Genomic DNA, 56236 nt, shown 5'->3' with positions numbered 1-56236 from the left:
CAGGACGTCGCGCTCCCGGCCGGTGAGGCCGAGGGCGTCCGCCGGATCCGTGGGCTCGGGGGCGGCGGCCGGTTCGGCGGCGCGGCCGAGGGTGAGGCGGGCGCGCCGGCCGAGCGCGGCCACGGCGTCGGACAGCGGGCGCGCGCCGAGGTGGTCGGCGACGGTGCGGGCCAGGCGCAGCAGCTCCGTGGCCCGGGCGCGCTCGTCCTCGCCGCCGGTCGCCAGCAGGGCGGCGGCCAGCCGGTGCCGGACGCGGGCGAGTTCGTAGGGCCGCTCCAGGCATTCAAAGGCGGTGACGGTCTCCGACCAGAGCCGCGGGGTGTCGCGGCCCCGGGCGCGGTGGAGTTCGGCGCGGACCCACCGCTCGTGGGCGACCCAGACCGGGGCGCCCGTCGTCAGGTGCTTCGCGGCCCCGGCGAGGCGATCGAGGATGTCGGCGCGGCCCTCCTCGGCGGCCGGCAGGGCGCGCGCGTCGGCCTCCGCCGACGCGGCGGACAGCAGCAGTGGCCAGGCGTAGCGCTGGGTGCCGGGCGGGAAGCCCGCGTCCAGGACGCGGACGACTTCGGCGCGGGCGTCCGGGAGCCTGCCCTCGGCCGCGGCGATGCCGACGGTCAGGGCGGCCAGCGGCAGTTGGTACTGCGGCATGGGGTCGTGGGTGCCGTAGGCGGCGCGGGCCTCGGCCAGCAGCCGGGCGGCCTCGGCCCGCTCGCCACGGGCGAGGGCGACGGCAGCACGTTTGAGCGCGGCGCCACCGCGGGGTGCGGGGCTGCGGCCCGGCGCTCCGGCCCGGTCCGCCGCTTCGAGGGCCTCGTCCCAGCGGCCCAGGGAGATCAGCGACTCGCAGAGATTGCCCCAGACCCAGGCCTCGGACTCCAGCAGGCCCATCCGGCGGGTGAGGTCGACGCCCTCGCGCAGGATGCCGAGCGCGTCCCGCGAGCGACCCACGCTCTCCAGGGCCGAGGGCAGGTTGACGTGGCTGCGGGCGACCACGGTGGACCGGCCCTGGGCCACCACCAGGTCCCTGACCTGGAACATCTCGGCGAGACCCGCGTCGATCTGTCCCGCGTCCACCATCAGGCCGCCGAGGGTGAGCCGGGCGTTGAGCTCGATCTCGCCGGCGCCCACCATGCGGGCGTACTCGACGGCCCGTTCGGCCGCGGTCATCGCGTCGGGGCCGGGGCAGTGGAGCATCGACCAGTTGGCGGACATGGCCAGCACCTCGGCGTGCACCTGGGAGGGCGGCAGGCCCCGGACCAGCTCCTGGGCCTGGACCAGCAGGGAGCGCTGGGTCCAGAACCGGGCGGCGCGCTGCGGGTCCCGGCCGCCCGCGCCCGCGCCGGCGCCGGTGTCCTGTTCGTCCAGCAGGCGCAGCGCCCGCTTGGTGATCTTCATGGCGCGCTCGCGCTCGCCGCACAGCCGCCCGGCGACGGCGGCCTCGGCCATCAGGTCCAGGTAGCGCAGGGGTGTGCCGGCGGGGTCGCAGCCGCAGGGCGGGTAGACCTCGGTGTAGTCGACGGGACGCAGGGTGGCGCGTACGTCGTCGGGGACGGAGTCCCACAGCTCCATCGCGCGCTCCAGCAGGCGCAGTTGCTCGGAGTAGGCGTGCCGGCGGCGGGCCTCGACGGAGGCGTCCAGGACGGCGGGCAGCGCCTTGGCCGGGTCGTGGGCGTGGTACCAGTAGCTGGCCAGGCGCATCACGCGCTCGGCGGCGGGCACCAGCGTGGGATCGGCGGCCAGCGCCTGCGCGTAGTGCCGGTTGAGGCGGGAGCGCTCGCCGGGGAGCAGGTCGTCGCCGACGGCCTCGCGGACCAGGGAGTGGCGGAAGCGGTAGCCGTCGCCGTCGGGCGCGGGGAGCAGGATGTTGGCGTTCACCGCGGAGCGCAGCGCCTCGATGAGGTCGTCCTCGGCGAGCCGGGCGACGGCGGCGAGCAGCCGGTACTCCACGGTGGAGCCGCCCTCGGCGACGATCCGGGCGACCCGCTGGGCGCTCTCGGGCAGGGCCTCGACGCGGACCAGGAGCAGGTCCCGCAGGGAGTCGGTGAGGCCGGCGCAGCTGCCCTCGTGGGCGGCGACCGCGAGTTCCTCGACGAAGAAGGCGTTGCCGTCGGAGCGCTCGAAGATCTCGTCGACCTGGAGCGGGTCGGGCTCCTGGGCGAGGATCCCGGCGATCTGGCGGCCCACCTCGTCGCGGGTGAAGCGGCCCAGTTCGAGGCGGCGGACGGTGCGCAGCCGGTCGAGCTCGGCGAGCAGGGGGCGCAGCGGGTGGCGGCGGTGGATGTCGTCGGAGCGGTAGGTGGCGAGGACGACGAGGCGGCCGGTGCGCAGGGTGCGGAAGAGGTAGGCGATCAGGTGGCGGGTGGAGGCGTCGGCCCAGTGCAGGTCCTCCAGGACGAGGACGACGGTGTGCCGGGCGGCGACGCGCTCCAGCAGGCGGGCGGTGAGTTCGAAGAGCCGGGCCATGCTCTCCTCGTCGTGCCGGCCGCCGCCGGTGACCGGGGCGCCCTCGCCCAGTTCGGGCAGGAGCCGGGCCAGCTCCTCGTCCTGTCCGGCGGCCGCGGCGGCCAGCTCCTCGGGCAGCCGGCGGCGCAGGGCGCGCAGCGCGGTGGAGAAGGGCGCGAAGGGCAGCCCGTCGGCGCCGATCTCCACACAGCCGCCCAGCGCGACGACGGCGCCCTGCCGGTCCGCCGCGGCGGCGAACTCCTCGACGAGGCGGGTCTTGCCGACGCCCGCCTCGCCGCCGAGCAGCAGGGCCTGCGGCTCTCCCGCGGTGGCGGACGCGCGGGCGAGCGCGTCGTTCAACGTGTCCAGCTCGCCGGTGCGGCCGACGAACACGGGGCTGACGGACCTGGTCTCCACGGAGGCGAGCATCGCACGCGGGTACGACAGCGGGTCACCGGTTTTCGACAGGTGGACGGCGGCGGGAACGAGGGCGGGGAGGGAGGCCGTGCGGCCCCCCTCCCCGGCTCCCCCGTTCACGCGGCCCGGGCGAACCGGGGCCGGCGCTGTCGCGGCGTATGGCTCTCCGCCTCGACGGCGCCGTGCCGGGTCTCCCGGCGGGCGGCGCGCCGGGCCCGGATCACCTCGCGGGCCAGCCTGGCCTCGTCGGCGCGGCGGATCAGTTCGGCGGCGCGGTAGCGCTGGATCTCGTACTCGTACACGGTGTGCCCCTTCGGTCCCTCGTGGGAGCCGGTCTCGGTTCCCGGCTTCGGCTTCGCTCGCTCACTTGCTGCTCGCTTGCGATGCCTCAACCTTCGTCTCCCAGGGGGGTGGGCCACATCGGGTAAGTTCCGCATCTTCGGCGCCGCTCGGGGCCTTAGACGTGCGTGAGGGGTCTTAGACGTGCGTGAGGGGTCTTAGGGCGCGCGCCGTGGGCGGGCGAGTGTCCTAAGACCCCTCAGAAGTGCCTGGTCAGCCGGCCGCGGGCAGTCCCAGCAGGACGTCCGTGTACTTCAGGACGGCCAGAAGCAGCCCGATGACGCCGAGGGCGACGCCCGCCCAGGCGACCGACTTGATCCACGGGGCCTGGGGACGGCCGGGCGCGCCGAACGCGGGGCGGGCCAGCACGACGACGCCGACGATCAGCGCGACCAGGGCGAAGACGCCGCCCCACATCGCGGTGGCCTGCCAGGCGTTGCCGTAGCCCTTCTCGATCAGCGTGCCGACGTCCGACGACGAGGAGGTCTGCAGCTGGCCCATCAGCGACTCGCGCGCGGAGGCCACGGTGCCGACCCAGCTGCCGGTCAGGGAGACGATGCCGAGACCGGCGGAGACGACGGCTCCCGCGCCCTGGCCGACGCCCGTGGGGCCCGGCTCGGTCCCTTCGGTGCCGTCGACGTCGTCGCCTGTGTCCTCGCCTGTGTCCTCGGCCGTCGCCGCGTCGGTGCCCCGCGGCTCGTCGGTCTCGGCCGCCTTGGTGACGTCGGTGGCCCCGGCGGCCTCGGTCGCCTCGTCCGTCTTGTGCTCGTCGGTCTTCACGCCGGTTTCGTCCACTGTCTTCGTTCCCATGCCTCGCACCGTACGGACGCTGTCTGAGAGGTCCCTTAATGATCCTTGTGAGCCACTCGGGCGCGAGCACCGCCCGCACCTCCATGTCCTGGCGCGTGCCCCGGTGGGGGAAGCTCTCGCGCGGCACGCCCTCTCGCATCATGCCGAGTCGCCGCGCGGCGTCGACACCCGGGGTGTTCGCCGAGGAGGCGTACCACTCCACGCGGGGACGCGGTGCGGCTCCGTCACCCAGGGGTACCGCGCACCTCCCGCTGCCGTTCCTCCTGCGCGAGGACGTCCGCCACCTCGGCGTCCGTCACCGCGGCCGGCCTCTCGTGGGCGGCCCTGCACTCGGGCGGTTCGATGCTGATGCGCGGCAGGAGGGCGTCCAGGCGGCGCGGCAGCCACCAGTTGGCGCGGCCGAGCAGGTGCATCAGTGCGGGCACCAGCAGGGTGCGCAGCACGAAGGCGTCCAGGGCGACGGCGGCGGCGAGCGCGATGCCGAACATGGCGATCACCCGGTCGCCGCTGAGGACGAAGGCGAGGAAGACCGAGATCATGATGACGGCGGCGGAGTTGATCACCCGGCCGGTCTCGGCGAGCCCGACCCGGACGGCGCGGCGGTTGTCGCCGGTCTCCAGCCACTCCTCGTACATCCGGCTGACGAGGAAGACCTGGTAGTCCATGGAGAGCCCGAAGAGCACCGAGACCATGATCACGGGCAGGAAGGGTTCGATCGGCCCGGCGCTGCCGAGTCCGAGCAGTTCACTCCCCCAGCCCCACTGGAAGATCGCCACGACCACGCCGAAGGCGGCGGCCACGGCGGCCACGTTCATGGCGGCGGCCTTGAGGGGGATGCCGACGGACCGGAAGGCCAGCAGGAGCAGCAGGCAGCCGAGCCCGATGACGACGCCGACGAAGAGGGGCAGCTTGCCGACGATGACGTCGGCGAAGTCGTCGTAGCCGGCCGTCACGCCGCCCACGTGCACGTCGAGCGCGGTGCCGGCCTCGGCGCGCGGCAGCACCTCGGCACGCAGCCGCTCCACCAGGTCGCTGGTCTGCTGCGACTGCGGCGCCGACTCGGGTACGACGGTGAGGTACGCGGCGTCGCCGGCGGAGTCGTACGTCACCGGCGTCACCGAGGAGACGCCCTCGGTGGTGCGCAGGGTGGCGTCGAGGTTGTCCAGGGCGAGGCGGTCCTCGGCGCCGCGGACCTCGGTGACCAGGGTGAGCGGGCCGTTGACGCCGGGGCCGAAGCCGTCGGCGAGGAGGTCGTAGGCCTGGCGGGTGGTGGTGCCCCGGGGGTCGTTGCCCTGGTCGGAGGTGCCCAGGCGCAGGCCGAGGGTGGGCAGGGCGACGACGGTGATGACGACGAGGGCGAGCGCGCCCAGCAGTTTCGGGTGCCGCTCGACGAAGGCCGACCAGCGGGCGGCGAACCCGGTCGGCACCTCGGGCTCGGGACCGTGCTCGGCGAGCCGGCGCCGCTCGCGCCTGCTCAGGGCGCGCGGGCCGATGTACGACAGCAGGGCGGGCAGCAGCGTCACGGAGGCGGCGACGGTGAGGATCACGGTCACCGAGGCGGCGACGGCGACGCCGTTGAGGAAGCTCAGCCGCAGGATCAGCATGCCCAGCAGGGCGATGCAGACGGTTGCACCCGCGAAGACGACGGCGCGTCCGGTGGTCGCCACGGCGTCGGCGGCGGCCTCCGCGACCGGCAGTCCCCGTTTCAGTCCGCGCCGGTGTCTGGTGACGATGAACAGGGCGTAGTCGATGCCCACGCCGAGTCCGATGAGGGTGCCCAGCATGGGAGCGAAGTCGGCGACGGTCATGGCGTGGCCGAGCAGCGTGATGCCGGCGTAGGCGGTGCCGACGGAGACCAGCGCGGTGGCGATGGGCAGCAGCGCCGCGGCGACGGAGCCGAAGGCGAGGAACAGCACGACCGCGGCCACGGCCACGCCGACGGCCTCGGCGAGGTGGCTGCCGCCGGACTCGGTGAGCGCGATCGCGCCGCCGCCCAGTTCGATCTGGAGTCCGTCGGTCTCGGCCGCCTCGGCGGTGTCGACGACGGCCCGCGCCTGACCCGCGTCGATGTCCTGGGAGGGGGCCCCGAAGGTGACGGTGGCGTACGCGGTGTCGCCGTTCTCGCTGATCAGGGGCGAGTCGGGGTCGTGGTACGGGTTGGTGACCGCGGCCACCCCGGGCAGGTCGGCGACGCGGTCCAGGGTGCGGGTCATGGCCTGCTCGACGTCGGCGGCGCGGACGGTGCCGGACGTGGTGTGCCACACGATCGTGTCGCTGTCGCCGCTGAGGTCCGGAAAGCGGGACTCGAGCAGTCGGGAGGCGCGGTCGGAGCCGGTGCCGGGGATGCCGTAGTCGTTGGAGTACGCGGAGCCGGCGACCGTGGCGGCCGTGGCGACGCCGCCGAGGGCGAGCAGCCAGAGCAGGACGGTGACGAGACGACGTCGAACACACCAGCGTGCGAGGGCTGCCACGAACGTGCTCCCAGGGGTGTCTGATGATGGATCTTTGACCGGGAACACCCGGAAAGCCGCGAACACCGGGAACAGACGTCCGTGGTGTGAACCGCCCGCAAAGAACGCATGAGCAATGCGGAATCACTCTTGCAGGCAGAAGAGATCCTTTGCGGACTTAGTGGGCTTCTTCACAGCAAAGGCCCTGGGGGGACGCGCCGCGGTCGGCGCGTCCCCCCAGGGCTCGTGGTGCGGCGGGTGTCAGCCCTCGGTGACGCCCAGCTTCTCCAGGATCAGCTCCTTGACGCGGGCCGCGTCCGCCTGGCCCCGGGTCGCCTTCATGACCGCGCCGACCAGGGCGCCGGCCGCGGCCACCTTGCCGCCGCGGATCTTGTCCGCGACGCCAGGATTGCCGGCGATGGCCTCGTCGACGGCGGCGGTCAGCGCGCCCTCGTCGGAGACGACCTTCAGGCCGCGCTTGTCGACGACCTCGTCCGGCGTGCCCTCACCGGCGAGGACGCCGAGGATGACCTGGCGGGCCAGCTTGTCGTTCAGCTCGCCCTTGGTCACCAGCTCGGCGACGCGGGCGACCTGGACCGGGGTGATCGCCAGCTCGTCGAGCGCCTTGCCCGACTCGTTGGCGCTGCGGGCCAGCTCGCCCATCCACCACTTGCGGGCGGAGGCCGCGTCGGCACCGGCGTCGATCGTGGCGACGATCGGGTCCAGTGCACCGGCGTTGAGGATGGACTGCATGTCGTTGCCGGAGATGCCCCACTCCTCGCGAAGCCTGCTGCGGCGCACCAGCGGCAGCTCGGGCAGCGCGGAACGGATCTCCTCGACCCACTCACGGGACGGAGCCACGGGCACCAGGTCGGGCTCCGGGAAGTACCGGTAGTCCTCGGCCTCCTCCTTCACGCGGCCCGAGGTGGTGGACCCCGTGTCCTCGTGGAAGTGGCGGGTCTCCTGGATGATCGTGCCGCCGTCGTTCAGCACCGCGGCGTGCCGCTGGATCTCGAAGCGGGCGGCGCGCTCGACGGAGCGCAGCGAGTTGACGTTCTTGGTCTCGCTGCGGGTGCCGAACTTCTCCCGGCCGTGCGGGCGCAGCGACAGGTTGACGTCGCAGCGCATCTGGCCCATCTCCATGCGGGCCTCGGACACGCCGAGGGCACGGATGAGTTCGCGCAGCTCGCGGACGTAGGCGCGGGCGACCTCGGGGGCGCGCTCGCCCGCTCCCTCGATCGGCTTGGTGACGATCTCGATGAGCGGGATGCCGGCCCGGTTGTAGTCGAGCAGGGAGTGCGAGGCACCGTGGATCCGGCCCGTCGCGCCACCGACGTGCAGCGACTTGCCGGTGTCCTCCTCCATGTGGGCGCGCTCGATCTGGACGCGGAAGGTCTCCCCGTCCTCCAGCTGCACGTCGAGGTAGCCGTCGAAGGCGATGGGCTCGTCGTACTGGGAGGTCTGGAAGTTCTTCGGCATGTCCGGATAGAAGTAGTTCTTCCGGGCGAAGCGGCACCACTCGGCGATCTCGCAGTTCAGCGCGAGACCGATCTTGATCGCCGACTCGACGCCGGTCGCGTTGACGACCGGGAGCGCGCCGGGCATGCCGAGGCAGACGGGGCAGGTCTGGGTGTTGGGGTCGGCACCGAGCGCGGTCGAACAGCCGCAGAACATCTTGGTGTGGGTGCCGAGTTCGACATGGACCTCAAGGCCCATGACGGGGTCGTACGACGCGAGTGCGTCCTCGTACGACACCAGGTCGGTCGTGGTGGTCACGGTGAAACTTCCCTCTCAGCCCAGCAGGACGTCGTCGTCGCCGAGGCGCTTCAGCTCGCGGTAGAGGATGGCGAGGTTGGTGACGACGGCGGCGCCGGTGACGACGGCGTCGAGCAGCCGCAGGGTGTCACTCTCGCCACGCGCCTTCTTGATCTGCTTGTAGACACCCACGGCGCCGAACGCCGAGGTGGCCATCGAGACGTACAGACCGGACTTGGACTTCTTGAAGCCCTTGGCCTTGGACAGTGCGCTCACAGCGACGGTGCCTCCTCGATCAGCGGGTGGCCCCACTTTTCCACGAAGGCGGCCTCGACGGCGGCGCCGACCTTGTAGAGCCGGTCGTCCTTCATGGCGGGGGCGATGATCTGCAGACCCACCGGCAGGTTGTCCTCGGGAGCGAGGCCGCAAGGCAGCGACATGGCCGCGTTGCCCGCCAGGTTGGTGGGGATGGTGCACAGGTCGGCCAGGTACATCGCCATCGGGTCGTCGGCGCGCTCGCCGATCGCGAAGGCGGTGGTCGGGGTCGTCGGGGAGACGATCACGTCGACCTGCTCGAAGGCCCGCTCGAACTCCTGCTTGATGAGGGTGCGGACCTTCTGGGCGCTGCCGTAGTACGCGTCGTAGTACCCGCTCGACAGGGCGTACGTGCCGAGCATGATGCGGCGCTTGACCTCGGGGCCGAAGCCGGCCTCGCGGGTCAGGGAGGTGACCTCCTCGGCGGAGTGCGTGCCGTCGTCGCCGACGCGCGCGCCGTAGCGCAGGCCGTCGAAGCGGGCGAGGTTGGAGGAGCACTCGGAGGGGGCGATCAGGTAGTACGCGGAGAGCGCGAGGTCGAAGGACGGGCAGTCCAGCTCGACGATCTCGGCGCCCAGCGACTTCAGCAGCTCGACGGACTCGTCGAAGCGCTGGACGACACCGGCCTGGTAGCCCTCGCCGCGGAACTGCTTGACGACGCCGACGCGCATGCCGTCGACGCTGCCGTTGCGGGCGGCCTCGACGACCGCGGGGACCGGCGCGTCGATGGAGGTGGAGTCCATCGGGTCGTGCCCGGCGATCACCTCGTGCAGCAGGGCCGCGTCCAGGACCGTGCGGGCGCAGGGGCCGCCCTGGTCGAGGGAGGAGGAGAAGGCCACCATGCCGTAGCGGGAGACGCCGCCGTAGGTCGGCTTGACGCCGACCGTGCCGGTGACGGCCGCGGGCTGGCGGATGGAGCCGCCCGTGTCGGTGCCGATGGCGAGCGGGGCCTGGAAGGCGGCGAGGGCCGCGGAGGAGCCGCCGCCGGAGCCGCCGGGGATCTTGGTCAGGTCCCAGGGGTTGCCGGTCGGGCCGTAGGCGCTGTTCTCGGTGGAGGACCCCATGGCGAACTCGTCCATGTTGGTCTTGCCGAGGATGACGACGTCGGCGTCCTTGAGGCGCTTGGTGACCGTCGCGTCGTACGGCGGGATCCAGCCTTCGAGGATCTTCGAGCCGACGGTGGTGGGGATGCCCTCGGTGGTGAAGATGTCCTTCAGCGCGAGGGGGACGCCGGCCAGCGGGCCGAGCTTCTCGCCGCGCTCGCGCTTCTCGTCGACGGCGCGGGCCTGGGCCAGCGCGCCCTCGCGGTCCACGTGCAGAAAGGCGTGCACCTTCTCGTCGACGGCCTCGATGCGGGCCAGGTGGGCCTCGGTGACCTGGACGGCGGTCAGTTCGCCGGAGGCGATCTTCTCGCCGATCTCGGCCGCTGTGAGCTTGATGATGTCGCTCATGGCTTACTCCTCCCCCAGGATCTGCGGCACCTTGAAACGCTGCTGCTCCCGGGCCGGGGCGCCGGAGAGCGCCTGCTCGGGCGTGAGCGACGGACGGACCTCGTCCGGCCGCATGACGTTCGTCAGCGGGAGCGGGTGCGAGGTCGGCGGTACGTCTTGGTCGGCGACCTCGCTGACGCGGGCGACCGCGCCGATGATGTCGTCCAGCTGTCCCGCGAAGTGCTCGAGCTCTTCGGGCTTCAGCTCCAGACGCGCCAGCCGGGCGAGGTGGGCGACCTCCTCGCGCGTGATGCCAGGCATGCAGCGTTCCTCTGGGTGAGTGTGTGGTCGGGGCACCTCGGCCGGGGCGAGGTGCTCGTCCCGGACGATTCGGCCCAGTGGGTGTGGCCCAATCCTATGGGGCCGGGCGCCGTGGCCGTTAAACGGTTTCCCCCGGGGCGGCTCACCCGCGCCGCGCGTCCCAGGCGGTGCTGCGCAGGAAGTGGTTGTCGTAGAGCTCCTGGACCTCCAGCAGGCTCTCCCGGGTGACCTCGCCGAGGGCGAGGCGCTGGAGGTGGCGGAAGTACTCGAAGCGCTCCACGCCCGGCGTGAGCACGATGAGCAGGTCGGCGTCGGCCCCGGGCACCGCGGCGAAGGCGTGGGGCTTGCCGGGCGGGACGACGACCAGGTCGCCGGGGCCCGCGGTGAGCACCTCGTCGCCGGAGAGGACCTCGGCGGCGCCGTCGAGGAGGAAGAACATCTCGGCGGAGTTGTCGTGCCAGTGGGGCGCGGCGCCGTCGGCGCCGTCGGTGAGGGTGACGCGCTGGGTGGACAGGGCGCCGCCGGTGGAACTGCTGTCGGCCAGCAGGCGCACGGTGGTGGGCGCGCGGCCGACGACCTCGGCCTCGGCCTCGCGCACGACCACGGACTCGTCGAACTTCGGGACGAACAGCGACATTCTCGAAACCCCCTGAAGACGAATGGACGTACTCAGACCGCGAAGAGCAGTCCGGCGCTGATCAGGACAACGACCGCGGTGGCGAAGTGGATCCCGAAGGCCACCGCTTTCGTACCCCCGTGGCGCAGCACTATGAGCGTGTCGCCGAGCGGCACGAGGGCTGCGCAGAGCAGGAACCACGCCTCGGGGCGGGCGCCGGCGAAGGCCAGCAGGGCCAGTCCCACCACGCCGAACGTGCCGTCCCTGACGCCCTTGATCGTCAGATAGGCCCCGGCGTCGCCGCCGGGATCGGCCGGGACGCCGTAGCCGGTGGCGGCCGGACCGGGCTGGAACAGGAAGCGGTACCCCAGGAACAGGCAGAACAGGTTGAGCACGACGGCCAGGGTGTACGCGGCGACGGTCACGACCACTCCTTTCTTTCTCTAGCACCGCTAGGGACAAGAGTAACGCTAGCAGAGCACCGACAGGATGGCTAGCACTGCTAGACTCTCGCTATGTCGATTCAGAAGCGCCGGGAGCGCGAACGAGCGGACCGCGAACGGTTGATCGTGACGGCCGCGCGGGACCTGGCCGAGGCGGAGGGCTGGGACGCGGTCACCACCCGCCGGCTGGCCGCCGAGATCGAGTACAGCCAGCCGGTGCTGTACAGCCACTTCAAGGGCAAGGGCGCGATCATGGCGGCGGTCGCGGTGCGGGGCTGCGAGGAGCTGACGGCCGAGCTGCGGGCGTCGACCGCGGCGGCCGGGGGCGCGCGCGCGAGGCTGGCGGCGGTCGGCCGGGCGTACACGGACTTCGGACGGCGGCGGCCCGCGCTCTACGACGCGATGTTCACGCACCTGGTGGACCTGCCCTTCGCCACCCCCGAGGCCCCGGCCCCGCTCCAGGAGGCGTTCGGCGAGCTGCTGCGCGCCGTCGAGCCGGTCGCGCGGGAGGGCGAGGACCTGGCCCTGCTCACGGAGACCTTCTGGGCGGGTCTGCACGGCCTGGTGACGCTGATGCGCAGCGGCCGACTCCCCGAGGAGACCCACACCCGACGCCTCGCCCTGCTGATCGCCCGGTTCGCCCCGCAGGACGGAACACCCTGAACGGCACGGCACGCGCGGCCGGGAGCGGCGCAGCCCCCGGGTCCGCCGGGCGGGCGGTGGGGCACGCCGCCGCCGTCGTCGATGTCCGGTCGGGCGTCGCAGCCGGACGCGCCCAGGTCACTTCACTGGCCGCTCGCCGCCACAACGGACGGACGGTCGCGCGTCGCGGGCCGCTCAGGTCACTTCACTCGTCGCTCGCCGCCACAACGCGTCGCGGGCCGCTCAGGTCACTTCACTCGTCGCTCGCCGCCGCGGGCAGCGCGGCGGCGGTCCGGACCCAGCCGCAGGAGCCGCGGGCGAGCAGCCAGGCGGTGGTCTCCTCCGGGGGCATCGCGGCTGCGACCAACCAGCCCTGTACGGCGTCGCAGCCGAGGTCCCGCAGGCGCTCCCAGGTCTCGTCGTCCTCCACGCCCTCGGCGACGACGAGCAGGCCGAGGGAGTGGGCGAGGTCGACGGTGCAGCGCACGATCTCGGCGTCCTCGTTGTCGATGGCCAGCCGGGCCACGAACGAGCGGTCGATCTTCAGCTCGCTGACGGGGAGCCTGCGCAGGTGGACGAGGGAGGAGTAGCCGGTGCCGAAGTCGTCCAGGGACATCTTGACGCCGTGTCCGGTCAGCGCGTTGAGGGTGTCGGCCGCGCGCTGCGGGTCCTCCAGGAGGACGTGCTCGGTGATCTCGAGTTGGAGCGCTCCCGCGGGGACTCCGTGCCGGGCGAGCCGGGCGGCCACCGAGCCCGCGAATCCGGGGGTGTGGACGTCGCGCGGGGAGACGTTGACCGCGACCGGCACGAACAGCCCCTGGGCGCGCCACCGGGCGACCTGGCCGAGCGCCGTCTCCAGCACGTACTCGGTGAGGTGGGGCATCAGCCCGGAGGACTCGGCGATGGCTATGAACTCGTCCGGCGGCACCTTGCCCCGCTCGGGGTGCACCCAGCGCACCAGGGCCTCCAGGCCCGCCACCTGTCCGTCGAAGCGGACCTTGGGCTGGTAGTGCAGCTGGACCTCGTGGGCGTCCAGGGCCCGGCGCAGGTCGCCGAGGAGCCCGAGCCGGTCCGGGGTGTTGGAGTCCCGCTTGGACTCGTAGACCTCCACGCCGGTGCGGTCCCGCTTCGCCTGGTACATCGCCACGTCCGCGCGGCGCAGCAGTCCCTCGGCGTCCAGCGCGTGGTCGGGGAAGACGGCGACGCCGGCGCTGGCCTCCAGGACCAGGGTGAGCCCGTCCAGGTCCATCGGGGAGCTCAGCTCGGCCACCAGACCCCGGGCGATCCGGGTCGCCGACGTGGTGGAGTCGGCGACGGGCAGTAAGACGGCGAACTCGTCGCCGCCGAGCCGTGCGGCCTCCGCTCCGCGCGGCAGGGCCTGCCGCAGCCGGTCGGCGGTCTGGAGCAACAGCCGGTCACCGGCGAGGTGTCCGAGCGTGTCGTTGACCGACCGGAAACGATCGAGGTCGATCAGCATCAGGGCGGCGCGGGCGCCGATGCGCTCGGCGTCGTCCAGCGCGGCCCAGGTGCGCTCCAGGAGCCACTGCCGGTTGGGCAGGCCGGTGAGCGGGTCGCGCAGCTGCTCCTCGGCGCGGGCGCGGGCGATCCACAGCGTGGAGTCGAGGGCGATGAGCGGGATGGCGAACAGCGGCAGCAGCAGCGGCTTGGCGACGGCGACGACGCAGACCAGCGGGGCGATGCCGAGCAGGGCGACGGCGACCAGGCCGTGTCTGACCAGGGCGGTGCGGGCGACGGTGGGCAGACCGGGGCGCGGGGTCTGGAGGTACCAGAGCAGGGTGCGGGTCACGGCGAGGTAGGCGACGGCGACGAGCACCACCTTGGGTGCCGCGTACACCCCCCACGTCTCGGGGTCCCAGGGGTGCTCCACGGACGGCAGGGAGCCGCAGCCCCCGAGCACCAGGGCACCCGCGGCGATGCCGAGGATGTCCACCGCGCCGTGCAGGACGCCCTGCCGCCAGCGGCCCCGGCGGGCTATGCCGACCAGGACGACGACGGTGAGGCTGACCAGGCCGGCCGGAAGCCACCCGTACAGCAGCAGGACCGCGAGGGTGAGGGCGGCGCCCGAGCCGGTGCCGCCCCACCAGCGGGAGCGGCCGAGCATGACCAGGTGGCCGACGACGATGCCGGCCAGCACGGCCAGGGACCAGCCCACGGTGCCGGACGGGAAGAGGGCGTGTCCGTCGCTGAAGGCCCGGTAGAAACCGGCACCCAGGACGAACGCGGCGGTCGCGACGATCGCCGCGGGCAACGCGGGCCAGGACAGATGCCGTTCGCCGTCCGGGTCGGCCGGGCCGTGGCGGTGTCCGGAGAGGGGGACGGCGGCCGGCGGCACCCGGGCGCCCGTCACGGGATGCGGGACGCCACCATCGCGTTGCCCGAGCCACCGGCTCACGTGCCACGCGTCCGCCATGCGACGCAGGCTCAGCCGTGAGCCCGCGGCGGCGCTCTCGGTCGGTTCCATTCCCGTCCCTCTCACAGCCGGCGGTGCCCACGCCACGCGGCCCCCGCCTCGACCACCTTCAACGGCTCCGCGTGGGAGACCCCTCCCCTGTCGCTCGGGGCAGGGGGGTGCCCCGACCGCAGCTCGGCACGGCGGGCGCACCCCTCAACAGTAGGCCGCTGAAGGCTTCCAGGGGCACTGGTCGTCGACGGTTGCCCGAATGCCACCCGGCCACCCGTATGCATCTGATATGCGCCGATCGGGGGGCCTTCAACCGCTATTCCTCAGCCGAAAGCGCGACATCCGCCGCGGCTTCGGGCCCTTGTTCGAGCAGAACGGCGAAACCGTCCTCGTTCAGAACCGGTACTTTCAGTTGCATCGCCTTGTCGTACTTCGAACCGGGATTGTCACCGACCACGACGAACGACGTCTTCTTGGACACCGATCCGGTCACCTTGGCGCCGCGGCTCTGCAGGGCGTCCTTGGCGCCGTCCCGGGTGAAGTTCTCCAGGGTGCCGGTGACGACGACGTTGAGCCCTTCGAGCGGGCGCGGTCCCTCGTCCTCCCCCGTCGAGCGGTCCTCCAGGAGGACGCCGGCCGCCTTCCACTTGCGCACGATCTCGCGGTGCCAGTCCACGGCGAACCACTCCTTGACGGCGGTGGCGATGGTGCCGCCCACGCCGTCCGTGCTCGCCAACTCCTCCTCGGTGGCCTGCTCGATGCGGTCGATCGAGCGGAACTCCCGGGCGAGGGCCTGCGCGGCGACCGGTCCGACGTACCGGATGGAGAGGCCGTTGATGAAGCGGGCCAGCGGGCGGGTCTTGGCCTCCTCGATGTGCTGGAGCAGCGCGAGGGTGTTCTTCTTCGGCTCGCCCTCCTTGTTGGCGAAGACCGTGGCGATCTTCTCCTCGCCGGTCCTGGGGTCGCGCTTGGGCAGCCCGCTGTCGGGGTCGAGGACGTACGCCTTGATGGGCAGCAGCTTCTCGACGGTGAGGTCGAAGAGGTCGCCCTCGTCCACCAGCGGCGGCTCGGACGGCTCCAGCGGCCCGGTCAGCGCGGCCGCCACGACGCCCCCGAAGTGCTCGATGTCCAGGCACTCCCGGCCCGCGAGGTAGGCGACACGCTCGCGCAACTGGGCTGGGCAGGCACGAGCGTTGGGGCAGCGGAGGTCGATGTCGCCCTCCTTCATCGCCTTGAGCGGCGTCCCGCACTCGGGGCACTCGGACGGCATCACGAACTCCCGCTCGCTGCCGTCCCTGAGGTCGGCGACCGGCCCGAGGATCTCCGGGATCACGTCACCGGCCTTGCGCAGCACCACGGTGTCGCCGATGAGCACGCCCTTGGCCTTGACGACCTCCTGGTTGTGCAGCGTGGCGAACTCGACCTCGCTGCCGGCCACCGTCACCGGCTCCACCTGCGCGTACGGCGTGACGCGGCCGGTGCGGCCGACACCGACCTTGATGTCGACGAGCTTGGTGTTGACCTCCTCCGGCGCGTACTTGTAGGCGATGGCCCAGCGGGGCGCGCGGGCCGTGGAGCCGAGCCGGCCCTGGAGGCGGATCTCGTCGAGCTTGACGACGACGCCGTCGATCTCGTGCGCGACGGAGTGCCGGTTCTCGCCGTAGTGGGCGATGAAGTCGCGGACGCCGTCCAGGTCGTCGACCACCCGGTTGTGCGGGGAGGTGGGCAGGCCCCAGGTCTTCAGCAGGTCGTACGCCTGGGAGAGGCGGGTCATGCCCGAGTACCCCTCCAGGATGCCGATGCCGTGGACCACCATGTGCAGCGGGCGGGAGGCGGTGACGCGGGGGTCCTTCTGACGCAGCGAACCGGCCGCGGCGTTGCGCGCGTTGGCGAAGGGCTTGTCCCCCGCCTCGTTCAACCGGGTGTTGAGTTCCTGGAACTTCTCCATCGGGAAGTAGACCTCGCCCCGGATCTCCACCAGGTCGGGGACCTCGTCGCCCGCGAGGCGCTCGGGGATCTCGGCGATGGTGCGGACGTTGGGCGTGATGTCCTCGCCGGTGCGGCCGTCGCCGCGGGTGGCGGCGCGCACGAGGCGGCCGCGCTCGTAGGTGAGGTTGACGGCGAGTCCGTCGACCTTCAGCTCGCACAGGAAGTGGTACTCCTGCTCGCCCAGCTCCCGGGCGATGCGCTCGAACCAGGCGGCCAGCTCGTCGCCGTTGAAGGTGTTGTCCAGGGAGAGCATCCGCGTGGGGTGCTGCACGGCCGTGAACTCGGTCGCGTAGGCACCGGCGACCTTCTGGGTCGGGGACTCGGGGGTGCGCAGCTCGGGGTGCCGCTCCTCCAACTCCTCCAGGGTGCGCAGCAGCCGGTCGAACTCCGCGTCGCTGACGACGGGCGCGTCGTTCACGTAGTACCGGAAGCGGTGCTCCTCGATCTGCTCGGCGAGCTGCGCGTGCCGCTCCCGCGCCTCGGCGGGCACGCTCGTCGTCTCCGCCTGCTTGTCGCCCTGCTTGTCGCCGGCCACCGTATGTCCTCCCGTTACTCTGGGTTGTCCGCGAGAGATCTTGCCGCCCGGACGCAGTGGGCGAGCGCGCGCCGGGCGTAGTCCGGGGAGGCACCCGCGAGTCCGCACGCGGGAGTGACGGTGACCGCCTCCGCGAGCAGCTCCGGACGCAGCCCCAGCCTGCGCCACAGCGTTCTGACACCCATGACGCTACCGGCAGGGTCTGACAATGCGGCATCCGTGCCCGGTACGACACCGGTGAAGAGCCGGGTGCCGCCCTCGACGGCCTCGCCGATCGCGTCGTCGTCACGCTCGGTGAGGAGCGAGAAGTCGAAGGAGACACCCGCGACGCCCGCCCGCCGCAGCAGGGCGAACGGCACGTCGGGCGCGCAGGAGTGGACCACGACGGGGCCGCCGTCGTGCACCCCGGCGACCTCGCGCAGCGTCGCCTCGACGACCTGGCGGTCGACGGCGCGGTGGGTGCGGTAGCCGCTGGCGGTGCGGACCCGACCGCGCAGGACGGCGGTGAGGGACGGCTCGTCGAGCTGGAGGACGGGGCGGGAGCCGGGCACGCGGCGCCGGATCTCGGCGAGGTGCAGGCGCAGGCCCTCGGCGAGCGAGGCGGCGAGGTCGCGGCAGGCGCCGGGGTCGGAGAGGACCGCCTCGCCGCTCCGCAGTTCCAGGGCGGCGGCGAGGGTCCAGGGGCCGACCGCCTGGACCTTGAGCGGCCCCTCGTAGCCCTGGGTGAACTCCTCCAGGGCGTCCAGATCCTCCCCGAGCCAGGCCCGGGCCCGCTTGGTGTCCCGGCCCGGCCGGTCGCCGAGCCGCCAGCCGCTGGGCTCCACGCGCGCGTACAGCTCGACGAGCATCCCGGCGGTGCGGCCGATCATGTCGGCGCCGGGGCCGCGGGCGGGCAGTTCGGGGAGGAAGGGGAAGTCCTCGAAGCTGCCGGTGGCGGTTTTGGCGGCCTCGCGGGCGTCCTGGCCCGGGAGGCTGCCGATGCCGGTGGCGGGGGCGAAGATGTCGTTCACGGGGCAAGCGTACGCAGGGGCGCGGGGCTGGATTCCGCCCCCGCCGCCTCCGCCACGCCCGCCGCCCCCGACGAGCGGGCGCTCACCTTCCGGGGCGCACCGTCAGGTCGTTGACCTCCGCGTCCCTCGGGAGGTCGAGGGCCATCAGGATGGTCGTGGCGACCGACTCGGGATCGATCCACCGCGCGGGGTCGTACTCCTTGCCCTCCTGCTGGTGGACCTTGGCCTGCATGGGGCTGGTGGTGCGGCCGGGATAGACCGAGGTGACGCGGACGCCGTTGCCGTGCTCCTCCTGGCGCAGGGCGTCGGCGAGGGCCTTCAGGCCGTGCTTGGAGGCGCCGTAGGCGGCCCAGCCGGCGTGGGCGTTCAGCCCCGAGCCGGAGTTGACGAAGATCACCTGGCCCTGGGCGACGCGGAGCTGGGGCAGGAAGAGGCGGGTCAGCTCGGCCGGGGCGACCAGGTTGACGTTCAGCTGGTTGAGCCAGGTCTTGGGCGTGAGGTCGCCCACCGGGCCGAGGTCGACGACCCCGGCGATGTGCAGTAGCGAGTCCACCCGGTCGGGCAGCGTCTGGTGGGACAGGGCCCAGGAGAGCTTGCCCGGCTCGGAGAGGTCGCCGACCAGCGTCTTCGCGCCGGGGAGCGCGGCGGCCAGTTCCTTCGCCCGGCCCGCGTCGCGCACGTGCAGCACGATCTCGTCGCCGCGTGCGTGCAGGCGGCGGGCGACGGCCGCGCCGATGCCGGAGCCCGCTCCGGTGATCACATGTGTAGCCATGCCCGCCATGCTCGCACCACCGGTGCCCTAGGCGATGCCCTGGCTCTCCTCCAGGTAGGCGAGCGCGCCGACCGGCTCCTCGGCGAAGAACACCAGCTCGGTGAGGGGGCGGGGCAGGAAGCCCTCGTCCTCCATGCGGCGGAACTGCTCCTTGAGGCCGTCGTAGAAGCCCGCGGTGTTGAGCAGGACGACCGGCTTGTCGGTGTGCCCGTGCTTCTTCAGCTCCAGGATCTCGGTGGCCTCGTCGAGGGTGCCGGTGCCGCCCACCATGATGACCACGGCGTCGGCCTTCTCCAGCAGCAGCCGCTTGCGCTCGGCCAGGTCGGGGGCGATCACCATCTCGTCGGCGCCCTCGCGCGCCTTGGCCGCCAGGAAGTCCACCGAGACCCCGAGCAGCCGTCCGCCGGCCTCCTGCACCCCGTCGGCGACGACCTTCATCAGGCCGACGTCGGAGCCGCCCCAGACGAGGGTGTGCCCGCCCTTGCCGAGGAGTTCGGCGAACTCCCTGGCGGGGCCCGTGTAGCGCTCGTCGAGGTCGGCGGCGGAGAGGAAGACGCAGATGTTCATGGCTCAACGGTACGTTCCCGCGCGGGCGGGAAGAACTCGGCTTCCGGCCGTGCTCTCCTGGGAGGAGCGGGCCATCGAGCCAGGGCCACCCAGCCAAGGAGGACGACCGTGACCAAGGGACTCAAGGGACACGTCATCACCGTCGAGCCGAGCGAGCGGCACGTGCGCGTGGTGCACGGCGGGCAGGTGCTGGCGGAGAGCGACGGGGCGCTGGTACTGCACGAGACGGGCTGTCCGGACCGGTACTACATCCCGCCCCGGGACGTGCGCGTCGACCTGCTGACCCCGTCCGGCACGCACACCCACTGCCCCTTCAAGGGCGACGCGTCCTACTGGTCGCTGCCGGACGCGGCCGACCTGGTCTGGGCGTACCCGGACCCGAAGCCGGAGGTCGCGCAGATCAAGGACCACCTCTGTTTCTACGAAGTCGAGGTGTCCTGAGCGCTGAATCCCGTGCCGTAGGGCAGTCTGCACAGGCATGGAGAAGACGACTGTTTCGCGTGACGGCACCCGCATCGCCTACGAACGCTCCGGGCGGGGACCGGCGGTCGTCCTCGTCGGCGGCGCGATGTCGACGGGTGCCACGACGGCGCCCCTGGCCGCCGAACTGTCGGACCGCTTCGACGTCACCGTGTACGACCGCCGGGGGCGCGGCGAGAGCGGCGACACGGCGCCCTACGCGGTGGAACGCGAGATCGAGGACCTGGCGGCGCTGATCGAGGCGGCGGGCGGCGAGGCGTCGCTGTACGGCATGTCGTCGGGCGGCGCGCTGGTGCTCCGGGCGGCGGCGAGCGGCCTGCCGGTGCGCCGGGTCGCCGTGTACGAGGTGCCGTACGCCATGGACGACGCCGCCGCGCGGGCCGCGGCCGAGTACACCGAGCGGCTCACCGAGGCGCTGGGGCAGGGCCGTCGCGGGGACGCGGTGGAGCTGTTCCTGCGCCACACGGGGCTGGGCGAGGAGATGATCCGCGGTGCCCGGCAGGCGCCCATGTGGGCCGGGATGGAGTCGCTGGCACCGAGTCTGGCGTACGACGACGCCGTGCTGGGCGACAGCCGGGTGCCCCGCACCGAGATCGCCGCGATCACCGTGCCGCTGCTGGTCCTCGCGGGCGGCGCGAGCGACGCGTGGTGGCACGAGGCGGCCCGCGCGATCGCGGAGGCGGCCCCGGAGGGCACCTACGGCACCGTGGACCGGCAGACCCACAGGGTGGAGCCGGGCGTACTGGCGCCGGTGCTGGCGGAGTTCCTCGCCGGGTGAGGCGGGCGGAGGCCGGGTCGGTCGCCGACGCCGTCGCCGCGCCCGCCCCGGCGTCCGCTCAGGCCGCGCCGGCCGTCGCGCGCGTGGTGGACGCGATCGTCGCCGAGCCCACCACGCGCGTGCCGTCGTACAGCACGATCGCCTGGCCGGGGGCGACGCCGCGGACGGGCTCGGTGAAGGCCACCTCCAGGGTGCCGTCGACCAGTTCGGCCCGTACCTCGCTCTCGCCGCCGTGGGCGCGCAGCTGTGCCGTGTAGGTGCCGGGGCCGGTGGGGGCGGCGCCGCACCAGCGGGGCTTGATCGCGCGGAGGGCGTCGACGTCGAGGGCCTCGGCCGGGCCGACCGTCACGGTGTTGTCCACCGGGGAGATGTCCAGGACGTAGCGCGGCTTGCCGTCGGGGGCCGGGGTGCCGATCCTCAGGCCCTTGCGCTGGCCGATGGTGTAGCCGTACGCACCCTCGTGGGTGCCGAGCCGGTTGCCCGCCTCGTCGACGATGTCGCCCTCCGCCCTGCCCAGGCGGTTGGCGAGGAAGCCCTGGGTGTCGCCGTCGGCGATGAAGCAGATGTCGTGCGAGTCGGGCTTCTTGGCGACCGCGAGGCCCCTGCGCTCGGCCTCCGCGCGGATCTCGTCCTTGGTGGTGACGGTGTCGCCGAGCGGGAACATCGCGTGGGCGAGCTGCCGGTCGTCGAGCACCCCGAGGACGTAGCTCTGGTCCTTGGCCATGTCGGAGGCGCGGTGCAGCTCGCGGACGCCGTCCTCGCGCAGGATCACCTTCGCGTAGTGGCCGGTGCAGACGGCGTCGAAGCCGAGCGCGAGGGCCTTGTCGAGGAGGGCCGCGAACTTGATCTTCTCGTTGCAGCGCAGGCACGGGTTGGGGGTGCGGCCGGCCTCGTACTCGGCGACGAAGTCCTCGACCACGTCCTCCCGGAAGCGGTCGGCGAGGTCCCACACGTAGAACGGGATGCCGATGACGTCCGCGGCCCGGCGGGCGTCCCGGGAGTCCTCGATGGTGCAACAGCCCCGGGCGCCCGTGCGGAAGGACTGCGGGTTCGCGGAGAGCGCCAGGTGGACGCCGGTCACGTCGTGCCCCGCCTCGGCCGCGCGGGCGGCGGCGACGGCGGAGTCGACTCCGCCCGACATGGCGGCGAGGACGCGGAGGGGACGGGTGCGCTGCGGGGTCTCAGTCATAACCCCTCCAGGGTACGGGGAGGCGGGAACCGGAGCGCGCGAGTATGCGTTGAAGATCGTATGGGGGCGAAGCAGGGATCCGCGAGCGGGTCCACGAGCGGTGGGTCCGCGGACGGCGACCGGCACATCGGCCGCCGCGCGCTGATCGTCGGCGGTGCCGCGGCGGCCGTGGGCACCGGCGTGCTGGCCCGTGACGAGCTGTCCCGGCTGTGGTGGCGGATCCCGGGCGTCGAGCGGCCCCGCGAGGAGGGCGCGGTCGACTACGCGGGCGCGCGCTGGGTCGCGGCGTCGGAGGCGAACTGGCGGCGGGCGGACCGGCCGGACGACTTCGGCATCGACATGGTGATCGTCCATGTCACGCAGGGCAGCTTCGACAGCGCGGTGCGCGCCTTCCAGGACCCGGGGCACCAGGCGGCCGCGCACTACATCGTCGGGCAGGACGGTCGCGTCACCCAGATGATCCGCGAGCTGGACGTGGCGTACCACGCGGGCAACCGCGAGTACAACGAACGCAGTGTCGGTATCGAGCACGAGGGTTTCGTGGACCGCCCGCAGGACTTCACCGACGCGATGTACGCCGCCTCCGCGCGGCTGACGGCGGGGATCTGCGCGCGGTACGACATACCCGTGGACCGCAAGCACATCCTCGGCCACGTGGAGGTGCCGGGCACCGACCACACCGACCCGGGGCCGCACTGGGACTGGGACCGGTACCTGAAGCTGGTGCGCCGGGCGGCCACGAGCGGCCCGTCGAAGCCGCCGACCAAGGCCTGAGCCCCGGCGACAAACCTGACGACAGCCCGACGACCGCTCTTACGAGCGCTCTTACGACAGCCGTCGGTTACGACAGCCCCGCCGCCCTGGCGCGTTCCACCGCGGGCCCGATCGCCTTGGCGAGCGCCTCCACGTCGGCCCCGGTGGAGGTGTGGCCCAGGGAGAAGCGCAGGGTGCCGCGGGCCAGGTCGGGGTCGGTGCCGGCGGCCAGTAGGACGTGGCTGGGCTGGGCGACGCCGGCGGTGCAGGCCGAGCCGGTGGAGCACTCGATGCCCTGGGCGTCGAGCAGGAGGAGGAGCGAGTCGCCCTCGCAGCCCGGGAAGGTGAAGTGGGCGTTGGCCGGCAGGCGGCCCCCGGGCGACGGGTCGCCGCCGAGGATCGCGTCGGGGACGGCCGTACGGACGGCGTCGACCAGGTCGTCGCGCAGGGCGCCGATCTCGCGGGCGAACCACTCGCGCTGCTCGGCGGCGAGGCGGCCGGCGACCGCGAAGGAGGCGACGGCGGGCACGTCCAGGGTGCCGGAGCGCACGTGGCGTTCCTGTCCGCCGCCGTGCAGCACGGGGACCGGGGTGTACTCCCGGCCGAGCAGCAGCGCGCCGATGCCGTAGGGCCCGCCGATCTTGTGGCCGGAAACGGTCATGGCGGCGAGCCCGGAGGCGGCGAAGTCGACCGGGAGCTGACCGAAGGCCTGGACCGCGTCGGCGTGCAGCGGCACGTCGAACTCGGCGGCCACGTCGGCGAGTTCCCGCACCGGCATGACCGTGCCGATCTCGTTGTTGGCCCACATGACGGTGGCGAGGGCGACGTCGCCGGGGTCGCGGGCGATGGCCTCGCGCAGCGTCTCGGGGTGGACCCGGCCGTGGGTGTCGACCGGCAGGTACTCGACGGTGGCGCCCTCGTGCTCGCCGAGCCAGTGGACGGCGTCGAGGACCGCGTGGTGCTCGACGGGACTGGCGAGGACCCTGGTGCGGGCCGGGTCGGCGTCGCGGCGGGCCCAGTACAGACCCTTGACGGCGAGATTGTCGGCCTCGGTGCCGCCGGAGGTGAGGACCACCTCGCTGGGGCGGGCGCCCAGCGCCTCGGCGAGCATCTCGCGGGCCTCCTCGACGGTGCGCCGCGCCCGGCGGCCGGACGCGTGGAGGGAGGAGGCGTTGCCGGTGACGCCCAGGTGCGCGGTGAGTGCCTCGACTGCCTCGGGAAGCATCGGGGTCGTCGCGGCGTGGTCGAGGTAAGCCATGGTGCGGCCGATTCTACGGGGCGGTTCCGCCCCGTCTCGGACCAAGGCCGGACTCGTCCCGCGCCGGCCAGGACGCGACGGTGCGGTGGCTCACAGGCTCCACGACATCGTGTGGTCGGCGGACATGAACGTCACCAGGACCAGCAGGTCGGCGACGCCGAGGCCGAGGCCGAGGAGGGCCCGGCCGCGGCGGGCGGTGCCGCGCCACAGGGCGACGCCCGCCAGGGCGATGGCGATCGGGCCGAGGAAGACGTTGAGGACGAGCAGGCCGAGCAGACCGAGGACGAACGAGGCGACGGCCATGCCGTCGGTGTCCCGGAGGCCGGTGCGACGGGGGGCGCGGTCGGTGCCGGTGGAGCGGTCGGCCGGTGCGGTGAGCTGCATGGTGTTCTTCTCCCTGCCGTGCGTCGGTGGACCGTGCGCTGGTGGGCGCGGGTCAGTGGGCGGAGGTGCCGCGTCGGCGGCCGTGCCGCTCGCGGACCGCGAAGACGGCGAGCCAGACGGCGATGACCAGACCGGCCGCGGCGGAGAAGGTCAGCGGTGCGTGGGCGACGGCGCCCAGGACCACACCGAAGAGCAGAAGTGCGACGACGAGGAACAGCATGGAACGGATCCCCCAACCTTGCGTGGACGCTTCGGTGAACGATTGTGGTTACAGTTGTTCACTGACTTTTCAGTCTAGCGCGCCGCACGGCTTTTCAATTCCGGAGAACAGTTGTTAACTGCATGGCATGAGTCACACCTCCGGCGTCCGGCAGGCGCAGAAGCGGAAGACCCGGCAGGCGCTCCTCGACGCGGCGCTCGGCCTGCTGGAGGAGCAGAGCCTGAGCAGCCTGGGGCTGCGTGAGGTCACCCGCGCCGTGGGCGTCGCCCCGACCGCCTTCTACCGGCACTTCCACTCCACGGCGGATCTCGGCGTGGCGCTGGTCGAGGAGGCGCTGGGCAGCCTGCACCCGATGATCCGCACCACGCTCTCACCGGCCGAGGACGACGACGAGCGCATCGCCCGCGCCGTCGAGCTGATCGCCGGTCACGTAGCCGCGCACCCTGCCCACGTCCGCTTCATCGCGCGGGAACGGCACGGCGGGGTGCAGCCGGTGCGCCGGGCCATACGGGAGCAGTTGGCGCGGTTCGCCGAGGAGGTGCGGGCCGAGCTGGCCACGGACGCGTCGGCGGCGGGCTGGAGCGAGGCGGACCTGCGGATGCTCGCGGGGCTCTACGTCGACCAGATGCTGATCACGGCGTCCCTGTTCCTGGAGACGCTGGACGCCCCGGAAGAGGAGCGCCGCCGGGCCGTCGAGACGGCACGGCGGCAACTGCGGCTGATCAGCGTCGGCCGCAGGCACTGGCTGGACTGAGGAAGGCCCGCGTCAGCCGAGGCGGACCCGGGCCAGCTGGCGGGACTGGGCGACCAGGCGGTCGGCGCTGTCCCAGACCTCGGCGTCCTCCTCCAGGAAGCCGCCGGCCAGGTTGCGGGTGGTGATGGAGACCCGCAGCGGCCCCGGTGCCGGGCGGCACCGCACGTGCACGGTCAGCTCGACCGTCGGCACCCAGCCCTTGAGCCCCAGCTCGAAGGCGGTCGGGGGCAGCGCGTCCACCGCGAGGAGCAGGGAGAGCGGGTCGGCGTCGCGGCCGTCGGCGAGGCCGAACCAGGCCCGCATCTCGCCCCGGCCCGAGGGCTGCCCCAGCGCCCAGCCCAGGGTGGCGGGGTCGAGCTTGAGCATCAGCCGGTCGGCGATGGCCGAGCTGCCTTCGACCGGGGCGGGGCCGTCCTCCGGGCCGAAGCACTGGTCCATCGGCGGGATCGCGGGCGGCTCGGCCGAGGTGCGGACGTCGTCGGGGAGCGTGTCGAGGTCGCCGTAGGAGGCGAGGACCCGGATGCGCTCGACCTCGTTGCCCTCGTCGTCGTACTGGAGGAGGGATGCCTGGCCGGTGGAGAGGGTGCGTCCCGTGCGGACGGTCTCGGTGCGCACGACCGCCGGGCCCGGCCGGGATGCGGTGAGGTAGTGGGCCGAGACGGTGAACGGGTCGGGGTGCGGGAGCGCGTCGCCGAGGGCGCGGCCCAGGACGGCCAGCAGATAGCCGCCGTTGACGGCGTTGATGATCGTCCAGCCGGCCGACAGGTCGAGGTCGTAGACGCCGGGGGCGCGCGGGGTGACGGCGGTGTCGCGGTCGAACTCGCTGTCGCCGATGGTGGCCCGGGTGGCCGCTGCGGAGGCTGCTTCTGGCATGACTGCACGGTACAACAGAAAACTACTAAGCGGTAGCTTTTCCGGATGCCGCTTCGGCCTGGTCAGTCCCCCTCCACCACTGTCGACCGGCGGTTCCAGGCCCGCGGCGCCCGCCAGTGGAAGCGCAGCGCGAGCAGCCGCAGGACGAAGGCGGTGACGACCGCGAGTCCGCTGGTGAGCGGGGTGAGCGCCTCGTAGCGGATGCACAGCGCGACCATCGCGGAGCCGACGATCGCCGGGACGGCGTACAGGTCGCGGTCCCAGCGCAGCAGCGAGGGCACCTCGTTGGCGAGCACGTCGCGCAGCACGCCGCCGCCCACAGCCGTGGTCAGGCCCAGGCAGGCGGAGGCGGTCAGGCCGAGACCGTAGTCGTACGCCTTGGTGGTGCCGGCGACACAGAAGAGGCCGAGCCCGGCCGCGTCGAAGATGTTCACGCCGGTCTGGAGGCGCTCCACATGCGGGTGGAGGAAGAAGACCAGCGCCGTCGCCAGCAACGGCGTCAGGAAGTACCCGAGGTCGGTGAAGGCGGCGGGCGGCACCGCGCCGATCACCAGGTCCCGGAACAGCCCGCCGCCGAGCGCGGTGACCTCGGCGAGGACGGCGATGCCGAAGACGTCGAAGTTCTTGCGTACGGCCAGCAGCGCGCCGGAGATGGCGAAGACGAAGATGCCGACCAGGTCGAGCGTGTGCTGGACGGTGGGGCTGAAGAGTTGCTCGTACACCCTTCCATTCTTACCGAACAGTGAGCCCCTGCCTTACAAACGAAGGCAGGGGCTCACTGTTGGGCGAGGTGGGCGAGGTCACTTCTCCTTGGTGGGAGGTTCCTCGTCACGGCTCCCGGCGCCCTCGGACGCCTCGGCCTCGGTCTCCGACGACTCCGCCCCGGCCGCGTCGGTCTCGGTCGCCTCGGCCTCAGTCGCCTCGGTCTCCGACGCCTCGGTCTCCGTGCCCTCGGACGTCTCGAACGTCTCGGACGTCTCGGACGTCTCGACCTCCGCGGCCACCGCCGCCGAGGTCGCCGCCGACTCGGCCAGCGCCTGCTCCGACACCAGCTCCGCCGCCTCCTTGGCGGCGGTGAGCAGGACGACGTCCTGCGGGGCCTGGTCCTCGAAGTTCTCCGGGTGGTGGCAGGCCACCTGCTGGCCCGGCCGCAGCTCCTTGAGCGGCGGCTCGGTGGTGGTGCAGATCTGCGTCGCCTTCCAGCACCGGGTGTGGAAGCGGCAGCCGCTCGGCGGGGCGATCGGCGAGGGCACGTCGCCCTTGAGCAGGATGCGCTCGCTCTTGGCCGCCTTGCGGGCCGGGTCCGGGATCGGGACGGCCGACATCAGCGCCTTGGTGTACGGGTGCATCGGCGACTTGTAGAGCAGGTCGCGGTCGGCCAGCTCCATGATCTTGCCGAGGTACATCACCGCGATGCGGTCCGAGACGTGCCGGACCACGGACAGGTCGTGCGCGATGATCACGTACGTCAGGCCCAGCTCGGTCTGGAGGTCGTCGAGCAGGTTGACGACCTGCGCCTGGATCGACACGTCCAGCGCGGAGACCGGCTCGTCGGCCACGACCAGCTTCGGGTTGAGCGCGAGCGCGCGGGCGATGCCGATGCGCTGGCGCTGGCCGCCGGAGAACTCGTGCGGGTAGCGGTTGTAGTGCTCGGGGTTGAGACCGACCACCGACAGCAGCCGCTGCACCTCCTTCTTGACCCCGCCCTCGGGCTGGACGCCCTGGAGCTTGAAGGGGGCGCTGACGATCGTGCCGATGGTGTGGCGCGGGTTCAGCGAGGAGTACGGGTCCTGGAAGATCATCTGCACGTCGCGGCGCAGCGGACGCATGCCGCCGACCCCGAGGTGGGTGATGTCCTTGCCCTCGAACTCGACCTTGCCCGCGGTCGGTTCGAGCAGCCGGGTGATCAGCCGGCCCATCGTCGACTTGCCGCAGCCGGACTCGCCCACGACGCCCAGCGTCTCGCCGGCCTTGACCTCGAAGTCGATGCCGTCGACGGCGCGGACCGCGCCGACCTGGCGCTGCAGCAGGCCCTTCTTGATCGGGAAGTGCTTCTGCAGCCCGGTCACCTTCAGCAGGGTCTCGCCGGGGGCGGCGTCCTTGGTGAGGGTGGTACCGCTGGTCTGTGCGGGAATGGTCACCGCTTTGTCCTCTGCCTGGTCGCTCACAGCTTCGGCGCAATCTCTTCGGTCCAGATACGCTCCCGCTGCTCCTGCGACATGTGGCAGGCGGCCCAGTGCTTGCTGCCGACCTCGGTCAGGTCGGGGCGGACCGTGCGGGTGACGTCGTCCTTGGGCACGTCGGCGTACGGGCAGCGCGGGTTGAAGGCGCAGCCGGACGGGAGGTTGATGAGGGAGGGCGGCGAACCCTTGACCGGGATGAGGCGTTCCTGCTGCTCGCGGTCGAGCCGCGGCATCGAGCCGAGCAGGCCCCAGGTGTAGGGGTGGCGGGGCTCGTAGAACACCTTCTCCGCCGGACCGCGCTCGACGCACCGGCCGCCGTACATCACCAGGAGGTCGTCGGCCAGCTCGGCGACGACGCCCAGGTCGTGGGTGATGATGATGACCGCGGAGCCGAACTCCTTCTGCAGGTCCCGGATGAGGTCGAGGATCTGCGCCTGGACGGTGACGTCCAGGGCGGTGGTCGGCTCGTCCGCGATCAGCAGCTCGGGGTTGTTGACCAGCGACATCGCGATCATCGCGCGCTGGCGCATACCGCCGGAGAACTCGTGCGGGTAGTTGTCCACCCGCTTGTCGGGCTGCGGGATGCCGACGCGGTCGAGCATCTCCACCGCGCGGCGCTTGGCGGTCTTCTTGTCCACCGGGTGGTGGATGCGGTACGCCTCCACGATCTGCTGGCCGATCGTGTAGTACGGGTGCAGCGCGGACAGCGGGTCCTGGAAGATCATCGCCATCTCCCGGCCGCGCAGCTTGCGCACGTGGTCGGGGTCGGCGGACAGCAGCTCGGTGCCGTCCAGCCAGATCTCGCCGGAGATCTGCGCCTTGCGCTTGCCGTACTGGCCGGCGGTGTGCAGGCCCATGATGCCGAGCGAGGTCACCGACTTGCCGGAGCCGGACTCGCCCACGATGCCGAGGGTCTTGCCCTTCTCCAGCTGGAAGGAGAGCCCGTCGACGGACTTGACCAGGCCGTCGTCGGTCGGGAAGTGCACCTTGAGGTCGCGTACTTCCAGGAAGGCGGTCGGCGCGGACGAGGTGCCGGTGGGCTCGCCCACCGCTGCCCCGCTCTTGCTCAGTTCGGTCATGCGAGCCTCACTCGGGGGTCGATCACGGCGTACAGGACGTCCACCACGAGGTTGGCGATGAGCACCGCGAGAGAAGTGATCAGGGTGACGCCCAGGATGACGGGCAGGTCCTGGTTCTTGATCGCGTTGAGCACGGCCTGGCCGAGGCCGGGGAGGCTGAACGTGGTCTCCGTCAGGATCGCGCCGCCGATGAGGGCGCCGAGGTCCATGCCGAGCATGGTGAGGATGGGCGTCATCGTCGAGCGCATGGCGTGCTTGCGGATGACGACACCTTCCCTGAGTCCCTTGGCGCGGGCGGTGCGGATGTAGTCCTCGCCGAGGATCTCCATCATGGTCGCACGGGTGATCCGGGCGTACATCGCCGCGTACAGGAAGGCCAGGGTGATCCAGGGCAGGATCATGCCGCCGAGCCAGCCGGTGAAGCTGTCCGAGAGCGGCACGTACTGGGCGTCGAGCCAGCCCAGCCCGTAGGAGAAGGCCGCGAGGCTCAGCAGGCCGGTGAAGTAGATGGGCAGCGAGACACCGGCCAGGGCGACGATCATCGCGCCGCGGTCCCACAGGGTGCCCCGCTTGAGGGCGGAGAGCACACCGGCGGCCAGGCCGAAGATCAGCCACAGCACGGCGGCACCGAGCGCGAGACCCAGGGTCACCGGGAAGCGGTCGGTGAGCACCGGCCAGATGGCCTGCTCACTGCGGAAGGAGTAGCCGAAGCAGGGGGCGGCGCACTCGGTGACGTCGCCGCCGCCCGAGTAGGTGCGGCCCACGAAGATGCCGCGGAAGAACTCCCAGACCTGGGCGTATATCGGGTCGCCCAGACCCAGCTTCTCCCCCACGGCCTTGATCGAGGCGGGGTCGGCCTGCTTGCCCACGAAGCTCGCGGCGATGTCGACGCCTGCCCACTTGGGGATCAGGAAGAAGATGCTGAAGACCACCATGACGATGACCACGAGCATCACAGCGGCGGCGAACAACCGCCTCAAGAGGTAAGCGAGCACAGCTAACGGCCCGCTGCGGACCGCGGGCCACCGGAGGTTGTCCGATGGCCCGCGGTCACGCCGCGCCGGCCTTCACCTGCCTTTCGTGCCGTTCGGCGGGTGTACCGGTTACTTCGTGGACTTCAGACCGAGGTTGACGAAGTCGTACATGCCGCTGTAGCCGTCGCTCGTGTAGACGTTCGCGAGGCGGCTGGAGCGGAAGTTCAGGAACTTCTCGAAGACGAAGGGCAGGTAGTAGCCGCCCTCCGACACCTTGTGGTTGATCTCGGTCGCGATCTTGGCCTTGTCGGCGTCGTCGAGGGTCTTCGCGTACTCGTCGAAGAGGCCGTCGATCGACTTGTCCTTGATGAGCGCGTAGTTGTTGTTGCCGCTCTCCAGGATGAACCGGCTGTCCCACAGCGGCTGGCCGTAGCCCTGCACCGACGGGAAGTCGGGGCCCCAGCCCATGATGATGATGCCGTAGTTCTTCTTCTTCACGTTCGCGGGGCTGCCGATGATGCCGGCGGTCTGCGAGCCGTCGTACTGGTCGATGTCGACGGTGATGCCGACCTTCTTCAGCGACGCCTGGAGCGACTCGGCGGTGGCCACCTCGACCGGCTTGTTGTTGCGGACCGCGATGGTGGTCTTGAAGCCCTCGGGCTTGCCGCAGGCCTTCAGCTCTTCCTTGGCCTTGGCGACGTTGCCGGTCTTGTTCTCGCCGGCGATGCCGTACGGGTCGTACTTCTGGCCCTCGGCGCCCGGGACACCCGGGGGCAGCATGTTGGTGCCGATGTCGCCGCCGGCGACCGGGCCGCCGCGCGCGGTCTGCAGCGAGACGTGGTCGGCGCCGTAGATCACGGCCTTGCGGCAGTGCTCGTTGTCGAACGGCTTCACGCTCTGCGGGAAGACGGCGTAACGGACGTAGCCGGAGACCGGGTTGTCCAGGTTGCCCTTGTGCTCCTTGAGGGCGGTGGAGCGGCCCTGCGGGGAGAGGCTGGTCTGGGCGAGGTCCAGGTCGTAGTCGCCGGCGATCAGACGGGAGTCCAGGTCGTTGGCGTTGGAGAAGAACTTGATGGAGATCTTGTCCGGGTACGCCTTGCGGACCGGGTCGGAGTCCTGCTTCCACTCGGTGTTGCGGACCAGGACGAGGTCCTTGCCCGGGCTGTACGACTGGAACTTGTACGGGCCCGAGGAGAACGGGTGCAGACCGTACTTGGACTTGGTGTCCTTGTCCTGGCGGACCGGGGAGGCCGAGGTGAGCGCGAGCATCTCCTCGAAGTCCGAGTTGGCCTTCGGCAGCTTGAAGACGATGGTCTTGTCGTCCGGCGTCTCGATCGCCTTCAGACCCAGCTTGTCCGCGGACTTGTCCTTGTACGGACCCTGGTACGTGGCCTCGGGGTCGAGCACCTCCTTGAGGTACGTCGGACCGCCGGAGAGCACGTCCTGCGCCCACACGCGCTCGATGCCGTACTTGACGTCCTTGGAGGTGATCGGCTTGCCGTCCTCCCAGGTGATGCCGTCACGCAGGGTGTACGTGTAGGTCTTGCCGTCGTCCGAGACCTTGGCGGTGGCGGTGGCCAGGTCCGGCACCACACCGGCGCCGGCCTTGCCCGGCTCCGTGGCGTTGGTGACGAGCTGACGGGAGTAGTAGCGCGAGAAGTTCCACATGAAGCCGTAGTAGCCGCGGGTGGTGTCCCACGAGTCGGCGTCCTGCGCGCTGGCGAACTTCAGCTCGCCGCCCTTCTTGGCCTGGTCCGCCTGGGCGACCTTGTTGTTGGCGGCGTCGAAGCCGGCAGCGCCGTTCTTCGAGCCCCCGTTGCCGCCGTCGCTGTCGCCGCCGCACGCCGCCGTGGTCAGCAGCGCGGCCACCACCGCGGCAGCGGCCAGAACCTGCTTGCGCCGCCCTGAGGTGCGTTGGGTAGTCACGATCTCGGATCCTCCGGATTAGATGAGAGACCCCGTGCAGGTGCCACGGGTCGCTTTGCGGTACGGCAGTTCAGCGGGAGCCCTTCGGGTCCAGCGCGTCACGCACGCCGTCGCCGAAGAGGTTGAAGGCGAGCACGGTGATGAAGATCGCTACACCCGGGATCACCATGTACATGGGGTCCGAGTCGTAGTAGTCGATCGCGCTCGAGAGCATCTGCCCCCACGAGGCCGTGGGGGGCTTGACGCCCACACCCAGGAAGCTGAGTGCCGCCTCGGTGAGGATGTTGGTGGGGATCATCATCGTCGTGTAGACGATGATCGGCGCGACCAGGTTGGGCAGCAGTTCCTTGAAGAGGATGTAGAACCGCCCGGCACCCAGGGAGCGGGCGGCCTCGACGTACTCCCGTTCGCGCATCGACAGGGTCTGGCCGCGGACCACGCGGCCGATGTACGGCCAGCCGAAGAAGCCGATGACCAGGATCATCACGAACAGGCGGACACCGGTGCCGGTGAGGCCCAGCATGTTGTTCGGCATGACCGAGACCAGGGCGATGATGAACAGCAGCTGCGGGAAGGCGAGCAGACCGTCCATGACCCGGCTGATGAGGGAGTCGACCCAGCCGCCGAAGAAGCCGGCCAGGACACCGAGGACGGTGCCGATGACCACGGCGACGATCGCGGACAGGAAGCCGACGAGCAGCGAGATCCGGGCGCCGTAGAGGATGCGGGCGAAGATGTCGCGGCCGTTGACGGGCTCGACGCCGAGCCAGTGCTCGCCGCTGATGCCGCCCAGGGAACCGGTGGGGGTGCCGAACAGCGGGTCGATCAGGTCCTCGTGGTGCGCCTCGGGGTCCTGCCCGACGAGGTGGGCGATCACGGGGGCCAGCAGCGCGATCACGATGAGGAGGAGCACCACCGTGCCGCCCGCGAGGGCCAGCTTGTCCCGTTTCAGCCGCTCCCAGGCGATGCGCCCAAGGGAACGCCCCTGTACCGCCTTGGCCTCGGCGCCGGCAACCGCCGCTTCCTCGGCCGCACTCGGGGCCGCTTCCGCGGTCGGCTCGTGCAATGGTGCCGTCATCTGGCAGGGACCCCTCTCAACCGGCGGTAGCCGGCCCGCACTTGCCGCGGTAGCGGCGTGATCAGTCCGTCGTACACAGGAGCGAGCTTCCACCCCTTACTTGCGGGAGTCTTCAACGCTTTGGCGATCTGTAGCCAGAGCTGACGGGGAATGGATGCGCAACCGTGATGCTGTTTGAGGTGTTCCGTTATCCGGACAGTGGGTAACGGGGGCCGGACGCGGACCAGTTGGGACATCGGGGACATGCGGGGGCTTTACGTCCCCATCTACGCGCGAAGACCGCCTCTTCCGGCGGCGCCCGCGGGCTCCGCGGGTCCCGCGACCCTCAGTACCGGTTACCGGCCGGAGGGTATCCGTACCCACCCGCCGGCGCCTGGGCGGGGGCCGCCGCGTGCGCCTCGCGGTCGTAGAACGGACGCGCGTTGGCCCGCAGCCACAGGGCGACCGGATCATGGACGTCGCTCATCGCCACCGTCGACACCGGCAGTCCGTCCGGCACCGCGCCGACCGACTGCTGCATCATCGCGCGCACCGCGTCGACGGCCGGCGGGGAGGTGTCGTACACGTCCAGGCCGATGGCGAGGTACGGCGCGCCCAGCGCCGGCTGCACCCAGGCGCGGCGCAGCGCGCGGACGGCCGGGGTGCGGTGGGCGTTCTGCGCGAGCAGGGCGTAGAACTGCGGGATCTCGATGGCCGGTTCGGACAGCCGCAGGGGCCCGGCGGGCTGGCGGTCCAGGCCGGAGGCGAGGCGGCGCAGGTCGAGCCAGGGGATGCCGACGCCGCCGCCGGGGGCGTGCGGGTTGAGCCACAGGCCGTAGTGGTCCGGGTAGAGGGCGCGGGCGACCTCCAGGCCGTCGACCACTTCGTACGACCGGTTCCAGCCACTGGCGGAGAGCTCCTGGGCGGAGGTCACGCAGGGGGCGTAGCCGTAGCCGCCGACCTCCATGTTCCCGTACTGGGCGTCCGGGGAGCCGGCCTGGCCGTGCCACAGCAGCATCCAGATCTGGCCGGAGGTGGGGGCGGCGAGGGCGCGCAGCAGGGCCTCGTAGGCGTCGTAGCGCCCGGGCGTCACCTGGCGCAGCATGTGCTCGACCTGCCCGGTCGTGGTGCCGCTGGCGCTCACGCGTATCGCCCCTTCGAGAAGTTCCCCCGGATATGAAACCAGCTTAAGGCTCCGCCGGGTGCGGGGTGCCTGGGAGCTCGGGGTGTGCTGCCGTCCCGCGGGGGCGGATACGTCGTGGCTGGTCGCGCCCACGCGGCGAGCCGCACAGGTCACGGCCCCGCGCCCTGAAGGGGCGCTCTCCCCGCCGACGGTTACAAGTCGCCGTTGTAGAAGGGGCGGACGTTCTCCCGCATCCAGTCGCAGACCGGGTCCTGGGCGGCCTCCAGGAGGATCAGGTTGACCTGCCACTTCAGGGGGGACGTGGCGAGGGCGCGGCCGAGGGCGTCCAGGGGGAGGGCGCGGGCGTCGCCCTCCCAGTGGGTCAGTTCCACGCCGACGAACAGGACCGGGTCGGCGGTCTCGACGGCGGCGAGGCAGCGGCGCGCGCTGCGGACGACGCCGGTGCCGGCGAACTCGGCGGAGGCCGCGGCCAGGAAGTCCACCGGGTCGTCCTGCCAGTCCGGCTCGAAGAGGCGGACCCGGCCGCCGGACGCGGGCCCGTCCAGCGGGGTGCGCCCGGCCCGGCACAGCTCGGCCACCGCGGGCGGCGGCAGCGGGATGCCGACCACGCCCTCCGGGTTCACCGCGATGCCGATCTGCGGGGGCAGGCCGCGGGCGAACTCCGCGGCGGGGGCGATGGTGTACGCCATGTGCGCCCCGGCGACCTGGCGGAACTGCTCCTCGGAGCTGAACACCGGCACGTAGGCCTGTCCGTCGATCTCCAGCGAGGGCAGGTCGAGGGGGCCGCTGCGCGGGCCGCCGCCGTTGGGCAGCGGCACCCAGACGAAGCTGCGGCCGAGGACCTCCACGATCCGGCCGCCGGCCGACGGGATGCCGAGGGAGGCGGACAGCACCTCCTCCAGCTCGTTGCCTGGCCATCCGCCGTGCGGGTGGGGGTGCGCCTGTGCCGGGAAGTCCATCTGCCTACCTACCGCCTGCCTGGTACCGCCGTTCGTGGCTGAAAGGCTAACCCGTTCGGCCCCCTGGCCCTACCGTGCGTCACCCCGTGAAGGCGATCCGCCGCAGGGTGTCGGCCGCCGCCCGGTCGAGGACGACCGCCGAGGCGCAGCCGGCGGGCAGGGTGCCGTCGGTCACCGCGCGCAGCAGGCGGGAGTTGGCCGTGCGGTGCCGCAGGAACGCGTACCGCGAGACGCCCCGGCCGCGCTCGCGCTGGCCGGCCAGGGCCTCGTCGGGGGCGACGTCGAGGAGCAGCAGGTGCAGGGCGCCGTCCCGGCGGCGGGACTCGCGGGCCAGCCAGCCGCGCACCCAGGCCTGGGTGCCGCAGTCGTGCACGACGACGCCCTCGCCGGAGCGCACCGCCCGGCGCAGCCCCGCGTAGTGGGCGAGGCGGACCAGGGGGCGGTAGAGCGCGTACGGCAGTAAGCGCGGCATGCGGCGGTCCCAGCGGTCGCGGGTGTCCTGGGAGTCGACGCGACGGCCGCGCACGGTGCGCCGCATCAGGGTGGACTTGCCGCTGCCGGGCAGGCCGGTGATCACCACTAGGTCCCGGGGTCCGAAGAGCAGGGCGTGCGGGCTGCGGCCGTCACGGTCCCTGAGGTCGCGGACGACGGGTGCGGTCAGTGGGGCGCATGCCTCGGGGGCCGGGGCGGCGGGCTGCTTGGGCAGCGCGAGTCCCGAGGTCGTGGCGTAGGCCGTGGTCCTGTTCACCGTGATCGTCCTCCCCTGGGGCGGTACACGAGTACCTCCCCGTCGAGTGTAAAGAGAAGGTAATGCGCGGGTCTCGCGTTTTCGTTCGCTTACTGCCACAAGCCGGTTACAGATCACGGTCTGCCACGGATGAGCCGGGCGTGCAATGATGGCGGCGCCAACTGCATACCGGCCGTTTGAATCCGCGCGGGAGAGTCCCCGGCCGCGCCGGGGCGCCGAAGGAGCAAGTCCCTCCCTTGAATCTCTCAGGCACCGTTACCGCGCGGGCGAGGCACATCTGAAAAGCGGACCGCCCCCGACGGCGGTCCCACCCAAGGTGCAAGCCCTGATCGCCGTACTGCGGTGGCCGTGGTGAACCTCTCAGGTTCCGATGACAGATGGGGAGGACCGACCTCGCCACGTCCTGTCCTGGGAGACGACCGACCGATGAGCAGTAACGAACCGCGCCGTACCGCGCTCGATGCCACGCATCGCGCGCTGGGCGCGACGATGACCGACTTCGCCGGCTGGGACATGCCGCTGCGCTACGGCTCCGAGCGCGAGGAGCACGTCGCGGTGCGCACCCGCGCCGGTCTCTTCGACCTCTCGCACATGGGCGAGATCACCGTCACCGGGCCGCAGGCGGCCGCGCTGCTGGACTTCGCGCTGGTCGGCAACATCGGCGGCGTGAAGCCGGGCCGGGCCCGCTACACCATGATCTGCCGCGAGGACGGCGGCATCCTGGACGACCTGATCGTCTACCGGCTCGCTGACACGGACGCCGGCTCCGCTCACTACATGGTCGTCGCCAACGCCTCCAACGCCCAGGTCGTGCTGGACGCGCTGACCGCGCGGGCGGCCGGTTTCGACGCCGAGGTGCGCGACGACCGCGACGCCTACGCGCTGCTCGCCGTGCAGGGCCCGCAGTCCCCCGGGATCCTGAAGGGCCTCACCGACGCCGACCTGGACGGCCTGAAGTACTACGCCGGTCTGCCCGGCACGGTCGCGGGTGTCCCGGCGCTGATCGCGCGCACCGGCTACACCGGCGAGGACGGCTTCGAGCTGTTCGTGAAGCCCGAGCACGCCGTCGAGCTGTGGCAGGCGCTGACCCGGGCGGGCGAGGGCGTCGGGCTGGTCCCGTGCGGCCTGTCCTGCCGGGACACGCTCCGCCTGGAGGCGGGGATGCCGCTGTACGGCAACGAGCTGTCGACCGCGCTGACGCCGTTCGACGCCGGTCTCGGCCGGGTGGTGAAGTTCGAGAAGGAGGGCGACTTCGTCGGGCGCGCCGCGCTGGCCGAGGCCGCCGAGCGCGCCGCTTCCGAGCCGCCCAGGGTCCTGGTCGGCCTGGTCGCCGAGGGCCGCCGGGTCCCGCGCGCCGGGTACCCGGTCGTCGCCGGCGGCGAAGTGATCGGCGAGGTCACCTCCGGCGCCCCGTCCCCGACGCTGGGCAAGCCGATCGCCATGGCGTACGTCGACCCGGCGCACGCGGCCGAGGGCACGGAGGGCGTCGGCGTGGACATCCGGGGCAGCCACGAGCCGTACCAGGTCGTGGCGCTGCCGTTCTACCGGCGTCAGAAGTAGACACTGGGCGGCGGCCCTCCCCGGCAGCTCCCATGCGCCACACCGGGCGCACCCTGCCCCACCACCCCCTTCACCAGCCACTTCCTCGCGTACAGGAGAATTCAGGCCATGAGCAACCCCCAGCAGCTGCGCTACAGCAAGGAGCACGAGTGGCTGTCGGGCGCCGAGGACGGCGTCTCGACGGTCGGCATCACGGAGCACGCGGCCAACGCGCTCGGTGACGTCGTCTTCGTCCAGCTCCCCGAGGTCGGCGACGCGGTGACCGCGGGCGAGACCTGCGGCGAACTGGAGTCGACCAAGTCCGTCTCCGACCTGTACTCCCCCGTCTCCGGCGAGATCACCGAGGTCAACGAGGACGTCGTCAACGACCCGTCGCTGGTGAACAGCGCCCCCTTCGAGGGCGGCTGGCTGTTCAAGGTGCGGATCACGGACGAGCCGGCCGACCTGCTCTCCGCCGACGAGTACACCGCCTTCGCCGGCGCCTGAGGAGTCACGACCGCATGTCGCTTCTGAACACACCCCTGCACGAGCTGGACCCGGACGTCGCCGCCGCCGTCGACGCCGAGCTGGACCGCCAGCAGTCCACCCTCGAGATGATCGCCTCGGAGAACTTCGCTCCGGTCGCGGTCATGGAGGCCCAGGGCTCGGTCCTCACCAACAAGTACGCCGAGGGCTACCCCGGCCGCCGCTACTACGGCGGCTGCGAGCACGTCGACGTGGTCGAGCAGATCGCCGTCGACCGGGTCAAGGCGCTCTTCGGCGCCGAGCACGCCAACGTGCAGCCGCACTCGGGCGCCCAGGCCAACGCGGCCGCGATGTTCGCGCTGCTCAAGCCGGGCGACACGATCATGGGTCTGAACCTCGCCCACGGCGGGCACCTGACCCACGGCATGAAGATCAACTTCTCCGGCAAGCTCTACAACGTCGTCCCCTACCACGTCGGCGACGACGGCCAGGTCGACATGGCCGAGGTGGAGCGCCTCGCCAAGGAGAACAGGCCGAAGCTGATCGTGGCCGGCTGGTCGGCGTACCCGCGTCAACTGGACTTCGCCGCCTTCCGCAAGGTCGCGGACGAGGTCGGCGCGTACCTGATGGTCGACATGGCGCACTTCGCCGGCCTGGTCGCGGCGGGCCTGCACCCGAACCCGGTCCCGCACGCGCACGTGGTGACGACCACCACCCACAAGACCCTGGGCGGCCCGCGCGGCGGTGTGATCCTCTCCACGGCCGAGCTGGCCAAGAAGATCAACTCCGCCGTCTTCCCCGGTCAGCAGGGTGGCCCGCTGGAGCACGTGGTGGCCGCCAAGGCCGTCGCCTTCAAGGTCGCCGCGAGCGAGGACTTCAAGGAGCGCCAGGGCCGTACGCTGGAGGGTGCCCGCATCCTGGCCGAACGCCTGGTGCGGGACGACGCCAAGGCGGCGGGCGTCTCCGTCCTGACCGGCGGCACGGACGTCCACCTGGTCCTGGTGGACCTGCGCGACTCCGAGCTGGACGGGCAGCAGGCCGAGGACCGTCTCCACGAGGTCGGCATCACGGTCAACCGCAACGCCGTCCCGAACGACCCGCGTCCGCCGATGGTGACCTCCGGTCTGCGCATCGGTACGCCGGCCCTGGCCACCCGCGGCTTCACCGCCGAGGACTTCGCCGAGGTCGCGGACGTGATCGCCGAGGCGCTGAAGCCGTCCTACGACGCCCAGGCCCTCAAGGCCCGGGTGAAGGCCCTGGCCGACAAGCACCCGCTGTACCCGGGTCTGAACAAGTAGACACCGCGCACCCGGACGGGGTGCCGCCCGCCACAAGCGGTCCGGCACCCCGTCCGGATCACCCCCCTCTGCACCACCCCCGTTCTGAGGAGTCCCCGTGGCCATCTCGGTCTTCGACCTGTTCTCGATCGGCATCGGCCCGTCGAGCTCGCACACGGTCGGCCCGATGCGCGCGGCCCGTATGTTCGCCCGCCGCCTGCGGGGCGAGGAGTCGCTGGACTCCGTCGCCTCGGTCCGAGCCGAGCTGTACGGCTCGCTCGGCGCCACCGGCCACGGCCACGGCACCCCCAAGGCGGTGCTGCTCGGCCTGGAGGGCGACTCACCGCGCACGGTGGACGTGGAGACGGCCGACGACCGCGTCGAGAAGATCAGGGCCTCGGGCACCCTCCGCCTCCTCGGCGAGCACGAGATCGCCTTCTCCTACGACGACGACATGGTCCTGCACCGCCGCAAGGCCCTCCCCTACCACGCCAACGGCATGACGCTGCGGGCGTACGACGCGCGGGGCGCCGAGGTGCTGACCAAGACCTACTACTCGGTCGGCGGCGGCTTCGTCGTCGACGAGGACGCGGTGGGCGCGGACCGCATCGTGCTCGACGACACGGTGCTGAAGTACCCCTTCCGCACCGGTGACGAGCTGCTGCGCCTGGCCCGGGAGACGGGCCTGTCCATCTCCGCGCTGATGCTGGAGAACGAGCGGGCCTGGCGCGACGACGACGAGATCCGCGAGGGGCTGCTGGAGATCTGGCGGGTCATGCGGGCCTGCGTGGACCGCGGCATGTCCCGCGAGGGCATCCTGCCGGGCGGCCTGAAGGTCCGCCGCCGCGCCGCGAACACCGCGCGCAAGCTGCGCTCCGAGGGCGACCCGCAGGCCCTGGCGATGGAGTGGATCACTCTCTACGCGATGGCCGTGAACGAGGAGAACGCGGCCGGCGGCCGGGTCGTCACCGCCCCGACCAACGGCGCGGCCGGCATCATCCCGGCGGTCCTGCACTACTACATGAACTTCGTGCCCGGTGCCGACGAGGAGGGCGTGGTCCGCTTCCTCCTCGCCGCGGGCGCCATCGGCATGCTCTTCAAGGAGAACGCCTCCATCTCCGGCGCCGAGGTCGGCTGCCAGGGCGAGGTCGGCTCGGCCTGCTCGATGGCGGCCGGCGCCCTCGCCGAGGTGCTGGGCGGCACCCCGGAGCAGGTGGAGAACGCCGCCGAGATCGGCATGGAGCACAACCTCGGCCTCACCTGCGACCCGGTCGGCGGCCTGGTCCAGATCCCCTGCATCGAGCGCAACGGCATGGCCGCGGTCAAGGCGGTCACGGCGGCCCGGATGGCGATGCGCGGCGACGGCTCCCACAAGGTCTCCCTCGACAAGGTCATCAAGACCATGAAGGAAACCGGCGCCGACATGTCGGTCAAGTACAAGGAGACGGCGCGGGGCGGGCTCGCGGTGAACATCATCGAGTGCTGAGCGGGCGCTCCGGCCGACTGTCCGGGGAAGGAGGCGGGTGTCTCACATCGTGACATCCGTTTTCCGAGAACCAAGACGACTGAGATCGTTGCAGGGCCCATGTTTCGCGCGTGAAAGACCGAGCCATGCCCGCACCGGCCTCCGGCCCAGCACCCCAGACACCCGTCAATCCCCGAGCGCGGGTCATCGTCGCCAGCCTCATGGGCACGACGATCGAGTTCTACGACTTCTACATCTACGCGACCGCCGCCGTCCTCGTCTTCCCGAAGCTCTTCTTCCCGAGCAGCGAACCCACCACGGCACTGCTGTCGTCGTTCGCGGTCTTCGGCGCCGCGATGGTCGCCCGGCCGATCGGCGCCGTCTTCTTCGGGCACCTCGGTGACCGGCTCGGCCGCAAGAAGACGCTGGTCGTCTCGCTGCTCACCATGGGCGTCGCCACCTTCCTCATCGGCGCCCTGCCGACCTACGCACAGGCCGGCTGGGTCGCCACCGCGCTGCTCGTGCTGATGCGGCTCGCGCAGGGCTTCGCGCTCGGCGGCGAGTGGAGCGGGGCCGCACTGGTCGCGACCGAGAACGCGCCCCGCGGCAAGCGCGCCCTGTACGGGACCTTCCCGCAGCTGGGCGCGCCGCTCGGCTTCATCATCGGCAACGGCCTGTTCCTGATCATCGGGGCGCTGCTGCCCTCCTCCGCCGGCGCCGACCCCACCCAGCCGTCCGAGGCCTTCGCGAGCTGGGGCTGGCGCATCCCGTTCCTCTTCTCCGCCGTGATGGTCGCGATCGGCCTGTGGGTGCGCTCGCGGCTCGTGGAGTCGACGGTGTTCGCCAGGACCCGGCAGGCGGGCAAGGTGCGGAAGCTGCCGCTGGCCACGGTGGTCCAGGGCCATTGGAAGCAGCTGGTCCTCGGCACCTTCTTCATGCTGGCGACGTACGTGCTCTTCTACCTGATGACCACGTTCTCGCTCAGCTACGGCCGTGCCGCCAAGGACGCCGACGTGCCGGGGCTCGGGTACGGCTACACCACGTTCGTCCTGATGATGATCTTCGGGGTGCTGTTCTTCGCCGTGTTCACCCTGGTCTCCGGCCCGCTCGCCGACACGTACGGGCGCCGCACCACCCTGGTCTGGATCACCGCGGCGATCGTGGTCTTCGGTCTGCTCTGGGTCCCGCTGATCGACCTGGGCACGCTCGGCGTGGTGCTGTGGCTGGTGCTCGGCTTCACCCTGATGGGCATGACCTTCGGACCGATGGGCGCGCTGCTGCCGGAGCTGTTCCCGACCAGCGTGCGCTACACCGGTTCCGGCATCTCGTACAACGTCAGCTCGATCCTCGGCGCGGCCGTCGCCCCGTTCATAGCGGTGGCGCTGTGGGAGGCCGGTGACGGATCGCCGTGGCTGGTCGGCGTCTACCTCTCCGCGATGGCCGTGCTGACGCTGGTCGCCCTGCTGCTCGGCAAGGAGACCAAGGACGTCTCCCTGGACGAGGGCGAGCCCGACTCCGCCGAGGAGAGCCCCCGGGCGGCCGCGGCCGTCTCCTGAGCCCGCCGGTCCGCCCGCCCGCCACCGCCCCGCCGTACGCCGGGCGCCTCCGGGCCCGGCGTACGTACGGTCACCGGTGGGTTCAGATGCCGCAGTTCGGGGCCGACCAGTACGGCGACGGGTCGAGGGCCACGTGGGTGTGGTCGTTGTGGTCGGGGTAGCCCGGGCCGAGGATCTCCGAGAAGCCGTGGGTCCTGGCCTGCTGGGCGAGCCGGCAGAAGCTGGGCGAGCCCGTGAGGTCGGCGGCGTCGCCGTAGAGGTGGCGGCTGGTGGACGAGCCGCCCACCGCGCTGTTGCAGGCCCGGGAGCGGAAGCCGCTGGAGATCGTGAGCGGCACGTCGCCGAGGGCGTGCCGCATCGCCTCCAGCTTCCACATCGTCTTCAGCGCGTTCGCCTTGGCCGTGGCGGCGGAGACCGCGCCGCCCGACCAGTCGGAGTTGCACTTGTTCAGCTCCGCGTAGGTGAAGTGGACGGGCGTGCAGTCCGCGTCCTGGAGCGCGTAGATCTTGCTGAAGGTCGCGGAGCCCGCGACACCGTCCGCGGCCAGTCCGTAGGCGGCCTGGAACTTCTTGACGGCGGCGGCGGTCCGGGCCCCGTACTGGCCGTCGTAGGAGAGCCGTTCGCCGGAGGTGACCCAGCCGGCGACGCGGATCTGGAGCTGCGTCACGTCGCTGCCGGAGGAGCCCTGGGAGAGGGTGCGGTTCCAGGTGTAGCAGGAGTCGGCGTGCGCGGCGCCGGCGGTGGCGCCGACTCCGACCACCGCTCCAGCCATGAGCATGACAAATGAGAGAAGGAGACGTGACACGCGTCTGAACATCCCGGCCTCCCGACCGTCGAGTCGTCCGTGAACCGGAGCCCAGCGTGGTCCACCGCGCTACGCGCGTCAATGGCGCCCGGGGGAAGCGAAGTCGACGTTTCCGCTTCCGGTGGGGATCGGCCGTGCCATGGTGGGGAATAACCAACTCCCGTCCCCCCACAGCCCTTCAGGGAGGCCCCATGCTGCGCGGCATCGACGTCAGCGCCTACCAGTCCTCCAGCTACGACACCGACGGCCTCTCCTTCGTCTTCGTGAAGGCGACCGAGGGCCGCACCTACGTCAACCCCAAGCTCGCGGCGCAGACGAAGCGGGCGCGCGACGCCGGGCTGGTCGTCGGCTTCTACCACTTCCTGTGGCCGGGCAACCTGACCGCCCAGGCCGAGTACTTCGTCTCCAAGGCCCCGGACCGCAAGGGGGACATCCTCGCCGTCGACTGGGAGACGACAGGAGAGGGCACCCATGCAAGCAACGCCGAGAAGGACAGCTTCATTCGCAAACTGAAGGCGTTGCGGCCGGACAACCGGGTCATCCTCTATACGAACAGAAACTACTGGCTCACCGTGGACACCACCTCCTATGCGGGCGATGGCCTGTGGATTGCCGACTACGTCTCGGCGGGCAAGCCGCGCATCCAGGCGAAGTGGCGCTTCCACCAGTACACGGACGACCCGGTCGACACCAACGTGGCGGACTTCGCGAGCAGGGCCGCGCTCAAGGAGTGGGCCCGGAGCGCCTGAGAGCGGGGTCAGCCCCGGAAGGCCGCGGGCCGCTCCGGGGACGCCTCCGCCAGCGCCTTGGTGACGCCGTCGACGCCCTCACGCAGGCCGTAGACCGGGGTGTCCAGCTGCTGGCGCCAGGAGTCGTCGATGCCGCCGGCGTCGACGGTGTCGAAGCCCAGCTCGTCGATCAGGGCACGGACCTTCGCCTTGGCCGCCGGGTCGTCGCCGGCCACCGGGAGGGCCATGCGGTCGGGCGCGCCCGCCGGACGGGGGCGGTCGAGGATGTCCTGGGCGTAGGTGCCGTTGAAGGCCTTGACCACCGGGTGGCCGAGGTGGCCCTCGGTCCAGCGGCTCTCGGTGAGACCCTCGTCCTCGATGCCCGCGATCCTGCCGTCCCGCTGCTGCGGGTAGTAGTTCCCGGTGTCGATGACCGCGACGCCGTCCGCCGCCCCGTCCAGCACGCCGGACGGCAGGTCCGGGACGCGCTTCAGCGGGACCGTGACGACGACGATCTCGGCGCCGCGCGCCGCCTCCTCCACCGGTACCGGGGTGGCGCCGGTCTCCTCGGCCAGCTCGGTGAGCGTGTGGGGTCCGCGCGAGTTGGCGACGAAGACGTCGTGCCCGAGGGCGGTGAGCCGCCGGGTGAGGTTGCCGCCGATGTTGCCCGCGCCGATGATGCCGATCTTCATGATGCCGACTCGCCTGGCCTTTCGGAGGTCGTGTCCTGCGGAGCCTGCCGGCTCGCGCCCATGACCTGCGTCAACCCTGGGCCGGGGTGCGCTATTCCGCGCGAAGGCGCCCGTCCGGGTGACCGGCGGGCGCCCTTTTCGTCGCGGTGTCGCTACTTGTTCAGGTGGGCCCAGAACTCGTTGAACGACAGCTGCTTGTCGCCGTTGAGGTCGCGGCCGGCGATGATCGCCTCGGCCACCGACTCGGTGACGTTCCAGTCGCCGCCCTGGGCGAGCGCGGTCTTGAACTCGGCCGCGGTGATGAGGCCGTCACCGTCCGTGTCGATCCGCTCGAACTGCTTGCGTGCTTCCTCGATGTCGGCCACCGGTCCGCCCCTCGTTCCATGCATGGGTCCATCTGACGCAGGTCAGATTAACCGGCCGTACGAGCGCCCAGTGCGGCGACCACCCACCTGAACTGCTCCTCGTGGGCGGAGGGCGGCTCCACACCGTTCACGATCGCCGACAGTTCCCAGTAGCGGGCGAGCCGGACGTTGGTCACCGCGGTGAGGCGTTCGAGCACGACGGCGGGGTCGGCGTCGCCGATCAGCGCGCGCAGGACGCCGACGGCCCGCGGCGAGTCCGGTGCGACGCCCTCGCGCAGCGCGTCGCCCGCGAGCCGCACCAGACGGCTCACGAACCAGAGCGAGGAGCCCGCGGGGACGTCCGGCCCCCGGTCCGCGGCGTTGAACTCGATCATCCGGCGCATCGTCCTGCGGAACTCCGGGTCCTGGATCAGCTCGGCCAGTTCCACCCAGGCGTCCACCTGTTCGGAGGTGGGGTCGTCGGGCAGGTCGGCCGCGGCGAAGCGCAGGCGGGCCCGGATGTCGGGGTCGGCGGTGTCGATCCCCGCGAAGACGTCCGCCATGAAGTCCTCGATGATGCGGCGCCGTTCGGCGGTGGACAGTCGCGCCAGCTTGTTCATGAGCGTCATCTCCTCGGCGGTCGAGCCGCGTCGCGCCACGGTGGACAGCACCGCTCGGGTCACCCTCAGCGAACCGATCTGCGCGTCCAGCGCGCTCACGTGCGCCGCCGCGACCTGCGCCACCGTGGTCTCACCGGCCAGGACACGGCGTACGGCGTCCAGGCCGAGGCCCAGTTCGCGCAGGGTGCGGATCAGTTCCAGGCGGGCGACGGACTCGGCGTCATAGAGCCGGTAGCCGCCCGCGGAGCGGGTGACCGGGGGCAGGGCGCCCTCGTCGGACCAGTAGCGGATGGTGCGGACCGTCAGTCCGGTGGTCCGCGCCAGTGCGCCGATGGTCATGAGGCCGGTGCCGTCGTCGGTCATGTCTGGGAGTCTGTGCCTTCCAGTGGGTGGAGACTCAAGGAGCGGGACGTGGCGGGGAGCCTGCGGGACATTCTGGACGCGGCGGCGCGGGGCGTGTTCCCAGCGGCGGACGGCGGGACGAGCGTCGTGCCGCAGCACGGCGGGCGGGACGCGGGCGTCGTCGCCTTCACGGCGCACTCGGTCGTCTTCACCGACGAGGACGAGGGGTGGGTGCGCGAGACGCTGGCCTCGCTGGGCTGCGATCCCCTGGCCGCGACGATGAACGCCCGTTTCCTGGCCGCCTTTGCGGAGCGCACGGGGCGGACGACGGACACGATCGACGTGCTGCTGGCCGGTGTGCCGCTTCCCGGGCGCCCGGAGGTCGCGCTGACGGAGATCGCCGATCCGGGGCATCCGCGCGTGGTCGCGGCCCGGCGGCGGCGCGACGGGGTGCGGGTGTGGGCGGCGGACGGCGGGGTGCTGGTGCTGGGCCGGGGGGTGGCCGGACGGCTCGAGGTGGCCGTGGAGGTGGCACCGGGGGCCCGGCACCGGGGACTGGGGCGGCGGCTGGTGACGGCGGCGCGGCAACTGACCGGTCGCGAGCCGGTGTGGGCGCAGGTGTCGGCGGGGAACGCCCGCAGTCTGCGGGCGTTCCAGGCGGCGGGCTACCGGCCGGTGGGCTCGGAGGCGCTGTTCCCGCGCCCTTGAGTCACGGCTGCCCCGCGGGCGGGGCCGGTCAGTGCCAGGGCTGGTAGTGCGGGTTGCTCTCGCATGCGCTCATGATCTCGGTCTTGGTCTGCCGGTCGACCGGGCAGACGCCGATGATGTACTTGCGCTGGATGCCGCCGGGGAAGGCGACCTCGACCTGGTCGGCCCACTTGTGGGTGTCGCCGATGGTCTTGTTGACGTCGATGCCGCCGGGGGCGTCGATGTAGTAGTTGTAGCCGGACTTGTACCAGGTCTTGTACAGGTCGTGGTCGTAGCTCGTGGAGACGAACGGCGAGGGCTGGTTGACCAGGACGTACTTCTCGACGTCGTACTGCCCGTTCGCGACGTCCTTGGCGTGGAAGCCCTCTTCGAAGACGACCTGGGGGCCGCGGCTGTCGCTGCGGTAGAGGGTGCCGCAGGTGGTGCGCCAGACCGGCTTGGGCGTGATGCGGTCGACGTCGACGCCGCGGTCGGCGGCGGCCTTGGTCTTGTCGTCGAACTGGGGGCAGGCCGGGGCTGCCTTGGCGGGGGCGGCCGACGGGGCCGGGGCGGCACCGGGGGCGGTGGCGGCGGTGGTGGCGAGGACCGCGGAGAGCGACAGGACGGCGGCAGCGGTCCGCCGGCGCAGGCGTGTGGTGATCATGCGGATACGATCCCGGCCGCGGAGGGCTGCGTTCCGGATTCTCACCCGTAGGTGGCGTGTCCGGCGAACCGGCTTGCCTTCAGCGGCAGATGGACTCTCAGCGGTCCGTGACCCGCATCTCGAACCAGGTGGTCTTCCCGCGCGGCAGCAGGTCCACGCCCCACCGGTCGGAGAGCTTGTCGACGAGGAAGAGGCCGCGCCCGCTGGTGTCCGTCTCCTGCACCGGCATCAGACACGGCAGCCCCCGGGAGGGATCGCGGACCTCGACGCGGATCCAGCCGGGGCGGCGGCGCATGCGGAGGCCGAAGATCCGGGCGCCGGTGTGGCGTACGGCGTTGCCGACCAGCTCGGAGACGAGCAGGACGGCGTCCTCCGTGACCTTGGGGCCGAGCTGCCACTGGCGCAGGGCGACGACCTGGGCCAGTCGGCGGGCGGTGGCGGCGGACTCGGGCCGGGAGGGTAACGGAACCTCGCGCTCCGTGGGGTTGCCGAACAGTTCCAGCGCCTTGAGCGCGCGTTCGTCCTCGACCGCCGGCGACCAGCGCGCCGCGGTCGCACGCCCGGCTCCCCGCGGCAGTTCCGTACCATCCAGCCCCGCCATGCCCCCATCATGGCCGCCCTCGGCGGACTCCGGGGCCGTTCCCGGGGAATACGCCCCCGCGGGGGCCGGCCCCGGCGACGGTCGATCGGCATATGCCGCAGGCAGTTCGGGGCCGGAAACGGCCCCACTGACCTGCGTGAACGGCTCGGCCGGAGACAAGCGACGGACTCCCTCGACAAGGCGCGCTTAATGGTGCGTTAAGGCTGCCATAAACCGCCCCATCGAGGGACCCGGATCAGACACCGCGTCAATTGCAAGGCGTACGCGGTCACTTCGGGTGTGACGTGCACCCCGCAGAAGAGGCGTCAGAGGAACGTGGCCTTGCCGGGGCCCTCTTCCACGAAGCTGCGCATCCCGCGCTCGCGGTCCTCCGTGGCGAACAGACCCGCGAACCAGTTCCGCTCGACGGCGAGGCCGGTCTCGAGGTCCGTCTCCAGCCCCGTGTCGATCGCCTCCTTCGCCGCGCGCAGGGCGATGGCGGGGCCCTTCGCGAGCCGCGCGGCCCAGGCGTGCGCCTGCTCGTAGACCTCGGCGGCCGGGACCACCCGGTCCACCAGGCCGAGCGCCAGCGCCTCGTCGGCCTTCACCTGGCGGCCGGTGAAGATCAGGTCCTTGGCCTTGGAGGGGCCGATCAGCCGGGACAGCCGCTGGGTGCCGCCCGCGCCCGGGATCAGGCCGAGCAGGATCTCGGGCTGGCCCAGCCTGGCGTTCTCCCCCGCGACGCGGAAGTCGGCGCACAGGGCGAGTTCGCAGCCGCCGCCCAGGGCGTAGCCGGTCACCGCGGCGACCACCGGCTTGGGGATGCGGGCCACCGCGGTGAAGGAGTCCTGCAGGGCGCGGGACCGCGCGATCATCGCCGCGTGGTCCATCACCTGCATCTCCTTGATGTCCGCGCCCGCCGCGAACACCTTCTCGCCGCCGTGGATCACCACGGCGCGCACGTCCTCGCGCCGGGTGATCTCCTCGGCCAGCTCCTTCAACCGGTCCTGGGTGGCGACGTCCAGTGCGTTCATGGGCGGGCGGTCCAGGCGCAGCGTGCCGACGCCTTCGGCGACTTCGAGATGTACGGTCATGCCCCGCAGGTTAGCGGGCGTTCACTCGCCGTGGCAGCCGCCCCCTTACGCCTTCCACTTCTCCCAGGACATGTTCCAGCCGTTGAGGCCGTTGTCGGGGGCGATGGTGGCGTCGTCGGAGTTCTTGACCACGACCACGTCGCCGATGATCGAGTTCTCGAAGAACCAGCGGGCCGGCGCGTTCTTGTCCCAGCCGCCGCGCACGTCCCGCAGGCCGATGCAGCCGTGGCTGGCGTTGCTGTTGCCGAAGACGTCACCGCCCCACCAGTTGCCGTGGATGAAGGTGCCGGAGGTGGACAGGCGCATGGCGTGCGGGACGTCCGGGATGTCGTACTCGCCGCCGTAGCCGACCGTCTCGCCGTTCATCCGGGTCACCGCGAGCCGCTCGGTGATGACCATCTGGCCGTTCCAGGTGTCGTAGCCGGGCGCGCCCGTGGTGACGGGGATGGTCTTGATCGTCCTGCCGTCCCGAACGACCTTCATCGTGTGCTTCTTGGCGTCCACGACGGAGACCTGGCTGCGGCCGACGGTGAAGGAGAGGGTCTTGGCCTGCTTGCCGTAGACGTCCTCGCGGCCCTCGACGCCGTCGAGATTGAGGTCGACGGTGACCTTGGTGCCGGCCTTCCAGTACTTCTCGGGGCGGAAGTCGAGGCGGTCGTTGCCGAACCAGTGGCCCTCGACCTCGACGGCCGGTTCGGTCTTGATGGTGATGGCCTTCTCGACCTCCTCCGGGTGGGTGATGCCCCGGGTGAAGCGGATCGAGAACGGCATGCCGACGCCGACCTTCGAGCCGTCCTCCGGCGTGAAGGTACCGACGAAGGTGTTCTTCGGCGTCAGGGTGGTGAAGCGGGAGTCCTCGGCGGCGGTGCGGCCCTCGGAGTCCTTGGCGACCGCGCGCACGCTGTACGTGGTGGCGGCGGCCAGGTGGGTGGACGGCGTCCAGGTGGCGCCGTCCCCGGATATCTTCCCGTCGACCTTCGCGCCCTTGCCGTCCTTGACGACGACCTCGGTGAGCCTGCCCCTGGCGGCGCCGACCTTCAGGGCGCCGCTGGTGTCGACGGCCTTGGCCCCGTTGGCGGGAGCGATGGTGACGACGGCCTCGGACTGCTTGTCCTGTGCCGCGGTGGAGTCCTCGGCCTTGCCCCCCTTGCCGTCCCCGGCCCCCGAGCCGCCCCCGCCGCATGCCGTGACGGTCAGCAACAGCAGTCCGACTGCCGCCCCCGCTATCGGACGCACGTTCACCTTGTCTCCCCTCGCCGGGCCTGGTCGGGCCCGCGCCCCAGTGCGCCCGCTCGCGCACCGGCGCATCGTAACCGCAGGCCAGGGGGTTGAGGGACAGGTGAAGTGTCACCGTTCCGTACCGAGTTGGCGGGAGGGTGGCGCGAGGCGCGGACGCCCTCAGTTCACCGCGCTGCCCGCCTTCCACTCCTTCCACTTCATGTTCCAGCCACCCAGGCCGTTGTCGGGGTCCACGGTCCTGTCCTTGCTGTGGACCACCTCGACGACGTCGCCGATGAGGCTGCGGTCGAAGAACCAGCCCGCCGGGGTGTCGGAGCCGCCGCCCTTGTCGTCGCGCAGCCCGACGCAGCCGTGGCTGACGTTGGCCCGGCCGAAGGTGTCGACGGGCGCCCAGTAGTTGCCGTGCAGGAAGGTGCCCGAGCTGGTGAGGCGGATGGCGTGCGGGACGTCGGGGATGTCGTACTCGCCGCCGAAGCCGACCGTGCGGCTGTTCATGCGGGTGACCTCGAGCATCTCGCTGATCACCATCCGGCCGTTGTAGGTGGGTGTCGTCGGGGCCCCCGCGGTGATCGGCACGGTGGCCAGCAGGGTGCCGTCCCTGCGCACCTCCATGGTCCGCTCGACCGCGTCGACGCGGGAGACCTGGCTGCGGCCGACGGTGAAGGAGACCTTCTTGCGCTGGAGGCCGTAGACCCCCTTGGCGCCCTCCACGTCCCGCAGGTCCAGGTCGACGGCGACCTCGGTGCCGGGCTTCCAGTACTCCTTGGGGCGGAAGTCGAGGCGGTCCTTGCCGAACCAGTGGGGGCGGATCTCGGTGGCGGGCTTCGCGGTGACCGTGACGGCGCGTTCGACGGCGGCGCGGTCGGTGATCTCCCGGTTGAACTCCAGCGAAACGATCATTCCGGTGCCGACGACCGCGCGGTTCTCGGGGGCGACGTAGGCGATGAAGCGCTCTTCGGGGACCTTGGTGGTGAACGTGGCGTGCCGGGCCGAGCGGTGGCCGCCGCCGTCGAGCGCGACGGCGTCGACCGTGTACTTGGCGGCGAGGGCGAGCCGGTCGTCGTCGGGCCGCCAGCTGAGGCCGTCCTCGGAGATCCGGCCGGGCACCGGGGTCTGGCGCGCGTCCTGCGAGCGGACGACCTGCACCGACTCCAGGCGCCCTGCGGGCACCCGCACCGACAGCTTCTCGTCCGGCCGGACGGCCTTGCTCCCGTCGTCCGGGGCGATGCGGATGACGTCCTCGGCGGCGGGTGGTTTGCCGAACATGTCGCCGATGCCGGAGCCGATGCCGCCCCCGTCCGAGGTGCATCCGGCGGCCCCGGCCAGCAGTCCTGCCCATGTCAGTAGGGCGGCCAGAGCGGCGCCCGCGCGCCGTGCGCGCCCGTGTACGTGCCTCACATCCACCCGTAACGACCGGTGGGCCCAGGGGAAACGTGAGTGCGAGCCACCCGGTGGGCAGAACTGTGGGGAGGACGACGCGACGGGGAGCAGCGGCCGGGACGCCGCACGCCCTCCTGCCGGACGTCGTTCCACGAGCCGTGGGAGGCTGACAGGTGTCCAGCGCAGCCGAGCGGGAGGCGGTGCCCGGGGAGCGGGCCGCCGCGGACGGTCGCCCCGCCGTCGTGGTCAATGGCGCGCGGCGTGCCGCCCCGCCGCCGCCCGCCGTGCCGGCCCGGCCGGGCACGCCGGTGCCGCTGGGCGCCCGGTTCCGCACCGGCCCCGACCAGGTGGCGGGGACCAACTTCGCCCTGTGGGCCGGCGGGGCGGAGGCGGTCGAGCTGTGCCTGTTCGACGGGCCGGGCCCCGGTGCCGGGGAGAGCCGGGTGCGGCTGACCGAGCTGACCCACGGGATATGGCACGGCTTCGTGCCGGGCGTCCGCCCCGGGCAGCGCTACGGCTACCGGGTGCACGGCCGCTGGGACCCGTGGACCGGCGCCCGCTGGAATCCGGCGAAGCTGCTGCTCGACCCGTACGCCCGCGCGGTGGACGGCGACTTCGGCCTGCCGCCCGAGGTGTACGGCCACGTGCGGGACTGGCCGGAGCAGCGGGTCGCGGACACGGTGCGCGACGACCGGGACTCGGCGCCGCACGTCCCCAAGGGCGTCGTGGTCCATGACGACGACGACTGGTCGGACGACCGCAGGCCCAAGACGCCGTGGGCAGACTCGGTCATCTACGAGCTGCACGTGCGCGGTTTCACCCGGCTCCACCCCGGCATCCCGCCCGAGCTGCGCGGCACGTACGCGGGCCTGGCGCACCCGGCGGCGATCGAGCACCTGACGCGGCTGGGCGTGACGGCGGTGGAGCTGCTGCCGGTGCACCAGTTCGCGCACGAGAGCCATCTGCTGGACCGCGGCCTGAAGAACTACTGGGGCTACAACTCGGTCGGCTACTTCGCCCCGCACGCCGCCTACGCCGCCTCCGGCACCACGGGAGAGCAGGTCGGCGAGTTCAAGCGGATGGTGCGCGCGCTGCACGCGGCCGGCATCGAGGTGATCCTCGACGTGGTCTACAACCACACGGCGGAGGCGGGCGAGCTGGGCCCGACGCTCTCCCTGAAGGGCATCGACAACCGCGGCTACTACCGCCTCCAGCCCGACGCCCGCCGGTACGCCGACTACACGGGCTGCGGCAACACCCTGCACGTCGTCCAGCCGCACGTGCTGCGCCTGATCACCGACTCGCTGCGCTACTGGGTCACCGAGATGGGGGTGGACGGCTTCCGCTTCGACCTGGCCGCGGCGCTGGCCCGTTCGATGCACGACGTCGACATGCTCTCCCCCTTCCTCGCGGTGATCGCGCAGGATCCGGTGCTGCGGCGGGTGAAGCTGATCGCCGAGCCGTGGGACGTCGGCTCGGGCGGCTACCAGGTGGGGGCCTTCCCGCCGCTGTGGACGGAGTGGAACGACCGCTACCGGGGCGCGGTGCGGGACTTCTGGCGGCACGCGCTGCCGGACGTGAGGGAGATGGGGTACCGCCTGTCGGGCTCCAGCGACCTGTACGCCTGGGGCGGCCGGCGGCCGTACGCCTCGGTCAACTTCGTCACCGCGCACGACGGTTTCACCCTGCGGGACCTCGTGTCGTACGAGCGCAAGCACAACGAGGCCAACGGCGAGGGCAACCGGGACGGCACGGACGACAACCGGTCCTGGAACTGCGGCGCGGAGGGGGAGACGGACGACGCGCGGGTGCGTGCGCTGCGCCGCCGCCAGCTCCGCAACCTGCTCACCACACTGCTGCTGTCGACCGGAGTGCCGATGCTGGTCGCGGGCGACGAGATGGGCCGCACCCAGCGCGGGAGCAACAACGCCTACTGCCAGGACGACGAGACCAGCTGGGTGGACTGGAGCCTGCTCAACGACCCGGAGTGGCGCCCGCTGTTCGCGCTGGCCTCGCGCCTGATCGCGCTGCGCCACCGGCACCCGGTGCTGCGCCGCCGGGCCTTCTTCTCCGGCCGCGCGCACTCCGCGGACGGGCTGCGCGACCTGGCCTGGTTCACCGCGGGCGGCACGGAGATGACCGAGCGGGACTGGTACGCCCCCGCCGCCACCCTCGGCATGTACCTCTCCGGGCGGGACATCCCGGGCCGCGACGAGCACGGCAACCCGATCACCGACGACAGTTTCCTGGCCGTCCTGCACGCGGGCGGGGAGCCGGTCGGCTTCCTCCTGCCGGGCGCCCCGTGGGCCGAGCGGTACGAGGTGGTCGTCGACACCGGCCGGGAGGAGCAGGGCGAGGCACCGGCCACGGTGCACCCGGCGGGCGCGCCGCTCACGGTCCCGGCGCGGACGGTGCTGCTGCTGCGGGCGGTCGGCTGAAGTCGTCGGCGGGGCCGATTCCTACGCCCCGTTTCGGCTCCGTGAACTCGTCGGCGATCTTCTTGACCGGGCCTCGGCGTGCCTGGAAACGTCCCTGGTCGGCGCCTCTTCGGGCGCACCTTCGTCCTCGTCCTCCAGGGATCACGCATGCCCGAGATGTCCCGCCGCCTCTTCGGCGGCCTGGTCGGCGGCGGTGCGGTGAGCGCCGTCGCCGGTACGGCCGCCACCGCCGGCGCCGCCACCCCCGCCCGCACACCCGCCACCGCTGCCGCCACCGACGAGCGCCCCTTCGCGGCGCGCACCGGGTCCCGGCCCGGCAAGCGCCCCAACATCCTGTTCATCCTCGGCGACGACCTCGGCTGGGCCGACCTGTCCTCGTACGGCGCCCCGCACATCAGGACGCCCCACCTGGACCGGCTCGCCGCGCAGGGCGTGCGGTTCACCCAGGCGTACTCGGGGTCGGCGACCTGCTCCCCCACCCGCTTCAGCCTCTACACCGGACGGTACCCGGGCCGTACGAAGGGCGGGCTCGCGGAGCCGATCGGCGACCGCAGCCAGGGCCTGGACCCGAACCACCCGACCCTCGCGTCCCTGCTGAAGCGGGCCGGTTACGCCACCGCACTGATCGGCAAGTGGCACTGCGGCTGGCTCCCCGACCACAGCCCGACCAAGTCCGGCTGGGACGAGTTCTTCGGCAACTTCGGCGGTGCGCTGGAGTACTTCTCCAAGCTGGGCCAGCTCGGGGACTACGACCTGTACGAGGGCGACGCCACGTACGAGGACCTGCGCTACTACACCACCGTCCTGACCGAGCGGGCCGTCGAGTACGTCGGGCGCGAGCACGACCGGCCCTGGCTGCTCAACCTGAACTTCACCACCCCGCACTGGCCGTGGCTCGGCGAGGACGACGAGGAGACCGGCGCCGGGATCGCCGCCGAGGTGCGCGGTGGGAACGTGCTGGGCGCGCTGCTGCACAACGACGGCGGCTCGGTGGAGAAGTACCGGGAGATGGTGGAGAACCTGGACGCCTCGGTCGGCGAGGTGCTCGCCGCGCTGCGCCGGTCCGGCCAGGAGGAGAACACCGTCGTCGTCTTCGCCAGCGACAACGGCGGCGAGCGCTTCTCGTACCAGTGGCCGCTCAGCGGCGGCAAGTCGGAGCTGCTGGAGGGCGGCATCCGGGTGCCGACCGTGCTGCGCTGGCCGGCCCGCGTCGACGGACGGCAGGTCAGCCACGAGCCGGTCTACTCGCCGGACTGGACGGCGACCCTGCTGGAGCTGGGCGGCGCGCGCCCCGACCCGGCGTACCCCCTCGACGGGCACAGCCTCGCCGACTACCTGCTGCGGGGCCGGGAGCTGCCCGAACGCGACCTGTTCTGGCGGGTGCGGGGCAACCGCGCGCTGCGGCGGGGCGACTGGAAGTACTACCGGGACGCCCAGGGCCGCGACCACCTGTACGACCTCGCCGCCGACGCCCGCGAACAGGCGGACCTCGCGGCCGACCGGCCCGGGCTGCTCGCCGAGTTGAAGGCGGCCTGGGAGCGGACCGACCGCGAGCTGCTGCCCTATCCGGCGTCCTGAGCCCCGCGCCGGGGCGTCAGCCGAGGATGCCCCGCTCGTAGCCCGTCGCCACCGCCGCCGCGCGGTCGCTCACCCCGAGTTTGGCGTACAGGTGGGTGAGGTGGGTCTTGACGGTCGCCTCGCTGATGAACAGCTCCCGGGCGATCTCCTTGTTGGAGGTGCCGCGCGCGACCAGGGCCAGCACCTCGCGCTCGCGGGCGGAGAGGGGCTCGCCGCCGGGGGCCTTCGGGGCGCGGACGGCGGAGACCAGCCGGGAGGCGACGGCCGGGGAGAGGACCGTGTGGCCCTCGGCCGCCGCGCGGACCGCGGTGAACAGGTCCTCGCGGGGCGCGTCCTTGAGGAGGTAGCCGGTCGCGCCGGCCTCGATCGCGGGCAGGGTGTCGGAGTCGGTGTCGTACGTGGTGAGCACGAGCACGCGCGCGCGGGCGCCGCGCCGGGTCAACTCCCGGATGGCGTCCACCCCCGAACCGCCCGGCATCCGCAGGTCCATGAGGATCACGTCGGGGTCGAGCGCGGCGGCCCGTTCCAGCGCCTCGACGCCGCCCGCCGCCTCGCCGAGGACGCGGAAGCCGGGCGCGGACTCGAACATGCCGCGCAGGCCGTCGCGGACGACGGGGTGGTCGTCGACGACGAGGAGGGAGATCACCGCGTCGGCGGTCGCGGGGGCGGGGGTCGCGGGGGCGGGGATCGC

Annotated in this window: 53 protein-coding genes, 1 pseudogene and 2 riboswitches (1 of these 56 cut by a window edge); of the genes and pseudogenes, 14 read left to right on the top strand and 40 right to left on the bottom strand. The window is 72.0% G+C overall.

The window, feature by feature from the left end; translation table 11 throughout:
• The 11 genes and pseudogenes from IE94_RS0125105 to IE94_RS0125060 all read right to left on the bottom strand — a co-directional run.
• A protein-coding gene (locus tag IE94_RS0125105; protein ID WP_037923557.1) for a helix-turn-helix transcriptional regulator crosses the window boundary here: on the bottom strand, positions 1–2868 show its 5' portion. The gene continues 192 nt to the left of window position 1, outside the view; only the first 2868 of its 3060 coding nucleotides appear in the window; the start codon lies at positions 2866–2868; the stop codon falls past the left edge of the window.
• 104 nt (positions 2869–2972) lie between these two features.
• A complete protein-coding gene (locus IE94_RS0125100) occupies positions 2973–3158 on the bottom strand; it encodes a hypothetical protein (RefSeq protein WP_030188437.1) in 186 nt (61 codons plus the stop codon).
• Positions 3159–3408: 250 nt separating this feature from the next.
• The gene (locus IE94_RS0125095; protein WP_030188434.1) at positions 3409–4005 is read right to left on the bottom strand and encodes a hypothetical protein; all 597 of its coding nucleotides are present in this window, start codon (positions 4003–4005) and stop codon (positions 3409–3411) included.
• A gap of 52 nt (positions 4006–4057) precedes the next feature.
• Positions 4058–4210: pseudogene (locus tag IE94_RS41250) on the bottom strand (GNAT family N-acetyltransferase); the annotation flags it as partial.
• Positions 4211–4229: 19 nt separating this feature from the next.
• The gene (locus IE94_RS0125090) at positions 4230–6476 is read right to left on the bottom strand and encodes an MMPL family transporter (RefSeq protein ID WP_030188432.1); all 2247 of its coding nucleotides are present in this window, start codon (positions 6474–6476) and stop codon (positions 4230–4232) included.
• A gap of 240 nt (positions 6477–6716) precedes the next feature.
• Positions 6717–8231 carry an Asp-tRNA(Asn)/Glu-tRNA(Gln) amidotransferase subunit GatB gene (gene gatB, locus IE94_RS0125085; RefSeq protein WP_030188430.1) on the bottom strand — a complete coding sequence of 505 codons (1515 nt, stop codon included), beginning with the start codon at positions 8229–8231 and terminating at the stop codon, positions 6717–6719.
• Between the two features lie 15 nt (positions 8232–8246).
• Entirely contained in the window at positions 8247–8486 is a 240-nt protein-coding gene (locus tag IE94_RS0125080) for a hypothetical protein (RefSeq protein WP_030188427.1), read from the bottom strand.
• Positions 8483–9976, bottom strand: coding sequence for an Asp-tRNA(Asn)/Glu-tRNA(Gln) amidotransferase subunit GatA (gatA, locus tag IE94_RS0125075; protein ID WP_030188425.1), 1494 nt, complete (start codon positions 9974–9976; stop codon positions 8483–8485). Before gatA ends, IE94_RS0125080 begins: the two co-directional genes overlap by 4 nt.
• A 3-nt stretch (positions 9977–9979) precedes the next feature.
• Positions 9980–10276 carry an Asp-tRNA(Asn)/Glu-tRNA(Gln) amidotransferase subunit GatC gene (gene gatC, locus IE94_RS0125070; RefSeq protein ID WP_030188422.1) on the bottom strand — a complete coding sequence of 99 codons (297 nt, stop codon included), beginning with the start codon at positions 10274–10276 and terminating at the stop codon, positions 9980–9982.
• A gap of 142 nt (positions 10277–10418) precedes the next feature.
• Positions 10419–10913 carry a cupin domain-containing protein gene (locus tag IE94_RS0125065; protein WP_030188414.1) on the bottom strand — a complete coding sequence of 165 codons (495 nt, stop codon included), beginning with the start codon at positions 10911–10913 and terminating at the stop codon, positions 10419–10421.
• A 32-nt stretch (positions 10914–10945) separates the two neighbouring features.
• Positions 10946–11317 carry a DUF4267 domain-containing protein gene (locus tag IE94_RS0125060; protein WP_030188411.1) on the bottom strand — a complete coding sequence of 124 codons (372 nt, stop codon included), beginning with the start codon at positions 11315–11317 and terminating at the stop codon, positions 10946–10948.
• 90 nt (positions 11318–11407) lie between these two features.
• On the opposite strand from IE94_RS0125060, the gene IE94_RS0125055 reads away from it, so the two are divergent.
• A complete protein-coding gene (locus tag IE94_RS0125055; RefSeq protein WP_030188409.1) occupies positions 11408–11998 on the top strand; it encodes a TetR/AcrR family transcriptional regulator in 591 nt (196 codons plus the stop codon).
• 232 nt (positions 11999–12230) lie between these two features.
• Here the strand turns inward: IE94_RS0125055 and rmdB are convergent, their stop codons facing one another.
• The 5 genes from rmdB to IE94_RS0125030 form a co-directional block, all read right to left on the bottom strand.
• Positions 12231–14459 (bottom strand): cyclic Di-GMP phosphodiesterase RmdB, encoded by a 2229-nt coding sequence (gene rmdB, locus IE94_RS0125050; RefSeq protein WP_030188406.1) that lies wholly within the window; start codon positions 14457–14459, stop codon positions 12231–12233.
• A gap of 256 nt (positions 14460–14715) precedes the next feature.
• Complete coding sequence (gene ligA, locus IE94_RS0125045) at positions 14716–16923, bottom strand: NAD-dependent DNA ligase LigA (protein WP_030188404.1); 2208 nt, start codon at positions 16921–16923, stop codon at positions 14716–14718.
• Positions 16924–16937: 14 nt separating this feature from the next.
• Positions 16938–17933, bottom strand: coding sequence for a methionine synthase (locus IE94_RS0125040; RefSeq protein WP_030188402.1), 996 nt, complete (start codon positions 17931–17933; stop codon positions 16938–16940).
• 82 nt (positions 17934–18015) lie between these two features.
• Positions 18016–18705 carry an SDR family oxidoreductase gene (locus IE94_RS0125035; RefSeq protein ID WP_030188400.1) on the bottom strand — a complete coding sequence of 230 codons (690 nt, stop codon included), beginning with the start codon at positions 18703–18705 and terminating at the stop codon, positions 18016–18018.
• Positions 18706–18732: 27 nt separating this feature from the next.
• Positions 18733–19272, bottom strand: coding sequence for an LOG family protein (locus IE94_RS0125030; RefSeq protein WP_030188396.1), 540 nt, complete (start codon positions 19270–19272; stop codon positions 18733–18735).
• 108 nt (positions 19273–19380) lie between these two features.
• Between IE94_RS0125030 and IE94_RS0125025 the strand changes: the two genes are divergently transcribed.
• Positions 19381–19713 (top strand): DUF427 domain-containing protein, encoded by a 333-nt coding sequence (locus tag IE94_RS0125025; protein WP_030188394.1) that lies wholly within the window; start codon positions 19381–19383, stop codon positions 19711–19713.
• 37 nt (positions 19714–19750) lie between these two features.
• Positions 19751–20530: an alpha/beta fold hydrolase gene (locus IE94_RS0125020; RefSeq protein WP_030188392.1), complete on the top strand. Its 780-nt coding sequence runs from the start codon at positions 19751–19753 to the stop codon at positions 20528–20530.
• Positions 20531–20588: 58 nt separating this feature from the next.
• On the opposite strand, the gene mnmA is transcribed toward IE94_RS0125020, so the two are convergent.
• Positions 20589–21719: a tRNA 2-thiouridine(34) synthase MnmA gene (gene mnmA / locus IE94_RS0125015; RefSeq protein ID WP_030188389.1), complete on the bottom strand. Its 1131-nt coding sequence runs from the start codon at positions 21717–21719 to the stop codon at positions 20589–20591.
• 60 nt (positions 21720–21779) lie between these two features.
• On the opposite strand from mnmA, the gene IE94_RS0125010 reads away from it, so the two are divergent.
• The gene (locus IE94_RS0125010) at positions 21780–22493 is read left to right on the top strand and encodes an N-acetylmuramoyl-L-alanine amidase (protein ID WP_030188387.1); all 714 of its coding nucleotides are present in this window, start codon (positions 21780–21782) and stop codon (positions 22491–22493) included.
• Positions 22494–22560: 67 nt separating this feature from the next.
• Here the strand turns inward: IE94_RS0125010 and IE94_RS0125005 are convergent, their stop codons facing one another.
• From IE94_RS0125005 to IE94_RS39475, 3 genes are all read right to left on the bottom strand, one after another.
• A complete protein-coding gene (locus tag IE94_RS0125005) occupies positions 22561–23730 on the bottom strand; it encodes a cysteine desulfurase family protein (protein WP_030188384.1) in 1170 nt (389 codons plus the stop codon).
• A 90-nt stretch (positions 23731–23820) separates the two neighbouring features.
• Positions 23821–24114 (bottom strand): hypothetical protein, encoded by a 294-nt coding sequence (locus IE94_RS0125000; protein ID WP_030188382.1) that lies wholly within the window; start codon positions 24112–24114, stop codon positions 23821–23823.
• Positions 24115–24166: 52 nt separating this feature from the next.
• A complete protein-coding gene (locus tag IE94_RS39475; protein WP_030188379.1) occupies positions 24167–24334 on the bottom strand; it encodes a hypothetical protein in 168 nt (55 codons plus the stop codon).
• Between the two features lie 127 nt (positions 24335–24461).
• Between IE94_RS39475 and IE94_RS0124990 the strand changes: the two genes are divergently transcribed.
• Positions 24462–25088 (top strand): TetR family transcriptional regulator, encoded by a 627-nt coding sequence (locus IE94_RS0124990; protein ID WP_030188377.1) that lies wholly within the window; start codon positions 24462–24464, stop codon positions 25086–25088.
• A gap of 12 nt (positions 25089–25100) precedes the next feature.
• Here IE94_RS0124990 and IE94_RS0124985 read toward each other — a convergent pair whose 3' ends face one another.
• The 10 genes from IE94_RS0124985 to IE94_RS0124940 all read right to left on the bottom strand — a co-directional run bounded on the left by IE94_RS0124985 (position 25101) and on the right by IE94_RS0124940 (position 36031).
• Entirely contained in the window at positions 25101–25961 is an 861-nt protein-coding gene (locus IE94_RS0124985) for a thioesterase family protein (protein WP_030188375.1), read from the bottom strand.
• 62 nt (positions 25962–26023) lie between these two features.
• Entirely contained in the window at positions 26024–26683 is a 660-nt protein-coding gene (locus IE94_RS0124980) for a trimeric intracellular cation channel family protein (protein WP_030188373.1), read from the bottom strand.
• A 78-nt stretch (positions 26684–26761) separates the two neighbouring features.
• Complete coding sequence (locus tag IE94_RS0124975) at positions 26762–28102, bottom strand: ABC transporter ATP-binding protein (RefSeq protein WP_037923516.1); 1341 nt, start codon at positions 28100–28102, stop codon at positions 26762–26764.
• 23 nt (positions 28103–28125) lie between these two features.
• Positions 28126–29223, bottom strand: a complete 1098-nt coding sequence (locus tag IE94_RS0124970; RefSeq protein WP_030188368.1) for an ABC transporter ATP-binding protein — start codon at positions 29221–29223, stop codon at positions 28126–28128.
• Positions 29220–30218: an ABC transporter permease gene (locus tag IE94_RS0124965; RefSeq protein ID WP_030188366.1), complete on the bottom strand. Its 999-nt coding sequence runs from the start codon at positions 30216–30218 to the stop codon at positions 29220–29222. Before IE94_RS0124965 ends, IE94_RS0124970 begins: the two co-directional genes overlap by 4 nt.
• Before the next feature lie 108 nt (positions 30219–30326).
• Entirely contained in the window at positions 30327–32123 is a 1797-nt protein-coding gene (locus IE94_RS0124960) for an ABC transporter substrate-binding protein (RefSeq protein WP_030188364.1), read from the bottom strand.
• 70 nt (positions 32124–32193) lie between these two features.
• Positions 32194–33201: an ABC transporter permease gene (locus IE94_RS0124955; RefSeq protein ID WP_030188362.1), complete on the bottom strand. Its 1008-nt coding sequence runs from the start codon at positions 33199–33201 to the stop codon at positions 32194–32196.
• A 325-nt stretch (positions 33202–33526) separates the two neighbouring features.
• The gene (locus tag IE94_RS0124950) at positions 33527–34324 is read right to left on the bottom strand and encodes an enhanced serine sensitivity protein SseB C-terminal domain-containing protein (RefSeq protein WP_030188360.1); all 798 of its coding nucleotides are present in this window, start codon (positions 34322–34324) and stop codon (positions 33527–33529) included.
• A 191-nt stretch (positions 34325–34515) separates the two neighbouring features.
• Positions 34516–35283: an enhanced serine sensitivity protein SseB gene (locus tag IE94_RS0124945; protein WP_030188359.1), complete on the bottom strand. Its 768-nt coding sequence runs from the start codon at positions 35281–35283 to the stop codon at positions 34516–34518.
• A gap of 79 nt (positions 35284–35362) precedes the next feature.
• Positions 35363–36031 carry an AAA family ATPase gene (locus IE94_RS0124940; protein ID WP_030188358.1) on the bottom strand — a complete coding sequence of 223 codons (669 nt, stop codon included), beginning with the start codon at positions 36029–36031 and terminating at the stop codon, positions 35363–35365.
• 177 nt (positions 36032–36208) lie between these two features.
• Positions 36209–36302: riboswitch (glycine riboswitch) on the top strand.
• A riboswitch (glycine riboswitch) is annotated at positions 36303–36418 on the top strand.
• A gap of 39 nt (positions 36419–36457) precedes the next feature.
• Between IE94_RS0124940 and gcvT the strand changes: the two genes are divergently transcribed.
• The 5 genes from gcvT to IE94_RS0124915 all read left to right on the top strand — a co-directional run bounded on the left by gcvT (position 36458) and on the right by IE94_RS0124915 (position 42354).
• Entirely contained in the window at positions 36458–37591 is a 1134-nt protein-coding gene (gene gcvT / locus IE94_RS0124935) for a glycine cleavage system aminomethyltransferase GcvT (RefSeq protein WP_030188357.1), read from the top strand.
• 108 nt (positions 37592–37699) lie between these two features.
• Positions 37700–38077 (top strand): glycine cleavage system protein GcvH, encoded by a 378-nt coding sequence (gene gcvH, locus IE94_RS0124930; RefSeq protein ID WP_030188356.1) that lies wholly within the window; start codon positions 37700–37702, stop codon positions 38075–38077.
• A gap of 14 nt (positions 38078–38091) precedes the next feature.
• On the top strand, positions 38092–39354 hold the full coding sequence (gene glyA, locus IE94_RS0124925; protein ID WP_030188354.1) for a serine hydroxymethyltransferase: 1263 nt from the start codon (positions 38092–38094) through the stop codon (positions 39352–39354).
• A gap of 97 nt (positions 39355–39451) precedes the next feature.
• The gene (locus IE94_RS0124920) at positions 39452–40819 is read left to right on the top strand and encodes an L-serine ammonia-lyase (RefSeq protein WP_030188351.1); all 1368 of its coding nucleotides are present in this window, start codon (positions 39452–39454) and stop codon (positions 40817–40819) included.
• A gap of 125 nt (positions 40820–40944) precedes the next feature.
• Entirely contained in the window at positions 40945–42354 is a 1410-nt protein-coding gene (locus IE94_RS0124915) for an MFS transporter (RefSeq protein WP_030188350.1), read from the top strand.
• A gap of 82 nt (positions 42355–42436) precedes the next feature.
• Here IE94_RS0124915 and IE94_RS0124910 read toward each other — a convergent pair whose 3' ends face one another.
• Positions 42437–43171 (bottom strand): D-Ala-D-Ala carboxypeptidase family metallohydrolase, encoded by a 735-nt coding sequence (locus IE94_RS0124910; protein WP_030188348.1) that lies wholly within the window; start codon positions 43169–43171, stop codon positions 42437–42439.
• A 179-nt stretch (positions 43172–43350) separates the two neighbouring features.
• Between IE94_RS0124910 and IE94_RS0124905 the strand changes: the two genes are divergently transcribed.
• Complete coding sequence (locus IE94_RS0124905; protein WP_030188346.1) at positions 43351–43908, top strand: glycoside hydrolase family 25 protein; 558 nt, start codon at positions 43351–43353, stop codon at positions 43906–43908.
• A gap of 8 nt (positions 43909–43916) precedes the next feature.
• Here IE94_RS0124905 and IE94_RS0124900 read toward each other — a convergent pair whose 3' ends face one another.
• Genes IE94_RS0124900 through IE94_RS0124890 form a run of 3 tightly spaced genes read right to left on the bottom strand, consistent with a single transcriptional unit; the run spans position 43917 to position 45906 of the window.
• Positions 43917–44753 (bottom strand): NADPH-dependent F420 reductase, encoded by an 837-nt coding sequence (locus IE94_RS0124900; RefSeq protein ID WP_280922717.1) that lies wholly within the window; start codon positions 44751–44753, stop codon positions 43917–43919.
• Entirely contained in the window at positions 44732–44944 is a 213-nt protein-coding gene (locus IE94_RS0124895; RefSeq protein WP_030188341.1) for an EF-hand domain-containing protein, read from the bottom strand. Before IE94_RS0124895 ends, IE94_RS0124900 begins: the two co-directional genes overlap by 22 nt.
• A gap of 47 nt (positions 44945–44991) precedes the next feature.
• A complete protein-coding gene (locus tag IE94_RS0124890) occupies positions 44992–45906 on the bottom strand; it encodes a MerR family transcriptional regulator (protein ID WP_030188339.1) in 915 nt (304 codons plus the stop codon).
• Positions 45907–45954: 48 nt separating this feature from the next.
• Here IE94_RS0124890 and IE94_RS0124885 point away from each other — a divergent pair, with 48 nt between their 5' ends.
• Positions 45955–46593 carry a GNAT family N-acetyltransferase gene (locus IE94_RS0124885; RefSeq protein WP_030188336.1) on the top strand — a complete coding sequence of 213 codons (639 nt, stop codon included), beginning with the start codon at positions 45955–45957 and terminating at the stop codon, positions 46591–46593.
• 28 nt (positions 46594–46621) lie between these two features.
• Here IE94_RS0124885 and IE94_RS0124880 read toward each other — a convergent pair whose 3' ends face one another.
• The 5 genes from IE94_RS0124880 to IE94_RS0124860 all read right to left on the bottom strand — a co-directional run bounded on the left by IE94_RS0124880 (position 46622) and on the right by IE94_RS0124860 (position 51547).
• Positions 46622–47236, bottom strand: a complete 615-nt coding sequence (locus IE94_RS0124880; protein ID WP_030188334.1) for an ADP-ribosyltransferase — start codon at positions 47234–47236, stop codon at positions 46622–46624.
• Between the two features lie 97 nt (positions 47237–47333).
• Positions 47334–47837 (bottom strand): ATP-binding protein, encoded by a 504-nt coding sequence (locus IE94_RS0124875; RefSeq protein WP_030188332.1) that lies wholly within the window; start codon positions 47835–47837, stop codon positions 47334–47336.
• A 305-nt stretch (positions 47838–48142) separates the two neighbouring features.
• Positions 48143–48910, bottom strand: coding sequence for an enoyl-CoA hydratase/isomerase family protein (locus IE94_RS0124870; RefSeq protein ID WP_030188328.1), 768 nt, complete (start codon positions 48908–48910; stop codon positions 48143–48145).
• A gap of 45 nt (positions 48911–48955) precedes the next feature.
• The gene (locus IE94_RS0124865) at positions 48956–50152 is read right to left on the bottom strand and encodes a L,D-transpeptidase (protein ID WP_030188327.1); all 1197 of its coding nucleotides are present in this window, start codon (positions 50150–50152) and stop codon (positions 48956–48958) included.
• A 156-nt stretch (positions 50153–50308) separates the two neighbouring features.
• Positions 50309–51547, bottom strand: a complete 1239-nt coding sequence (locus IE94_RS0124860) for a L,D-transpeptidase (RefSeq protein WP_030188322.1) — start codon at positions 51545–51547, stop codon at positions 50309–50311.
• A gap of 155 nt (positions 51548–51702) precedes the next feature.
• Between IE94_RS0124860 and glgX the strand changes: the two genes are divergently transcribed.
• Both glgX and IE94_RS0124850 read left to right on the top strand, forming a co-directional pair.
• Positions 51703–53967: a glycogen debranching protein GlgX gene (gene glgX / locus IE94_RS0124855; RefSeq protein ID WP_030188319.1), complete on the top strand. Its 2265-nt coding sequence runs from the start codon at positions 51703–51705 to the stop codon at positions 53965–53967.
• Between the two features lie 147 nt (positions 53968–54114).
• A complete protein-coding gene (locus IE94_RS0124850; RefSeq protein ID WP_030188317.1) occupies positions 54115–55545 on the top strand; it encodes a sulfatase family protein in 1431 nt (476 codons plus the stop codon).
• Positions 55546–55561: 16 nt separating this feature from the next.
• Here IE94_RS0124850 and IE94_RS0124845 read toward each other — a convergent pair whose 3' ends face one another.
• Entirely contained in the window at positions 55562–56233 is a 672-nt protein-coding gene (locus IE94_RS0124845) for a response regulator (RefSeq protein WP_030188315.1), read from the bottom strand.
• Between the last annotated feature and the right edge of the window lie 3 nt (positions 56234–56236).

This window comes from Streptomyces violaceorubidus, assembly GCF_000717995.1.
GTDB lineage: Bacteria > Actinomycetota > Actinomycetes > Streptomycetales > Streptomycetaceae > Streptomyces > Streptomyces violaceorubidus.
This window is presented reverse-complemented; position numbering and strand designations above follow the sequence as displayed.

Coding starts and splice junctions, on each gene's coding strand:
- IE94_RS0125095 (WP_030188434.1), bottom strand. CDS start 4,005: ATGGGAACGAAGACAGTGGACGAAACCGGCGTGAAGACCGACGAGCAC.
- gatA (WP_030188425.1), bottom strand. CDS start 9,976: ATGAGCGACATCATCAAGCTCACAGCGGCCGAGATCGGCGAGAAGATC.
- gatC (WP_030188422.1), bottom strand. CDS start 10,276: ATGCCTGGCATCACGCGCGAGGAGGTCGCCCACCTCGCCCGGCTGGCG.
- IE94_RS0125065 (WP_030188414.1), bottom strand. CDS start 10,913: ATGTCGCTGTTCGTCCCGAAGTTCGACGAGTCCGTGGTCGTGCGCGAG.
- IE94_RS0125055 (WP_030188409.1), top strand. CDS start 11,408: ATGTCGATTCAGAAGCGCCGGGAGCGCGAACGAGCGGACCGCGAACGG.
- rmdB (WP_030188406.1), bottom strand. CDS start 14,459: ATGGAACCGACCGAGAGCGCCGCCGCGGGCTCACGGCTGAGCCTGCGT.
- IE94_RS0125035 (WP_030188400.1), bottom strand. CDS start 18,705: ATGGCTACACATGTGATCACCGGAGCGGGCTCCGGCATCGGCGCGGCC.
- IE94_RS0125030 (WP_030188396.1), bottom strand. CDS start 19,272: ATGAACATCTGCGTCTTCCTCTCCGCCGCCGACCTCGACGAGCGCTAC.
- IE94_RS0125020 (WP_030188392.1), top strand. CDS start 19,751: ATGGAGAAGACGACTGTTTCGCGTGACGGCACCCGCATCGCCTACGAA.
- mnmA (WP_030188389.1), bottom strand. CDS start 21,719: ATGACTGAGACCCCGCAGCGCACCCGTCCCCTCCGCGTCCTCGCCGCC.
- IE94_RS0125010 (WP_030188387.1), top strand. CDS start 21,780: ATGGGGGCGAAGCAGGGATCCGCGAGCGGGTCCACGAGCGGTGGGTCC.
- IE94_RS0125005 (WP_030188384.1), bottom strand. CDS start 23,730: ATGGCTTACCTCGACCACGCCGCGACGACCCCGATGCTTCCCGAGGCA.
- IE94_RS0125000 (WP_030188382.1), bottom strand. CDS start 24,114: ATGCAGCTCACCGCACCGGCCGACCGCTCCACCGGCACCGACCGCGCC.
- IE94_RS39475 (WP_030188379.1), bottom strand. CDS start 24,334: ATGCTGTTCCTCGTCGTCGCACTTCTGCTCTTCGGTGTGGTCCTGGGC.
- IE94_RS0124990 (WP_030188377.1), top strand. CDS start 24,462: ATGAGTCACACCTCCGGCGTCCGGCAGGCGCAGAAGCGGAAGACCCGG.
- IE94_RS0124985 (WP_030188375.1), bottom strand. CDS start 25,961: ATGCCAGAAGCAGCCTCCGCAGCGGCCACCCGGGCCACCATCGGCGAC.
- IE94_RS0124970 (WP_030188368.1), bottom strand. CDS start 29,223: ATGACCGAACTGAGCAAGAGCGGGGCAGCGGTGGGCGAGCCCACCGGC.
- IE94_RS0124955 (WP_030188362.1), bottom strand. CDS start 33,201: ATGACGGCACCATTGCACGAGCCGACCGCGGAAGCGGCCCCGAGTGCG.
- IE94_RS0124945 (WP_030188359.1), bottom strand. CDS start 35,283: ATGGACTTCCCGGCACAGGCGCACCCCCACCCGCACGGCGGATGGCCA.
- gcvT (WP_030188357.1), top strand. CDS start 36,458: ATGAGCAGTAACGAACCGCGCCGTACCGCGCTCGATGCCACGCATCGC.
- gcvH (WP_030188356.1), top strand. CDS start 37,700: ATGAGCAACCCCCAGCAGCTGCGCTACAGCAAGGAGCACGAGTGGCTG.
- glyA (WP_030188354.1), top strand. CDS start 38,092: ATGTCGCTTCTGAACACACCCCTGCACGAGCTGGACCCGGACGTCGCC.
- IE94_RS0124915 (WP_030188350.1), top strand. CDS start 40,945: ATGCCCGCACCGGCCTCCGGCCCAGCACCCCAGACACCCGTCAATCCC.
- IE94_RS0124910 (WP_030188348.1), bottom strand. CDS start 43,171: ATGTTCAGACGCGTGTCACGTCTCCTTCTCTCATTTGTCATGCTCATG.
- IE94_RS0124905 (WP_030188346.1), top strand. CDS start 43,351: ATGCTGCGCGGCATCGACGTCAGCGCCTACCAGTCCTCCAGCTACGAC.
- IE94_RS0124890 (WP_030188339.1), bottom strand. CDS start 45,906: ATGACCGACGACGGCACCGGCCTCATGACCATCGGCGCACTGGCGCGG.
- IE94_RS0124880 (WP_030188334.1), bottom strand. CDS start 47,236: ATGATCACCACACGCCTGCGCCGGCGGACCGCTGCCGCCGTCCTGTCG.
- IE94_RS0124875 (WP_030188332.1), bottom strand. CDS start 47,837: ATGGCGGGGCTGGATGGTACGGAACTGCCGCGGGGAGCCGGGCGTGCG.
- IE94_RS0124870 (WP_030188328.1), bottom strand. CDS start 48,910: ATGACCGTACATCTCGAAGTCGCCGAAGGCGTCGGCACGCTGCGCCTG.
- IE94_RS0124850 (WP_030188317.1), top strand. CDS start 54,115: ATGCCCGAGATGTCCCGCCGCCTCTTCGGCGGCCTGGTCGGCGGCGGT.